Genomic DNA, 57,671 nt, shown 5'->3' with positions numbered 1-57,671 from the left:
AAACCAACGGATGCTTTTAAAAATTTTGGCCCAATTCTACTGTCCATTCCTATAGCTTTGGAAACTTCGTTAATATCGGCTCCTGTATTTTCACATATTACAGACATGGCGTTTATGGAAGATACGCGTTGTGCTAAAAAAGCGTTGGCTGTAAGTTTCGATAATTCTGATGACCATACATTTGTAGTTAAAATACGCTCATTAGGAATCCAATTTGCATAAATATCAACTAAAGCTTGTATAGCTTTTTGTCCTTCTTGTGTTGTGTCACCACCTATTAAAACTCTATCCGGATGTAATAAGTCTTGTACCGCAGTTCCTTCAGCCAAAAACTCAGGATTTGAAAGTATTTGAAATTGAACACCGTTTCCAGTATTCTCTAAAATACTTTTAATGGCTGATGCTGTTCTAACAGGTAGAGTCGACTTCTCGACAACGATTTTATCTTGCTTTGCTACCCGAGCTATTTGACGAGCACATAATTCTATATATTTTAAATCTGCCGCCATTCCTTTTCCTTTACCATAGGTTTTAGTTGGCGTATTTACCGAAATAAAAATCATGTCAGCATCATTTATAGCCTTATCAACTTCTGTAGAAAAAAACAAATTTCTTCCTCTGGCCTCTTCAACTACTTTGTCTAAACCTGGTTCATAAACAGGCAACCTACTCAAATCTTTATGATTCCATGCTGCAATCCTGTCTTCATTAATATCTACCACTGTCACCTTTATGTTTGGGCATTTTTGAGCAATGACGCTCATAGTTGGTCCTCCTACATACCCAGCTCCAATGCAGCAAATGTTTTTAATGGTCATCATTCGTGTTTTTAATTAATACAAATATAAGTTCTAAAAAAAGAAGAATAGAATTGTCTTCTTATTTTATTAGTTCTTTTCTAAATTTATCTAAAACTTCTTTCTGAGAATAATTTCTATTAACGTAAGTTTGAGCATTGTACCCCAATTCCTCCCTTAACTCATCGTTAATTATTAAATTACTTATAAAATCAATAACCTCTTTTACAGAGCTTCCATTAGAATAGTAACCTCCCTTTGATTCGTTAAAAATTGTAGCAACTTCACTTTTCAAATTACCAGTGACTATTGAAGGCTTTCCACTTGCCATCATTCCCAATAATTTAGATGGCATTACTGTATCGATTACATCCGTTTTTTGAAATAAGATGTGCAAATCTGCCCCCGATAATAAAAGGGGTAATTCTTCAAAAGGCACTAGATTATAGTGTTTTACGAAGTTATATGATTGGATAAAACTTAGTACTTTTTCCTTTTCAGCACCTTCTCCCACTAGGATAACTTCAATATTTGGAATTTTCTCAATTTCTTTTACAAACTTTAAAAAGAAACCCCAATCTTGCTTTGCGCCTATATTGCCTGAATACAATATTTTGAAGCTATTGGACTCTAAATATGGATGAACATTACTTTCAGTCTTAACAAATAATGACACATCTATCCAATTCGTTAAATAATATGTCCTTGTATTTGTCTTTTCGTTCAACTTACTCATCATTCCGTGGCTTATAGTTGAAACAATGTCCGCCTTTGACAGAATCCATTTCTCAATCGAGATTAATATTTTAAATAGATTTTTAACATTCCCGTTAAGTAACCCAGAATCAATGGCGGCATCAAACTCAAAGTCTTGAATATGAACCCATAATTTTGATTTATACCTCAGTTTTAAAAACCACCCAAGTAAAGCAGAAGTTGTAAAAGGGATGATTGAAATAACAATATCTGGTTTAGTAACCCTAAAAAGATTAAGGAAATTACCAAAAGTAAAAGATATTAAATGAATTATTCTTTTTGAAAATGTTGGATTACTTGGCACATATTGTTTGCTTCGTAAAACTTTAACCCCATTTATAACTTCTCTCGCTAAATAGGGCTTAGCTTTATAATTCTCTCTAATTTTCCATTGAGGATAATAAGGAAACCCTGTTATTACTGTAACATCAAAACCATTTTGAGCTAAATACTCTGCCTTCTGTGTTGTATAAAGCCCTATAGCACTATCTTCCGGGTAATAGTTTATTCCAATTATTATAATTTTTTTATTCAACCTTTCGTTTCCTTATTAGTTTAGCAGGAGTTCCTGCATAAATTGAAAATTCCTCTAAATCATTAAAAACCGAACTCCGTGCACCTACTATACATCCTTCTTTAATTGTTTTACCTGGAGCCACAAAAACATCTGTTGCTAACCAACATTGATTTTTAATGGTTATTTTTTTTGCATAAATAGGGAAGTCAATTTTTGTGTAATCATGAGTTCCTGTACATAAATAGCTTCTTTGAGAAATTACTGTATTACTACCAATTTCAATTTTTCCCAATGAGTAGAGTACAACATCATCTCCTATCCAACTATAATCCCCAATTATAATTTTCCAAGGATACGTAATTTGGGCTGTGGGTCTAATAATAACTTTTTTGCCAATTTGAGCCCCAAAACAGCGCAATAAAAAGCGCCTCCAGCCATATAAGACTTGAGGAGAAGTTCTAAACAAACTTTTTTGCACAACCCACCATAGTTGAACAATAAATTTAGGTTTTCCTCTAAAATTTTCAGGTGTTTTATATAGGTTCAGGTTTTGAATTGTCATATTTATCAACTTCTAAGATTTTACTTGAATGGTTTAAAAAAATAACTAAAAAGAAAAACAAAATTACACCTGATTGTCTTACTAAAATATTCTCCGTCAGGAGTATTATCACATAAAAAAATAAAATATACGACAATACTTCACTTTGGTTTTTAAATGCTTTTTTAAAATTAGAATACAAAAAATAAATGAAAAACATGAATCCAAACACACCTGTTTTTAAAATTATATCTAAATATTGATTATGAGAATTAAACCTGTTCTTTAAAAGTATGTTGCTCTCATTAGCATAACAAAGGTTTAGAACATGTTGAGAATCTCCAATTCCATAACCAAAAATAGGCTCATTTTTTATTAATTTAAATACACATTTATATATTCCAATTCTAATGCTAGTTGAAAAATTTTCATTTATTCGAGTATGTGTTTCAACTGTAAGTGCTTCATTAAACCGTCTATTAAACGTTAAAAAAAATATAGAAATAAATATGATAAGGATTGTTAGTCTAAAATTTTTCATTGTTTTTAAAGTATAAACCAAACAAACCAATAGCAAGCTAATTATTACGCCTTTACTTACTAATATTATCAAAAGAAATACGTTTGTTAGAGTAAATAAAACGAATAGGTAATTATGCTTGCCTAAAATCGATTTTTTATTTACTAAGTCTAAAAAGAAAATTACTGATAATGACAAAAATATTGAAGCGTAAATTGGATGTTGTCCAATCAAAGGAACATCCTCAATTTGGCTTCTGAACTTATCTGTATACCAATTTAGATGATAACTTGTCGTGCTATCTGAAACAATAAAAAGTAAAGAAAGAACCGAAAAACAAAAGGATGAAATAATAAAAATTTTAAAAAATTTAATCTTTAACTTTTTGTCAAAACTGTACTGAGATAGAAACCCATTGAAGATAATTGGAATTATTAAAATTGAAAGACCTGTCTCCAATTTAACCAACGCCACTTTAATATTTTCAGTATAAATAAGGCTTATTAAATACGCAAAAAAAAGCGATGAATTTATTAATAACCATTTCCAATTTATTTCCTTTTTTATATTACTAAATAGAGTCACTACAAATAGTAATATAATAGGAAATCCTTTTATAGTATTAGGTATTATTGGAAATAGTGCAAAAATCAGCACTGATAAGACTATGTGTTTTTCTTTTATTAAGTCCTTGCACATCATTTACTAAACTGATTTAATTACGAACCTAAACTTTTTAAAATAATGAAATGCTTTAAGTATGATTACCAAGAAAACGAATACCAAAAACTCGTCTGAAAATGGCATCCTAAAGATAAGTATTCCAAAAAAAAACATCACAATATTGGACATTAATCCATAGCTCTTCAGGGCATTTGTTAACAAAACATCCGTATACCAAAGTAAAATTGGTAGAATTATTATTCCAAATAAATAAAAATTCATGTACATTTCTCCTATTACAGTAGTAACTAAGGAAGCTCCTCCTAAATAATCGGCTGCTAAAACCGTGATACTTTGTGGCTTATTTTCCCAAATAGACCTTGGTAAATAAAATACAAATGGTTTTAAGTAAGTGGCTCCGTACAAAAAATCATTATACCCTCTGAATAAATCGTACATTACATTTACGTTAACAGATTCTGATATACCAATAAAAAAATAAGTGAAATTAGGGGGCTCCAGAAGCATAGCCCTTTTTAGAGATTCGACAAAAATATTCCATGTAGGTAGGCCTTCTGCGAATAAAGGTCCTCTCATATGTCTAAAAATTGAGGCAAAGTAACCTAAAACAAAAACACTAGGCACTAATATTGGAAAAGATATTAGTGTTTTCTTAGGATATTTTTTAAACAGTAAAAGTCCAATAATAATTGCTGTACAAAATAAATATATTCTATTTCCTGAAAAAAACATATCTAAAAAAGCAAAAGAAACAACAAAAAATAAAAATTTAAAAAAGTTCAACTCGCCTTTTATCCATTTATATACTATTGATGAAATTACTAGTACTTTTGCTGAATTAATAATAAATGCAACTAAAACTGCAATCGCTCCTGAAGATTTAAAAAAATGATGCCTGTTTTGATACCAATTTCCACCTTCAAGTAAGCCAGAGCCAATAAAAACAAACAGCATCCCAACAATGTAAATAATAAGGTAATATTTAATACTTGGTTTAAAAATATTAGCGCCTTGTTTTTTGTTGTTAATTTTAGATGGAATGTATAAATAAACTATTATGGAAAAAATAAATGCTATTAATACAAATGAAGTGTCAATATTAGATTTTAAAACTACATGATTAACAGTTGTATAGTAGAAATCTTTTTCAGATAGTAGTAATACGCCACTTAATATCATTATCCAAACTGGGATAAAGACAAAAAAGAGTAGTGCAAATGATAGTCCTGCCTTAAAATTTACTCCTTTATTGAATAGATTCTGCAAGAGGGAGAATAGAACCAATAGAAATTCGATAATAAATAAAGTTGAAATTAAATGCTGCATCATAAAGTTTTTAATCTTTTAAAATAATAGAAACCAATAAAAACCAGCAGAAGCTCGGTTATCGTTACTATTACAGCTATCCCATAAATACCAAAAAATTGAACAAAAATTAAATTCATTATCATGTTAAATATCCCTCCAAAAACTAATATGTTCATCCTTACTTTATAACGCTTAATTGCTGGAAAATATAACATGTTATACAGCATATTCAAACCAGAGAAAATAGAAATAAAACTTAATATTCTAAACACACTGGCATAACTGGTAATTAAACTGTCATCATATACTAATGACAAAATGCTTTTTGAAAACAATAAGATTACAACCGTAATTAAGGTGCTTATAACAAATACTGGTGGCATTATTTTATTTATAATATGTTTTTTTTCTCCATCTCTTTGTCTTGCCACCCAAGGGTATAAAGCTTGGTATAAAGGCACATAAACATTTTTAACAGCTAAAATAAGCTTTTCCATACTAGAATAAACTCCAGCAATAATATTTCCTGAAAACAAACCCAAAACAAAAACATTACTCGCTGTATAAAGACTGGTAGCAAAGTTGGAAACAAATAAACTAAAGCTATCTGTTAGTAATTGTCTTATTAGTTTACTTGACGGCAGCTTATACTTAAAATATTTAAAGCTTAAAAGAAAGCCTATTAAACCCGAAACTATAAAACCTAATGAATTATATATAGGTACCTTAAAATAATCTAATTCTGTTTTTATTAGAAAAAAGACTAAAGCCGTAAATATAACTTTCGCCAAAATGTTAATGATAGTAACAAACTTCATTTTTTCAATACCCTGAAAAAACCATACAGGAAATAATGCTTGACCAATAACAACTCCAAAACTTAGTAAATAAATTTCCGCATCAACACTAAACCTTGTGAAAAAATTTACAATTAAAAAGAGAATGCCAAAGGCCACTATTAATAACCCTAATTTAATTATCATTATTGCCAAAAAAATTTCGCCAGTTTTTGTTTTGTCTTCTCTGGCCAAAGATATTTCTCGCGTACCGCTTATATTAAAACCAAAGTCTACAAAAACAGTTAAAAAAATGCCTAGAGATTGAGCGAACATGACTAATCCAAATTTTTCAGCTCCTATTACTCTTACCAAATAAGGTAGCACTAATAATGGTAAAATATAATTAGCCCCTTGTAATAATATTAGCGAGAAAAAATTTTGAACAACAATTTTCTTTTCCTTGTTTGCTAATCCTCTTAATATTTTTTGAAATAAGTTCATGTTTATGTAATTATTTCTTCAAAATATCCGCAAGTCTATTAATGAAATCTTCAGGCCTAAAAGTATTTTTTGCGTAATGATGATTGTAAACCATGATATCCTTAAAACCTTTTATATTACTGAATATATATTCTAATTTTTCTGCAATTTGCTCGGGATCTCTTTTGTTAACGATATAACCATTTTTATCTGAACAAATATCTAAAATACCCGCATGATCTGTGGTTATAATAATATGCCCCGTTAACATAGCTTCTAATAAGGCTATAGGTTGACCTTCCATATTGTAATAGGTTGGCAAAATAAAAACATTTGAAATTTTATAGACATCCACTTTTTCTTGCCCTCTAATAGGTTTTGAATATTCTATATTAGGATTGGAATTTATATAGTTCAATATTTTGTCTTTCTGTTCTTCATCAATTCCGCCTACAATTTTTGCTTTGTAAGGCACCCCTTTACTATTTAAAATATTTAATGCCTCAAATACATCAAAAATGCCTTTCCCTTCCATTAAATTACTTAACCAAAGTATGTTTAATCCATTGGTATTTACCGCATCTTCTTCTGTAATATTCTTAAGTGTTTTTTCTACGAAATAAGGCATCCAAAAGATCTTATCTTGAGCTAAAAAAGGAGTTAAATTGTCTTTTAAAAGTTCTGATGATACAATACCCTTGTTAGCCCTAGAAAGGACATAGTGAAATAGTTTTTTCTTAAAACCAGAAAGCAAAGCATATTGCATTTTTAAATAGTTCCCATGCACATGTATAACCACCTGTTTTCCTAAAAGCTTAGAGATAAAAACAAAAGGAGCATCTTTTAAAACACCAAAAAAGGTTAAACCTATGGCTATATAAGTAATATCTGCTTTAAAAATTTTAACAGCTTGAAAATACTGGCTAAAGTAAAAAAACACTTTTTTAAACGAAAACTCTCCAATAGCTTCATTAAACTCTGGATAAGCTCTATTTATTATAGTAACATTAAAATTCTCCTCCTGATTTAGTTTTTCTAACACTAAATCATTTACAACACTACATCCCGTAACTGGTGGAGATATAGGGCCAATAAGTAAAACATTTATATACTTTTTATTTTTACTCATTATTATTGTTCGCGAAATAATTTAATAAAAGTGTTTCCCATTGCATTTATTGAATATTTTTCTTTACAATAATTACTAATATCTTCACGCTTTTGCATCCAACTCTGCTTATTCTGATAGATTCCCAAAATTTTATTTTTTAAACTTTCTAAATTATCTGTTTCAAAAAAAAGTGCATTTTCATTCTTAATTACTGCTTCAATTTCTGGTGAATGGTTTTCGGTTTTCGAAACCAACATTGGAACCCCAAAACCAAAACTTTGAGTTACAGATAATCCAATATAACCAGGTGATACACTAAAAAGTGCTTTTGAATAGAATTCTGCTAATTTTGAATAATCTGAAATATGTCCAGTTAAAATTACTTTACCTTCTAAATTGTGTTTTTCCACATATGCTTCTAAATCGGGCCTTTCTTCTCCATCTCCTACAAAAACAAGTTTTATATTATCTTCGAGGTTGGGAAGAGCCTTATGGAATGCCTGCAATAATAATTTTGGTTTTTTTAAAGGGGTTAGCCTTCCTACATAAATTAAATGGTTTATTTCTTTAGGATTTTGATTACCAACAACCATTTCGTTTTTAAAATAAAGCGCATTTGGTGCGAAATTAACTTTTAAATGTGGTTCTGCGGCTACTAATTCTTCTTTTTGAGATTTAGTATATACAATTATACTATCTCCCAAGCCGCGCATTATTTTTCTTAATTTATCTGTTTTGCTTTGGCTTCCAGACCTTGGCCAAGCATGACCCCATAAAATGGTTTTTTTGTTAAGAAACTTTCTGACAATCAAGGTAATCCAATTTGAAATAATCCTTGGATTCATTTCCATGACTAGGATTTTACATTTTATAACATCTTTCCACATTCCTGTTTGTATTAAGAAAGTGCGATTAAATAAAAAGTGGTTTTTTATTTGTTTAAATCCTGAAATGCTTTGGTCTGTTTTTACTGTAGTTTCAAAATACTCTAAACCAGCATATACAGCAAATGCTTCACCAAATTCTTGCTTAATGTAATAGTATAATTTACTCCTATAATCTGGTGCTACTGTTTGTAATATAATGTACTCTTTTTTCATCAAAATACTATTCCAAATTATAGTTTCAACATTATTTAAATCCCACTTAACTTTCGAACGTCTTCAATTAATTTTGCCTGTACCAAAATGTTATTCCACTCTTTGCTAAATGTTTTTTCATTAATTGATTCCATGAAATAAGAAATCATGTTTCCAAAATGGTCGTCTTTAGGTAATTCTATTTCCTCGTAAAATCCTTGTTTTTCTAAAATAATTGTAGGATTAAAATCTGGCTTGGCCGTAAAGGCTCTTGTTGATGTGATTTTACCATTACTACCCCATATTTCATAATTACATTGGTAAAAATTATCAAAACCAAATGCAACTTCAGAGAATATTTCTTTGCTTTTGTTAACTAAAAACGCTCCGCCAAACCAATCAACATTATATACTTTATTAGTTTTTAGAAAAGCTGATTTAACTTCAAATCCTTCTCCCATTATAAATGAAGTAGCCTTCAATACATATGCGCCAGAATCTAATAAGGCACCTCCTCCTAATTCTTTTTTATATCTAATGTTTGAATCTTCAGAAAATGGAGGAAAGCCAAAAGAGCTCCTAAATGCTCTTATTTCTCCTATCTCCCCTTTTTCTAATAAGTCAAATACGTATTGATGTTGCGAATGGTGCTGAAATTGAAAATTTTCAACAATTGCTACTTTTTTTTGTTTAGCAAGTTCAATGAGCTCCTTAGCCTCTGTGTAGTTATTAGTTGCCGATTTTTCTACTAATACATGTTTCCCTTCTAAAACCGCCTTTTTAACCCACTCAAAATGTAATCCAGTTGGAAGAGGTATATATACAGCCTCAATATTTTCTATTGCTAGCAATTTATTATAGCCTGTAACAAAATTGCAGCGAAATTCTTCAGCAGCTTTTTTTGCTTTTTCATAATCTCTACTTCCAATAGTAATTTGTGCGTTATTATCTGTTCTTAAAATCGCTGGTATAACAGCCGATATAGCAATATTAGCACAGCCTAAAATTCCCCAATTCATATTATTTTGTTTAATTTTTATAAGATAACGCTGCTACTAAGCTACGGGCCTGTATATTCACATAATTATTAAATACGATAAATTTTTTTAATTGGTTTAGTGTTAACCAAGTGAAGTTTTCTGGTACTTCTATAGAAAAATCATCTCCTAACTTTATTATAATGTTTCTATTTTGCTCTCGATAGAAACGCCCTCCTTCTTCAGATTGTAGTGTATCGAATATAACTTGTTCTTGCTTGGCGTTTAAAACTTCTTTAAGGAATGGTATTTTAAGTTGTTGTTCTTCTTTTTCTAAATATACACTGCTGCATTGAACAGTTGGAGCTATCTCAACTATATCAAAATTACCAGCCTCGAGTTTAGCTTGTACTAAGAAGTGAAGAACTCCTTCTATTTCTTTAATAATAAAAGCACAAACTCCTTCATCACAAGGTTCTACTAGCGGTTGATGCCAGGAGGTAACTTCTCTATTCCCTATTTCTACATTAACACCTATTACTTTAAAAAATCGATTGTCTTTATGCTCTATAGTGCTATCTGAAATTGTCCAGTCTTTTAAATCCATTAAAGACTTATTTTTAATAGACAATTCATATTTAACTTTCTGAGCGGTTAACCAATATATTATTTGATTGAATGAAAGGAAAGATTGATCGTTTACCAGAGCTGATGTTAATAATTCATTTTCAACAGAAGTGCTTTCAAAGTTCATAACATTGTGGAAATTCAATGTCCTTCTAGAATAATCGCCAAATGATATCCCTGATATAACAGTACGTGTATCCATATTGATAATGTTATCTTTTTTCATTAAGTGTTTTATTTGACCTAATGTTAGCCATTTAAAATCTTTTAAGGGCTCAATTTCTTTATCAACTTTTATTATAATGTTTCTGTTTCTCTTTTTTAGAAATCTAGCACCTTGTTCAGATTGTAGTTGGTCTAATAGAATTTCGTCTTTTGTAGCATTTACAAAATGTTCCAAATAATTAGGAGTTTTACCGCCATGAACTTGTGTGTAATTACTTTTTGTTGCTTGTATTGTTGGAGATAGTTGTACGTAATTAACATTCCCTGGTTCAATTTTAGTTTGAACCAAAAAATATAACACACCATTAAATATTTTAGTAATAAAGCCTAAGTATCCTATTTCTGGTTGATTAATAATAGGTTGATCCCATGTTTTTCGATGCCCATAATTGGTGACTACTTCTAAACCCTGGATTGAAAAGAATTTGTTAGAACTATGAACCACAGCTCCTTTTTTTTTATCTAATCTCCAGCTATTCATTGCATCAAAAGGAATTCTTTTGATATCTACGCTTACCTCTTCGTTTCGTTTTTGTACCCAATCTAAAATCTCTTCTGTATTATTAAAAGGATTATCTAGGGTTAAAGCAGATTTTAAAAATAAAAGTTCTATGTCTTTTTGATGAGATATATAATGCATACTAAGTGTTTATATTATTTATCCAACTAGCTAACGAAAAATATTTATTTCCACAAATTTTTTCTATTTTCTGAGAATTAAAAATAGTATCTCCACTTTCTTGTTGTAATGCTAATTCTGGCCAATCAATGTATTTTACATTTACTTTGAATTTATTTGCAACCATAGTAGCAACTTCCTTTAAAGAATATGTTTCTCCGCCAATATTATATACTTCACCATTGCTAATTTTAAGGGTTGAAATCTCTAAAATTTGATTACATATATCTCCAACATAGGTAAATGTCCTTTTAAGTTCTCCATCGGCATACAGTGTTATAGCTTCATTGTTTTTTGCTTTATTTAAGAAAAAGCCAATAGTACCGTATGAATAGTTGTTATTTAACATATTTCCATAAGGTACACAAATACGAAATACTGTATAAGGAATGTTATAATAGGTTTTAAACATCTTTAAAACGGTTTCATTATGAAACTTATTTAAAGCATAAATTGTTTTAAACTCTTGTCTTGCATCTTCTGTTAATGGAATATCTTTAACCCCTTTATAAACTAACCTTGTTGATGGGAAAATAATTTTTGGAAGTACTTTTTTATTTTTTATTAAAATTAAAATGTTTAGCAATCCTTTCTCATTAACGTCTATAAACTTATTATAATTATTAATTGAAACATTTGTTCCCGTAACGCCAGCGAAATAATAAACGTAGTCAACATTAAAATCAATCTTTTCGAGTTGAGAAAGATCTGTGATATCAATTTTTTGGTAATTAATTACTTTGCTTGTAATTGGTTCTTCATTTATATCATAAGCAAATACTTGAAAGTTTTTAGATAATAATTGATTAACTAAATGACTTCCTATATATCCTTCACTTCCAAAAAAAATAACTTTTTTCATAAATTATAATATCATTCATGTACACTTACGGTTTTGTGGCAATAATTTTAACCTGACTTGTACTACTAATTCCGCCATAAATTCTACAAATAACATTAAATAATTTTTCACCCATTATCTTTCGTATCATAAAATATTTCGGAGGCCAACGGTGTTTTAATTCTTTTACGTCATCAATAACAAAACCTGCGCTTGTAAATAAATTTCCTAAATTCATTTCTGACCAAGTGTAAAGATGAAAATTAATATCATTCGGTTTATATCTATTTTTCTTTTCGTAAGGCACAACAAGAATTATTTTACCTCCTATTTTGAGCTTTTCATAAAGCTTTTTAATTTCAGATAGTGGACAAGGAACGTGTTCTAATGCATGGTTTGAAACAATTAGATCAGCCCAATTATTTTCAATCTCCTTTGCGTCCGAAACAGTCTTTATTCCTAAGCCTTTCGCTATTTTTACAGCACTTGGGTTTATTTCTATACCGATTTTTTCTTTACAATCAAAATTAGACAATAAATACCCTCCTCCTGATCCAAAATCGATCACTTTATAATCTTTTTTAACATATTTTTTAAACTTAAAAAGATTGGCCTTTCCTCCAAATGTCCCAACGTGTTTTTGATAATCAAAATAATCTCGATTGTAATGTGTCATGATATCTCGTTTTAGCTGCTTTTAATTACACTTTTTAAATAATCACCATAGCCACTTTTGCCATATTTAGAAGCTAATTTTAAAAGTTGTTCTTTGTTTATAAACTTACTACGATATGCAATTTCTTCAATACAGCTTATTTTAAAACCTTGTCTCTTTTCAATTACTTTAACAAACTCTGAAGCCTCATGTAGTGAATCAAAAGTACCCGTATCTAACCATGCAGTACCTCTTGAAAGCACACCAACATCCAAAATGCCTCTTTCTAGATAAGTTTTGTTTACATCTGTTATTTCTAATTCTCCTCTTGCACTTGGTTTTATTGATTTTGCTATTTCCACAACATTATTATCAAAAAAATACAATCCTGGAATAGCATAATTTGATTTAGGTTTTAAAGGTTTCTCCTCTAAAGATATTGCTTTATACTCTTCATCAAATTCTACAACTCCATAGCGTTCTGGATCTGATACTGGATAAGCGAAAATTGTAGCTCCAGTTGGATTTACTTTAGACTTAAGTAGTTTAGGAAGTTCTGAACCGTAAAATATATTATCTCCCAAAACCAAAGCAACACTGTCATTACCTATAAACGAATCACCTATAATAAAAGCTTCGGCAAGCCCATTTGGGTGTTCTTGTATTTCGTATGAAAAAGAACAACCTAAATCTTCTCCATTACCCAATAAATCTCTTAAAAGCGGTAAATGACCTGGTGTTGAGATTATTAAAATTTCACGAATCCCAGCCAACATTAAAATAGATAAAGGATAGTATATCATTGGTTTATCATAAACAGGTAATAACTGTTTACTAATTGTCATGGTTAAAGGATATAGCCTTGTACCCGATCCTCCTGCTAATATAATTCCTTTCATATTCTACTAGTTGTATTGCCTTTGATAATATTTTTGGTATGCCCCACTGGTTACATTATTTAACCAATCTTCATTATTTAAATACCAATCAATTGTTTTAATTAAACCTTCTTCAAAGGTTACGGATGGCATCCAGCCTAAATCCTTTTTTATTTTTGATGCATCGATAGCATATCTCAGGTCATGGCCTGGTCTATCCTTTACGTAAGTGATTAATTTTTCTGAAGAGCCGGCAGGTCTATTTAGTTTTTCGTCCATTTGCCTGCATAATAGTTTTACTAAATCAATATTTTTCCATTCATTAAACCCTCCAATATTATAAGTTTGCATTGATTTTCCTTTATGAAATACCTTGTCTATAGCGTTAGCATGGTCTATAACATACAACCAATCTCTTGTGTAATTACCGTCTCCATAAACTGGTAGTGGTTTATTATTGATGATATTATTAATAAAAAGAGGTATTAATTTTTCCGGAAATTGGTTTTGGCCATAATTATTAGAGCAATTTGTTATAACATATGGCATTTTATAAGTTTCACCATAAGCACGTACAAAATGGTCTGAACTTGCTTTTGATGCTGAATACGGAGAATTAGGGTCATATGCTGTTTTTTCTGTAAACAGCCCTGTTTGACCTAGAGTGCCATAAACCTCATCTGTACTTACATGATAAAAAAGTTTATCCTCAAAATTGTTATTCCAATTATCTTTAGCGGCATTTAATAAATTAACAGTTCCAAACACATTTGTTCTAACAAAACTAAGCGGGTCTATAATTGATCTATCTACATGAGATTCTGCTGCAAGATGTATTACTGCGTCAAATTGATGTGTTTTAAAAAGTTCGTTAATATAATTACAATCATTTATATCTCCTTTAAAGAAATGATAGTTTTCTCTGTTTTCAATATCCTTTAAGTTTTCAAGGTTACCAGCATATGTTAATAAATCTAGATTATAAATTTCATGTTGTTCGTATTTATTGACAAAAAGACGAACAACATGAGACCCAATAAATCCAGCTCCACCTGTAATAAGTATTTTCATATAAAATTATTAATAGGGTATATATTTTATAATTTAATTTTAAGCTCTTCAATCGTTAAACTTGAAGGAATAATATAATTGTCACAAAAATCTTTTGTTGAAGCCTCCCAAGTAATTGCCTTTCCTAAACCACTTGTAGGGCCAAAAATTACTCTCACCATATTAGAATCTAGTTCGCTAATTATTGAGCATTTATACCATCCATTATTTAATTGGGCAATTGATGCTTTTCCTTCAATAAAATTACCCGAACTTTTATTGTCTACTATACAACCACTTTTTAAATCAAAAACAGCGTCAATACGATTCGGGTACTCACTAACTACTCTCAAACCGAATAAATATCCTAAATCTCCTTTTTTAACTTCAATACTAATTCTATATTTAGATCCATAAATAATAGGTGTTTCGGGGACTAATGCATATGCAGTTTCTTCAAGGCTTGTTCTGGTTACTTTAAAAGCGCCTAGTCTTTCTTTGTCCGAAAAGTTTTCATCAAAAGACAATCGGTTAAATATCCATAAATTATGATTCGGGAGAATTAATTTATTTACAACCTCTAAATCTATAGAATCCAGATCTTCTTTTTTATCATTTTTACATGAATTAATAAGTATAAATAAAATTAAAATTAAAATTTTCATAATCACTAACTTACATTATCTTTATACCAATCATAAGCCCTTTCTATCCCTTCTTTTAAATCAACTTTATGATGCCAACCCAAATTATTTAGCTTTGTAACATCGGTTAGCTTTCTTAAAGTTCCATCTGGTTTTTCGGTATTAAACACCAACTCTCCATTAAATCCTATCGTCTGTTTTATCATTTCAGCTAACTCTTTAATCGACACATCTTTTCCTGTGCCAATGTTAATATGGGTATTTCTAATTTCTGTATCATTTTCTTGACAGATATCTGAAAAGTTTCTGTTTTCCATGACAAAAACACAAGCGTCTGCCATATCTTGGCTCCATAGAAACTCTCGTCTTGGCTTCCCAGAACCCCATATTTCAACACTGTTTTTAGTTACTCCAAACTTCCCGAGGTAAGTATTTGCCTCTTTAATAGAATCAACTTCTAAGTCTGAAATAATCTCTTTTTCTTTTTGTTCGGATAATAATTTTGCCAAATGAATCTTACGAATTAATGCAGGTAATACATGCGATTTTTCTAAATCAAAATTATCGTTAGGACCATATAAATTTGTAGGCATTACCGAAATAAAATTAGTGCCATATTGTAAATTATAACTTTCACACATTTTTATACCTGCAATTTTGGCAATCGCATAAGGCTCGTTTGTATATTCTAAAATACCCGTTAAAAGACTTTCTTCTTTCATGGGTTGAGGTGCGTTTTTTGGATAAATACAAGTGCTTCCTAAAAACAATAGCTTTTTTACATTATGAAGATAACTTTGATGAATTACGTTGTTTTGAATCATCATATTCTCATAAATGAATTCGCCTCTATATTCATTATTCGCTAAAATGCCTCCAACTTTTGCAGCAGCTAAAAAAACATATTCCGGTTTTTCTATGCTAAAAAACTTAGCAACATCAGCTTGATTGGTTAAGTCTAGTTCTTTATGAGAGCGAGAAATAATATTAGAATACCCCTTAATTTTTAGATTTTCTAGTATCGCACTTCCCACAAGTCCCCTATGACCTGCAATATAAACTTTAGAATTTTTATTCATGAGAATTATTCGAAGTAATTCATAATTTTATAGCCTCCTTCTTTCAGAAAGTTATCTTTTTCCATTAATTTTAGATCACTCGACATCATATCATCAACTAAGTCTTGTAAATCATACTTAGGAACCCATCCCAATTTTTCTTTTGCCTTTGTAGCGTCTCCAATTAACAAATCTACCTCAGTTGGTCTAAAATATTTTGGATCAACTGCAATTACTTCTTTTCCTATTTCTAATTGATATTTTGGGTTATTGCATTTTTTTACAAATCCTTTTTCTTTTTCTTGTTTTCCCTTAAATTCCAACTCTACTCCAATATGTGCAAAACACATTTTTACAAAATCCCTTACCGTTGTTGTTTTATTAGTTGCGATTACCCAATCCTCAGGTTGGTCAGCTTGTAGAATCATCCACATCATACGCACGTAATCTTTCGCATGACCCCAGTCTCTTTGTGCATCAAGGTTTCCTAAATATATTTTTTCTTGTAACCCCATGGCAATTTTAGAGGTAGCTCTTGTTATTTTTCTCGTTACAAAAGTTTCTCCACGAATTGGAGATTCGTGGTTAAATAATATACCATTACAAGCGAACATACCATAAGCTTCTCTGTAATTTACAGTTATCCAGTAGGCATACATCTTCGCAACCGCATATGGGCTTCTAGGATAAAACGGTGTGGTTTCAGTTTGAGGAACTTCTTGTACCTTTCCATAAAGTTCTGAAGTTGAGGCCTGATATATTCTTATTTTCTTTTCCAAGCCTAACAAACGAATTGCTTCTAAAAGGCGTAAAGTTCCAATACCATCAGCATTGGCAGTATATTCGGGCATTTCAAAAGATACATGAACGTGGCTCATCGCAGCTAAATTATATATCTCATCTGGCTGAACTTCTTGAATAATTCTTGTAAGATTCGTGCTATCAGTTAAATCACCATAATGTAAAAAGTAACTTTGATTCTCTACATGTGGATCTTCGTAAAGATGATCGATTCGGTCTGTATTAAATAAAGATGAACGTCTTTTAACCCCATGAACTTCGTATCCCTTTTTTAAGAGAAATTCGCTTAAATAAGCTCCATCCTGACCGGTAACACCTGTGATTAACGCTATTTTTTTTTGCATTTGTAACTAAATTCTGTTGTTATGAATCAACCCATTTTCAATTTAATAAAATTGAATTTTTCGGTCGCTTTGCAAAAGTACGATAATTGTTTGCTTTAACAAGGCTTGTATGGCTAGACAAATCATTCTCAAGTAATATTTTTTTTGCAAAATCATACCAAGTCATTGCTTTCTCATCACAAAAGTGCTTAACACCGTAATCTGTTGATTTATTTGTGATTAAATTTAGTATGTAGTTTGCTAAATTTTCTGTGTTGGTAGGACACCCTATCTGCTCTGCAGTAATTGAAAGAGCTTCTCCTGATTTTGCTTTTTTTAAAATGGTTTTATAAAAATTGTTGCCATACTTTTTACTATACAGCCATGAAGTTCTTATAATAAAATGCTTGTTTAAAATATCTTGAATAAAATTTTCACCTAATAATTTGGACTTTCCGTACTCATTAATTGGATTTGTCTTGTCTTTTATAGTATAAGGCTCTGTCTTCTCTCCGTCAAAAACATAATCTGTAGATATATGGATTAGAACAACATCAAAATCTTTACAGGTTTCTGCCAAATATTTTACACCTTCAGCATTGACTTCAAAGGCTATTTCTGGTGTCTTTTCGGCTTGTTCTACATTTGTGTATGCAGCACAATTAATGCAATAATCAATATTTTTAGCTCTGAAAAAAGATTGCAGTTGGTTTTTGTTTGTTATATCTAATTCTTCTTTAGAAACAAAAAATAAGTCTAAACTAAAGATGTTTGATTTATATAACTCTTTTATTGTTTTTCCCAATTGCCCATTACTCCCTGTAACTAAAACTCTTTTGATCATTTAAATAGTTGTTCAAATGTTAATAGCGTTTTATCTTTTTCAGATATAATAAGCTCTTTTTCCGTAAAACCCCATTTTATATTTAACGTCTTGTCATTAAAAATAATTCCTGACTCTGATTCTTTATTGTAAAAATTATCACATTTATATGAAAAGATAGTGTCGTCCTCTAAAACTAAAAATCCGTGTGCAAACCCTCTTGGAACATATAGTTGTTTGTGCTCGGTAGCGTCTAGTATTATTGAAAACTGTTTACCGAAAGTTGGAGATTCTTCTCTAATATCGACACAAACATCTAATACTTTCCCTTTTATTACTCTTACTAACTTAGCTTGCCCGTGTTTGCCTTTTTGGAAATGCAACCCCCTCAATACGCCTTTAGATGACTTAGATTGATTGTCTTGAACAAAAGTTTTATGAACCCCTGTTTCTTTTTCAAATATTTGCTTATTGAAACTTTCAAAAAAATAGCCCCTTTCATCTTCAAGCACTCTAGGTGTTATAACAAAACAGCCTTTTAAATATGTTTCTTCAACTGTCATGATTATTTATTAGTTGTTGAAGGTATCCTCCCATCCACTTTTTAGTAAAGGTTGAGATAACTAAATTAATTGTTCTTTATTGATGTATCCAGTTCAATAAGTGGCTTCTTCAATACAACCTCCTTTTAAACCTTGCCTTTCTTCTATTATATTTTAACAAATTGTTATGTTTAGATTAACGGTTAAAAGTACAAATGTCTAACAATTAAACCCTTTGTTAAGGAATTGAGGATAAAGATTTTCTTTTTAAAAAATTAATTATTTTCAACTCTACACTTATATTAGGTTGGTTCTTTTTCCTTTCTCAACAACTAGTTTGACACAAAAATAGGTTTCGGATACGTTGTAATTAGATTCTTTAAAACTCTAATAGTCATGTTATAAAAACAGTTATTGAACTATATTTTGCTATTGTATTTTTCCAAAACTTTAATGAAACTAATTGAAAGCAATATCACGAATGTTAAAGCCATTAAAATAGCGGCATAGTACAACTTTGGGCTAATTAACAGCCCAAAAATATCTTTTTTATCATCAATTGAGCCAGAATCCTGTTTGCTGGATACAATTTCAATTATTTGTTTTTTATCTTCTTTTTCTCGTTCAATTTCAACCAATTCTCTTCTTAACTCTAAATCGCTTAAATATAAATCGTATTCCTTTGTTTTGCTTGTTTCGTCACTGCTTTCGATGGTAACGCTAGTTTGTGAACCAGCTTTATTATCTAATACTTTTTCTAAAACTCTTTTATATGTGCTTTTTAAAGAATCTGACTGAACTAATGACTCTTTTAAGGCATGCTCTCGTCTGTTTAATTCGTTTAAATCTTTTTGCTGTTGATTTAAAAAATAACTGTTTTTATTAATATTCTCAACTACCTTATCAAATAATTGTTTAAAACTATTTCTTGTTTTCGATTTAATTGTGATTTGTTGGTACTCGTGATTATAATCTTTATCATTTTTTATATAGTCCTTATATTCAATGGTTGCTGCTAATGCAGAATCCAAGTCTTTTTTATAAGTGTCAAAATTTTTAAGTTTTTGATTCTCACTAATTACAGATTCAACTTCAAAATTTAATATAGAAGAGGCTTCATCTTCAGAAATTTCTAAAACATTCACCAGAGTCATAACATCTTTTTGATCAACTAAATCATTATAATAAATAATTGAGTTATAAAGACTCTCACCTGTATCATAATTTTGTTTTAGTGTTACATAGGACTTATAAACAGGTTCTGATGTTTTTTCTAACAAAAACCCAATAGCAATTCCTATTACCCCAGCTATAACAAACTTTATCAAATGCTTTTTTGTAAAAAAGACTATCCAAACAAAAGCTAAAAACAATTTATTAAAAATACCGCCTATAAACTTAAATAGGCGATCAAACATATTCCCTATTATCTTAAATAGTTGCCCTAAATCTACTTCTTCAGATTGCTGTGGTTGTTGCAAATCTTTACTCATAATTTTTTCTTGTTAGTTAAGTATTTGTTCTAAAATTGTTCTAGTTATTAAATATGTTGGCTTTACACCCGATGTCCCTAAACCTCCTGAGGCTAGTGTTGCTCCTGTTTCTAATGGGTTATCACTTGCATAATAAGCATATCGTACTTTAACATTTGGGTTAATGCTACCTCTAACTTTAGACGCCGCTTGAATAGCTTTTTGGTAATGAGCCCCTTCCATTTCTAATCCTATTACTTTCCATGTTGAGTTAAAGAAGAATTTTAAAATGTCTTTGTTTTGTAACGATGTTCCTAAAACTGTGATCATTGAGCCTTCATAAACATCTACCCCTTGGCCATCTAAGTCTTCTCTTTTTAGTTCATTCTCAAATGGGTAATTATCTGCTGTCCCTTCAAAAATATGGGCTGAAGGAATCATGATATCACCTTTACCTCCTTCTAAAATACCTGCTTTACCCATTATTGATATAGACTCAACATTTAAATGTGTTTTCTTTCCTTTTACTTTGTAAGGTTTGAGTAGTTCATCAATAGTTTCATAAGCTTGTTCTCCAAAAGCATAGTCCATTACCAAGATTACTGGTGCCTCATTTTTTAAAGTAGCATTTGATATTTTGATGTCTATTTTAGAGGTATCTAATTTTGAAGTATCAAAAATTTGTACGTCTATATTAGCTCCAGATGTGTCAGTTATATAAATCATACCTTTTTGCAACGCCTCTTTAGTTACTTTATTGCGTAAGACCGAATTATCCTTTTTACTTAAAGATTCATAAACCTGAAATATACTTGTCTTTTCGAGATTAGGTTTTAAGGCATTTTTAGAAAATAGTGTATTCATGACACTATGCATATTGGCACTAATAATATGTATCGGTCTTTCTATTAATCCTTTGTTGTGCAGTGTTTCTTTTATGGTATCAGCCCATATTTCGCCATGAATATGGTGGCCTATACGTTCCCTTAAAACTGGACTAAAAGTAACCGTACGTTTGTTGTTATTCACTTGCTCTTCAATTGCAAGTTTCCCTAACCAATAAACAATATGAAGTAACCTTTCCGGTTGAGACGGCGTAGCAAATTCATTATATACCGCTGTTAACTCATTGAAAGTTCTTCCCAAAATATTAGCCGTGTGGGTAATAGCAACCTCACGCTCTTCTTGAGTAAGTTTCTTATTTGATAGAACAGCTTTTTCAAGTTTTAACCAATCCCTTGTGGTGACACCCTCTTCGTTAATAATAACACGATTACTTATTTTATGGGATTCAATAAAAAGAAACGTTAGATGCGTTAAAATGTCATAGATTTCAGAGCGCCCTCGAGTAATCTCGATATTCATTTGTTCGTTATCAATTCTATAACAATTACGCCTTCTTTTTTCTGGAATTATGGGTTTAAAGTGAGAGTTGGAATATCCTTCATCACTTGTTAAATTGATGAAAGTACACTCTTCTATACCTGTTGGAAGCCTATCAATAACATAAAGCAACCCTTCTAACTCTGCTTTTTCCTCACCAATAGAGCCATAAATTTCTGGTCGTAATAATAACAAAGCATTTCTTAGAGTTTCGCCAGATATTCCCATAGGTTTATAAAAACCCCTGTTAAATAAATGACGCATAGTAATATACATTCGCTCAATAGCGTTCGAGCTTTCCTGAGCTCTTGTTCTGGCGTGTTGTTTTTTACTACTCATAGATTCATTTGGTCGAGTACAAAGATAGGATTATTTAACTAAATTTTATTGAGTAAAAGTCTCAACAATTTTTCGGTCGTTGGACAATCTCGGAAGCTTATTTTGACCGCCTAATTTACCAACAGATTTCATATAATTTTGAAAACCTCCTTGTTTTACTTTAGTTATTTTTAGTTGTTGCAAAACATTGCCTTTTATTAAATCGAAATAATAACTGTTTTGTTTTTGAAGTGATTCGTCTATTTTTTTTGCTAAACTCAAAAGGTCTTCGGGTTCGTTTTCAAACTCTATAAACCATTCGTGATAAGGCAGGCCTTGATTAGGATTAATTTGAGGTGCTACAGTAAACTCTGAAACTCTTATATTAGTATTCGAAGTGGCTTCTTGCATAGCTTGTTCTACCTCTTTACCAATAACATGTTCGCCGAAAGCAGAAATAAAATGTTTTATTCTACCTGAAACGATTACCCTATAAGGTTTTATAGAAGTAAACTCAACCGTATCACCAATATTATAAGCCCAAAGACCTGCGTTTGTTGAAATAATCATAACATAATTTACGCCTATTTCAACATCTTTAATGGTAATCCGTTTTGGGTTGTCATTAAAAAATTCGTCGGCTTTAATAAACTCATAAAATATTCCTGAGTTTAATTGAAGTAGCATTCCCTTTTCATTCTGTTTATCTTGATATGCAAAAAAACCTTCGCTAGCTGGATACAATTCTATGCTGTCTACCTTTCGGCCAATAAGGTTTTCAAATTTTGCTCTATAAGGTTCGTAATTAACTCCTCCAAAAATAAAAAGGTTGAAGTTTTTAAACACATCACCTATTTTTTTGCCTGTTTTTTGTTGAATTTTTTCAAAATACATTTGAACCCAAGATGGTATTCCAGCAATAACCGTCATGTTTTCGTTTACTGTTTCCTCTACTATGGCGTTTACCTTAGTTTCCCAATCTTCAATACAATTGGTTTCCCATGATGGCAGCCTATTTTTTTGAAGATATTTAGGCACATAGTGAGCAGAAATTCCAGATAGCCTTCCCACATTTATCCCGTTTTTTTTATTTAAAATGGGGCTTCCTTGTAAAAAAATCATTTTACCATCAACAAATTTTGCATTGCCAGTTTCATGAATGTAAAGCAATATGGCATTACGAGAAGATTCTACCTGAGCCTCAATGGACGGTTTAGTTATCGGTATATATTTTACACCTGAAGTCGTACCTGATGTTTTTGCAAAATAAATTGGCTTGCCTTTCCAAAGAATATCTTCTTCGCCATTAATAACCCTTTCAACATAGGGTTTTAAAGTTTCATAATCGCGTACAGGAACTCTTTTTATAAAATCTTCATGGTTGTTAATACTTATAAAATCATGATCTTTCCCAAATACTGTTGAAGCTGCTTGAGAAATTAAGTCTTGAAATACTTTTTTTTGAGTATCAATAGGGTTATTAGCCCATTTTTGAGTTTTGTTATAAATACGTTTTGCAAATGGTTTTGCCAGGGCAGATTTAAATGATATCATTTATTGAAATCTATAAAATTTGTTGGATTAATAGGGTAACCATCGTTCCATAACTCAAAATGCAAATGAGGCCCTGTAGTTAACTCTCCTGTGTTTCCTGCGGTTGCAATAACCTCGCCTGCTTTTACCAAATCACCTTGCGCTTTGGTTAAACTAGCATTGTGTTTGTAAATCGAAATAAGGCCGTAACTATGTTCAATAATAATAACATACCCAGTATTAGCCGTCCATTCGGAAAAAACTACGATACCATCTGCTGTTGCCTTTACAGGAGTGTCTTTTGCAACTACAATATCAACTGCATAATGTTTTTCTTTTGCGTTATAAGGCTCACTAATGGAGCCATTTACAGGAGGAAATAAAACGAAGTTGGTTGTCGAGGTTGCAGATTCAAATAAATTATACTTATCTTCTTTATCCACTTTTTCTCTTAACAAGGAGTCTTCGGCACTAGGGCTTAAATCTACTGCACTAGCTTCTAATTTAACTGCTTGAATAATTGAATCTTTATTAATATTTGCTGCGCTTACATCGCCTTTTAATGCTTGCTTAATAGAGTTAAAATACATCTCGTTCATGGCAAGAACACGTTGTAATGAGTCTGTTTTATAGTTTAATTCTGTAGCTTGCTTTTTTAAAGCTGTTGAGGAATATCCAGGTATATATTCTCTTAATGGGGTATATGCTATTAGTAAATACGTAAATGAAATTAAAAAAATTGCCACTAGCGATGAAAGCACAAAAACATTTAAACGCGTTAATTTAAATGATAATCTTTCTTCAAAAGTATGCTCGTTAAGTATCAATAATCGGTACTTATCGAGTAGTTTTTTCTTGATTTTTTTTTGCTTCTTTTTATCCTCTTTCATTGTTAAACAAAAATAAATAGAATTTATTAAATATGTTGATGTTTTAAGTAAAGTATAACGGTTTAAAAATATTTTTAAATTACCGTACTACTAAAGTTAATCGTAAAACGGTTTTATTTAACTTTAATTATTAACTTTGTTTTTTAAAACTAAAATTATGAACTTATATATGTTACCGTTAGCGATAGGCCCTTGGCAAATAGCATTAATTGTTGTGGTTGTATTACTATTGTTTGGAGGTAAAAAAATACCTGAATTAATGCGCGGACTTGGTAGTGGCATCAAAGAATTTAAAGATGCTAGTAAAGAAGATGATAAAAAAGACCCTAAGAAAGAATAAAAAACATCTTGTATTGATATAAAAAAGACCAACAGTTTGTTGGTCTTTTTTGTCTTGAGTAATCCATCTCTATTAATCTATTTTAACGGATTTAATAATAGCTTCAAGTTCTAACATATAATTTCGCTTTTCAACTGAAGGAGCAAACGCAAAACCTTCTATTACTACCCAACGTTTGTTAGTTTTATCTTCAATGGCATAGTTTATAAAAGGACCTCCCATAAAGGCGTTTTTCACATCCCAAATGCCTTTGGTTTCCAGAGCTGGTTTATTATCTACAATTGTTTCTCCATGAAAAGGGGTATAAGCATTCTCGGTAGCTAAATAAGACCCTTCTACGGGTCCTTCTATATATAGTTTTCCAACGGAATCTCTAATTTTTATTACTTGATTTACAATACTGTCGTTCCTTTTTATGGCATCAATAGGTAATTCATAAATTAATAAATTGGTTGTGCCAGTGGTAATATCCTTCCTAATCCAAAAGAAACCATCTGTTTCTTTTGCTATTCTATGACTTGAATCAAACTGAATAGTTAACCCCAGTTTATCCTTTATAGATGTAAACGGATGAGGTGATTTGGCCATTTGGCGTAATCTTTCAGCCAATTCTTCATTTCTAAATGTTTCAATAATTTTAGATTCATTTTCAGTAATTATATCTATAACCTCTTGCTTCGTTTTTCCAGTAATTACAATTACCTTTTGTGGTCTTGCATACACATCTGTTAAAACCTCAATACCAGCATCTTTATTGGTTTCAATTTTTAAAACCGTTCGGTTTCTAGTTACAAACCCAGAAAAAACAGACGGAGGTATTTGGTTAATAGTAAAAGTAGGCTCGTCTTGAGGTAAGCCATATATAGGTTTTGCTAGCACGCTTCTAATGGTTTCACCAATACTGCCGTCCCATAAATCGTTATCTACAACAACAGACACGTTGTTAATGGCACCTGAAGCATCGGCAATGTAGCGGTCATTTGTGTTTTTCTTGTCTCCGCAAGATGCAAAAAGTATTAATGATACTAGTGAAAATATGATGTTCCTCATAATAAATGTTATGTTTTTGGAATTTAGCCTTTCGAAATTTTAAGTTTCATTCCTGGTTTTAATTTACTACCACTAATACCGTTCCAATCTTTAATATTTTGAACAGAAACTCCAGAAAATTTTTGAGATATACTCCAAAGCGAATCGCCACTTTTTACTTCATAAATTACTACCTCTCCTGAAATTGGCTTTTTTTCAGCAACTTTTGTTGTTGAAGGTGATGGGGTAGACACATGTGGTTTTCTAGGATAAATAGTCAATCGTTGACCAATCCTTAGATCATTGCTTCGTAATCCGTTCCACCTTTTAATATCGCTCACTCTTACTCCATATATCCTAGAAATTTTTCCTAAGTAATCTCCCGATTTTACACGGTAAATTATTTTATCATTGGCATTAAAAAATTGCGGTAATGGTTTTTCTCGTTTATCAAACTCTGCTTTTGCAAATGCATAAATACTATCTTCATTGTTTACGAATTTACCAACTACTTCTTTCGGCAATCTTAAAGCATAATTTTCTCCTTTTATAAAGGGAATGATGTCTAATTTATAGGATGGATTTAAAAACTGAAGCTCCTCAATAGAAGTGCCTGTTACTTCTGACACTTGGTCCAGTGTTATCATCTGCTTTACTCTAATCGTATCGGTTTCAAAATGAGCAAATTCTGGTTTTAGTTTTTTAAACCCGTGTGCTTCAGCATATTCAAAAATATACATAGTTGCCAAAAATGCTGGCAAATAACCTGCGGTTTCTCTTGGTAGATTGTGTCTTATATTCCAATAGTTTTGATAACCTCCCGAACGACGAATGGCTTTTGTAACATTACCTGGACCTGAGTTATACGCTGCTAAGGCTAAATCCCAGTCACCAAAAATTTCGTAAAGTTTTGCTAGATACTTAGAAGCTGCCACTGTAGATTTTATCGGATCGCTCCGCTCATCAACATAACTACTTACGTCTAAACCATACATTTTGCCAGTACTAAACATAAATTGCCACAATCCTGTAGCGCCCACCCTTGATTTAGCTCTAGGTTTTAATGCCGATTCTACAATGGCTAAATATTTAATTTCTAAAGGAATGTTTTGATTGTCTAATTCGCGTTCAAACATTGGGAAATAAAACGCACTTAAAGTCATTAAGTTTTGTAGAGAGTTTCGTCGGTGCTTTAAATATGATTTTATAACACTTTCAAGGCCTGGGTTGTATTCAACATTGAATGGAGTTCTAGAGTCAAGTTCTTTTAGTCTTGCTTTTAATGTGTCTGTAGATAATTCTGGGTAATCAACGGGATCAAATTTTAATTCCGTGACACTTTCGTAAATACTATCAAATAAGGTGTTGCTGTAAAGTTCTTCAAACCATTTTTCATCTAATGTTGCCATTGATTTATGGTCTGCCAGTTTTTTAACTGAAGAGCTATCAGCAATAGCTTCAATGGTTTTTATACTTTGAGGTTTCCCATCAATTATAGAGTCTTGAGTTTGGGAAAATGAAGTTCCAAAGTTTAAAAGTATTGCTATTATAAAAAATCGAAAAGCCATAAAATCTGTTCATTAAATTTATTGAACGCAGTTATGGCTAAAATCGTATTTTTTCGGCTAATTTGAAAACTAAATTGCTATTATTGTAAAATAGCAGCAATTCCAGGTAGGGTTTTACCCTCTAAGCTTTCTAACATAGCGCCTCCACCAGTACTTACATAGCTTACTTTCTCTTCAAATCCAAACTGTTTTACAGCAGCTACAGAATCTCCACCACCAACTAATGAAAACGCTCCATTTGCTGTGGCTTCAGCTATTGAGTTTCCTAATTCAATAGTGCCATTTGCAAAACTTTCCATTTCAAAAACTCCAAGCGGCCCATTCCATAATATGGTTTTACATTGCATTACAACATCGTGAAACTGTGCAATAGATTTTGGTCCGGCATCAACGCCTTCCCAACCATCCGGTATTGCATTAATATCAACTGTTTGTGTATTGGCGTCGTTACTAAAAGCATCGGCGGCTATCGTATCGACAGGAATATGAACTTGCACTCCTTTTTGTTTTGCTTGTTTTAAAATATCTAATGCCAAATCCATTTTATCATCTTCACAAATAGAATTTCCAATTTTTCCTCCCTGAGCTTTTACAAATGTAAATGCCATACCTCCACCAATAATTAAATGGTCTACTGCATCTAAAATGTTTTCTATAATGGTGATTTTTGATGATACTTTAGCGCCACCAAGTATCGCTAAAACCGGTTTTTCGCCCGTTTCCATTACTTTCTTAATGCTTTCTATTTCTTGTGCTAACAGATTACCAAAACATTTTTTCCCTTCGAAAAACTGAGCTATAATAGTTGTTGAAGCATGAGCTCTATGAGCAGTACCAAAAGCATCATTTACATAAATATCGCCTAAGTTTGAAAGCTGTTTTGCAAAAGCAACATCACCAGCTTCCTCTTCTTTATGAAAACGTAAATTTTCTAATAATAAAAGTTCTCCTGGTTGTAAATTAGCGGCAGCTTTTTCAGCTTTTTCTCCTACACAATCATCAACAAAAATAACTTTAACCCCAATAATTTCTTCAACAGTTTCAGCAATATGCCTTAATGAAAACTCGTCTTGACGTCCTTTTGGGCGACCTAAATGCGACATTAAAATACAACTTCCGCCATCTTCTAGAATTTTAATGATTGTTGGTTTTGCAGATACTATTCTTGTAGAATCGGTTACTTCAAAATTTTCATTTAAGGGTACGTTAAAGTCTACTCGGATTAATGCTTTTTTATTTTCAAAATTAAAATCGTTTAAAGTCTTCATTATGCTCAATTTAATGGATTGTAGCACAAATGTAACTAATAAATAGGCGATAAAAAATGCCTTTTTTTACGAAAACGATATAGGTTGAAAGAAATTTTTAGATTATGACCACTTTTTGTTTTTACGTTAGGGATAGAGGCTTTGTTGGAGCTCCTTTTGGTTTTATAATAAAACTAAAAAAGCGACTGCCGAAAGCCCGACCTTAAAGGTAACGCCCAAATTAAAACCTATGCTATTTTGTATTTAGCATATAATAAAAATTGTGTAGGTTTGTTTTATGCTTTTTGAAGACATATTAGGGCAACACCACATTAAAAAACACCTAACACAAAGTGTTAATAATGGCAGAATACCTCATGCGCAATTGTTTGTGGGCAATGAGGGTTCAGGCACATTACCTATGGCGTTGGCGTACGCACAATATATTTTGTGTATGAATTCTGGAGGCGAAAACACTAATGGGAATGAGGCTTGTAACTTAAAGTTTAAAAACTTTTCGCACCCCGATTTACATTTTGCTTTTCCGGTTACCACAAGCGATAAAGTAAAAAGTCATCCCGTTTCTAGTCACTATTTAGAAGAGTGGCGCCAGTTATTAAATGAGCAACCTTATGGTAACTTGTTTGATTGGTACAAATTGCTAGGGGTTGATAATAAGCAGGGGCAAATTGGGGTTGATGAAGCACAAGATATTGTAAAATCGCTTTCATTAAAATCTTACGAAGGTGGATATAAAGTGATGTTGATTTGGATGGCAGAAAAAATGAACACAGCTTGTGCTAACAAACTTTTAAAACTTATTGAAGAACCGCCTAACAAAACCATTTTTATTTTAATTGCTGAAGATGAAGAACAAATTATTAGCACGATACGGTCTCGGTGCCAAATTTTACATTTTCCGCCTTTAGCTGAAGACGTTATTAAAGAAGCTTTGATAAAGCAATATAATTTAGAAACATCTGTAGCCACAAAAATTGCTCATCAATCCAACGGAAATTATAATAAAGCCTGTGATTTGGTATATCACGATTCTGAAGACATTCAGTTTGAAACTTGGTTTGTTTATTGGATTAGAAGCGCTTTTAAGGCAAAAGGAAATAAAGCTGCAATACATGATTTAATTTCTTGGAGTGAAGATATTTCTAAAACAGGTAGAGAAACTCAAAAACAGTTTTTGCAATTTTGTTTAGATTTTTTCCGTCAAGCCTTATTACTTAATTACAAGGCCACCGATTTGGTGTTTATGGAACCGCAAACAGAAAGCTTTAAGCTTGAAAAGTTTGCTCCCTTTGTTCACGGAAATAATATTTTAGAAATAAGTGACGAGCTACAAAATGCCATTTATCATATTGAACGTAATGGGAATTCTAAAATTATATTGACAGATTTGTCTATTAAATTAACGCGATTACTTCATAAAAAAGCTGATTAATGAGCACAGCCTCTAAAAAATGGATGGTAATTATCAATCCTACTTCTGGTAATGGTGCAAGCAAAAGAAAATGGCCAAAAATTAAAGCTTTATTAGAGCATCATGGTTTTGATTTTGATTTTGCATTTACTGAATATTCCGAACACAGCAAAAAATTCGTTCAAACATCTCTAAATCAGAATATTACACATATTATTTGTGTTGGTGGCGACGGTACATTACATAATATTGTAAACGGTATTTTTAGTCAAGAAAAAGTGCCTACATCACAAATATATGTGGGTGTTATTCCCATAGGCACAGGTAATGATTGGGTTAAAACTCACAATATTCCAAATAACATTGAGCAAGCTATAAAAATTATTAAAAAGGGACATGTTATTCAGCAGGATATAGGTAAAATTGTATTTGAAGATGAGGAAAAAGGCACCGTATACTTTAATAATTTGGCAGGTGTTGGTTTTGATGGTTTTGTTGTTAGCAAAGTAAAAAGTTATAAATCCCTTGGTGCCATTGCCTATTTATTTGGCGCTTTAATAAGTTTGTTCCAGTTCAATAATTTTAACTCTACTGTCATTTTAAATTCTGATGAAGTTTCTGGAAAAACATTAATGATTTTGGTTGGTTTGTGTAAATATTCTGGTGGTGGTATGCAGCTTACAAGCAATCCAAACCCTTTTGATGGCTTATTAGATGTTTCCATTGCTCAAAATTTAGGAAAGTTTGAAGTTGTTATTGTTCTTCCAAAGCTTTTTAACGGAAAAATTACTAATTATAAAAAGGTAAAAACTTTTAAAACTGATGCTATAAATATTACAATAACTCAAAAGAACAAGCCTTTTATTCAGGCTGACGGAGAACTAATTGGTAGTGGGAATTTTAAAGTCTCTGTTGTTCCTAAAGCTTTTTCTTTTTACGCTTAAAGAAACATTTATTCTTGCTTCAAATTCTTAAAGAATAATTGAGAGATCGGAATAAACATTAAACCGCAAAACATAATTATTAAAAAGGCTTTTTGTAGCCCAAAAGCATGCGATAAATAGCCAATTAAAGGTGGGCCAACAAACATACCTACAATGGAGTATGTCCCCACAATTGAAATAGCCATTCCTGGTGAATATTTTTGAGATTTCCCTGCTAACATATAGGTCATTGGAAAAATAGACGAAACACCAATCCCAACCAAACAAAACCCAATTAATGCCGTCCAAAACTGTGGAAATAATACCGCAGACAAGATGCCAATAGAAATTAGTATACTGCTTAAAATATACATGGTTGGCATTCCTAATTTATCTAATAGCTTATCTACAAAAAACCTTGAAACAGCCATACAAATCATAAATAGTAAATACCCATAAGTAAAGACATCTTCTTTTACAACATCTTTAAAATAAATACCGCTCCAATCAAACATTCCTCCTTCACATATAGAAGCAAAAAATATAAGTAAACCTAGGTATAAAATAAACGTGTCTGGTTTTCCAAAAATCAATTTGTTTCCCGTTTTAGATTTATCATCTTTTAATGAATATTGGTATGCCAAAAGAGACCCAATTATCGTTATTGAAGAAATTATTGTAAGATGAATCTCCATAGAAACCTCTGCTTTAACCATAAGTGTAGAAAACAGCACACCAACTACTCCTCCAAAACTCCAAACACCATGAAATGAGCCAATTATATTTTTATTAAATGTTTTTTGAAGTGTTATAGATTGCGCATTCATTGCAATATTTAAAACACGCATAAAAATTGAAAATGCCGCGAGTGAGATTACCAACAAAAATGTAGTATTTACATGAGAAACACCTGTTAAGGATAGCGCAAATAGCAGAAAAGAAATTAGCAAAGGATCTCTACTATCAAACTTTGAAACCAACCAACCAGATGCAACGGTGCCTAACAAGGCGCTTATTGGCATTACTAATAACATGGTTCCCAATTGAGCATCGTTTAATCCAAAAGCATCTTTAATGGTTGGTATTCTTGATGCCCAGGATGCAAAGCATAAACCTGACATGAAGAAGTAGGTGCTTAGAGCTATTCGTTGAAGGTTTTTGGTTTCCATTTGCTAATTAGATTGCGAAAATAATATTAATTTCTATCCAAATTCCATAAAAAAAGCTGGCACAATGACCAGCTTTTTAATTTTATCAAAAAATAGATGTTATTTTTTGTACTTCGCGTTCAAAGAGTCTAAAATAATTTGAGTCAAATCGTTCTCTTCTGAACCATATAATACAGTTGATGCCGCATCACTTGTTCCAATTATAAAAGAATAACCATTTGTTTTACCATATTCATTTTCGAACCTTTTAACTTTGCTAATTATAGAGTCAAGTTCGGTCTGAAACGCTTTTTGAAATTGCTGCGCTTCAATTTGTCTTTGTTGGTCTTGACTTTGCTTTAATTGACCTAACTGCTGATATCTCTCTTGAGCTTTTGTTTGACTCATTTTATTAGCTTCAGCTTGAAACTTTTGCACTTCGGCTTGAAAAGCAATATCGATGCTGTCAAACTTTTTTCTAAAAGCTTCTTCTTTCAATTGAAATTTAGCTTCAAGGTCTTTCTTTTCTTGATAATCGTTTATAACGATTCCATTATCTATATATCCAATTTTTTTTTCTTTTTGGCATGATGATAATATTAAAAGCACCATTCCTAGGTAAAATATATTTTTCATTTAGTTTTTGATTAATTATTTGATTTGTTTTTAATCTGGGCAAATGTAACAAAGTAAGTTAAAATTCTAGTCCAAATTATTTTGATTTTAACATATAAGTAAATTTTATAGCGAAATTCAATTTTAATAACAAATAACTATAGAAAACAAATTCATTTTAAGCGATTTAAGACGTTTTTTTTATTGAAGCATATGTTTCGTTGTTTAATGCGTCAAGCGCTAGTCAACGTTGCTAAAAATAAATTTTAGCTGTTTTTAATGATGTAAATTACAGAAGAAGATTCTTTTGATATTATAGACTTCATATTTGAAACCAATCCTATCCCAATACCTTTAAAAAAATTCATTTTTCCTGTTTTATATTTTTCAGAAAGTAAACTCACGTAAAAGGCATCAAACAGCATGGGTTGAGTTTTTACAACTTTCATTGATTGTTTTCCGACCAATTTCGAAATAGAGGTTTTGTTAAAATGCCAAAGGTGTCTAGGAACGTCATAAGCAGCCCAAAAGTTTTTATAATATTTTGCATCAAAACTTCTATAATTAGGAACCGCAATTATTAATATGCCTTGTTTTTTTAATAGCTTTTTAAATGTAGCTATTTGTTCTTCCAATTTTGGTAAATGTTCTAAAACATGCCAAAGTGTGATTACATCAAAACTCGATTCTTCAAACTTTAAAAGTTGCCCGGTTTCAAAAACAGAATTATTGGTTTTTTTATTGGCAATGTCTCGGGCTTGGTCATTAGGTTCAATTCCTGAAACTGTCCAATTATTTTGTAAAGCCGTTTGTAAAAAATCGCCTGTGCCGCAACCTACATCTAATAGTTTTTTGCTTTCCGAAGAAAAAGAATTAATTAATTTCAATTTCTTTTTTAACGAAATACTCCTAACTAAATGATATGCCTTTTCAAACAAATTGCGTTTAGAATCTGTATGAGAAATATAGTCTTCACTTTCGTAATACTCAGGCAGCTTCTCTGAAGGCGGTTGAGGTGTAGTTTCTAAAAAGCCATATTCAGAATTCTCTACTAATTCGAACTTTTCACCTGAAACCGAATGATCTTTTACAACTAAAGGCACTGACTTTTTATTCATTTAAAATAGATTCTGACTCGTTTCAGAACAACAAAAAAGAAATTAATTTGCATGTTCCACGTGGAACATCAAATATTTATCGTCCCATATAAACTAATAATACCGATATATCATTAGGTGAAACTCCACTTATTCTTGACGCTTGAGACACGGTTGTTGGTTGAACTTTTTTAAGTTTTTCGCGCGCTTCAAAACTCATTGATTTGATTTCCGAATAGTCAAAATTTTCTGGAATTTTCACATATTCGAGTCTGCTTAACTTGTCGGCATTGTTCTTTTCTTTAGCAATATACCCAGAGTATTTTACTTGAATTTCTGCTTGTTCGATAACTTCCCTATCCAAATTATGGTCTTGAATATACGTCTCGACACTGTCAATTTTCCTAACATCAGCCATATCAATATTTGGTCTTGAAAATATTTTAAAGAGCTTTCCTGATTGATTTACTGGAGACGAATTATTCGCTTCTAAAATAGGATTAATATCCTCTGGCTTCACACTAGTTGTTTCAAAAAACGCAACAAACTTTTCAGCCGCTTCATGCTTTTCTTCCATTCTTCTTAATCGTTTTTCCGAAGCTAATCCCAATTCATATCCTTTGGGTGTTAATCTTAAATCCGCATTATCTTGTCGCAACAATGTTCTATATTCAGCTCTCGAGGTAAACATACGATATGGCTCTTCTGTTCCTTTAGTAATTAAATCATCAATTAAAACACCAATATAAGCTTCATCTCTTTTTAAAGTAAAAGATTCCTTTTCTTGAACTTTTAGGCTAGCGTTTATCCCAGCCATTAATCCTTGCGAAGCAGCTTCTTCATAGCCAGTAGTTCCGTTAATCTGACCTGCAAAATATAATCCCTCAACTAACTTAGTTTCTAACGTGTGTTTTAATTGTGTAGGCGGAAAATAATCATACTCAATAGCATATCCTGGTCTGAAAAACTTAACGTTTTCAAAACCAACAACCGATTTTAACGCTTTAAACTGAACATCTTCTGGTAACGATGTAGAAAATCCATTCACATAAACTTCAACAGTATTCCAACCCTCAGGCTCTATAAATAATTGATGTCTATCTTTATCAGCAAAACGATTAATTTTATCTTCAATTGAAGGGCAGTAACGAGGACCTAAACTTTTAATTCTTCCATTAAACATTGGAGACCTATCAAACCCTTGCCGAAGTAAATCATGAACTTGCTCGCTCGTATATGTCATGTGACAAGAACGTTGCTTTTCTAATGGTTTGGTAATATCCAAATAAGAAAATTTTTCGGGGTTTTCATCACCGGGTTGTTCAATCATTTTAGAATAATCCAAACTCCTACCATCAACCCTAGGCGGCGTTCCTGTTTTCATTCTACCCGAATCGAAACCCAAACTCACCAATTGCTCGGTAATTCCAGTTGCTGCTTTTTCTCCTGCTCTACCACCACCAAAATTCTTATCACCTATATGAATTAATCCGTTTAAAAAAGTACCGTTTGTAAGCACAACAGATTTTCCCTTTATCTCTATTCCTAAAGATGTTTTAACTCCAACTACTTTATTCTTTTCAATCAACAAACCAGATACCATCTCTTGGTAAAAATCAAGATTGGGAGTTTGCTCTAAAAGCAATCGCCAATCTTCAGCAAAACGCATTCTGTCACTTTGCACCCTTGGACTCCACATGGCAGGTCCTTTTGATTTATTAAGCATCTTAAACTGAATAGCGGATGTGTCTGAAACAATACCGCTATATCCACCCAGCGCATCAATCTCTCTTACAATTTGCCCTTTGGCAATACCTCCCATAGCGGGATTACATGACATTTGTGCTATGTTTTGCAAATTCATAGTAACAAGTAGAGTTTTGCTACCCATATTGGCAGCAGCAGCAGCAGCCTCACTACCGGCATGACCAGCACCTACAACTATAACATCATACACATCGTTAAACATAGCTCGTATTTATAACTTCCGTGTTCCACGTGGAACATTGATTAAATTAAGTTTGCAAATATACGGGAATTCTTGGATTTTAATCCAGTTGATTTAAGTAGAAGTTTTCTTTGTCTCTCATCACTTGGGCGTCTTTATCGGTTTTGTCCTTGTATCCACAATAATGCAACACGCCATGAATGATAACACGCCTTAATTCTTCATCAAAAGAAACCTCATAATCGGCCGCATTTTCTTTTACTCTTTCCACAGAAATAAAAATATCGCCTTGTATGGTTTTTCCGACTGAATAATCGAAGCTAATAATATCGGTAAGTGTATCATGCTTTAAGAACTCCACATTCAATTTATGAAGATAATCATCATCACAAAACACATAGTTTATTTCATCCAAGTTATAATCTTCCGCAGCAATGGTGCTAACTATCCAACTTGAAATTACCTTTTCATCCTCAAGTAAAAAATCAGTTTCGTAATTAAAATTAATCATTAGCCTTTTTAAAATACTCTTGTACTTTCTTTTTGTAAACTTGCTGCAAAGGTAATGCTTGTCTGTTTAATATTTCCGTTGTGTTGAAATATTGTTTTGCGGTTGGAATTTGATTATTAGGATTACCATCAAACTGATCTTTATTAGTTTCAGATTCCCTTTTATCGTCTTTTCCTTGTTGGAACGTAGCATTTTCAAGTTTTAAAAGCTGATGCTTTAGCTCCATCATTTTTTGAAGTGTTTGATTTGTAAAACCTTTGTTTAATAAATCCAGTTCAATCTCTTCCATTTTTCTAACTAATGCATCTCCATTCCCTTTATTTCCTTCTTTAGACAACTTCTCTTGTAAAGCATTTCGAAGTTGCTGTTGCTGTTGGTAAATTTCATAAAGCAATCCGTTTACATCTTCGTTCGTGCCTTCACCTTCTCCACTCTGTTTTCCATTCTCCCCTTTTTGATTACTGTTTTTACCTTCTTTAGAATCTTTTCCCTTTTCACCCTCTTTTTCTCCTTCACCCTCTTGTTTTCCATCTCCGTCTTGTGGCTTACCATTTTCACCCTTTTTCATACCTTCTTGCATCATTTTATTGAGTTCTTCCTGACTCATAATAATATCTGGTAATTGCATGTCTCCCTGACCACCTTTACCAGCCGACATACTCATACTTTCTTGCATATTATCTAAAACATCACTTAAAAAATCGGCTAAATTGTTTGCTGCCGTAATCGTAAATTGTTGATTAGAAATTCCTTGATACAATCTGTTTTCCGCCAATTGAGACAGTGCTTTATCTATGTTATAATACACCTCAGTAATTTCCTTGTTTATCTGTTCAGACAATTTTGGGTTTCTTAATGACAATGCAAAAAGGCTATCATCTACATGTTCAAAATGTTCCCTTAAATTGTTTTGCTTTTTAAGATATGTGGCGTACTTATTGTTGTTGTCATTAATAGATTTAAACTGATTCATAAGCGCTTCTTGATCGAAAGAAAACAAGACCAAATTGTCAAGAATTTGTCTAAGCATTTCTACATCTTCTTCCATTTGCTCGCCACCACCAGCTTGCATAGCACTTTGCATTTTTTGGCTCATTTGCATCATTTTTTGAGCAGCCTTCTTTTGACTTTTCTGAGCATTTTTAAGATTTTGGTTTTCGGTTTCTTGTGGTTCAGCCTTTTCTTTATCAGAAGCTTTTTCTTGCTCCATCTTTCCTAATTCTTCTGAAGCTTTCTTCTGTTCTTCTTTAACGTCATTTTCATCAAGTTTATCTCTAGGTATATCAATCGGCTTTTTTAACTCTTTACTATCCTTTTCTAATTCTTCAATATCTTTTTTAAAATCTTCAAACTGTTCATTTAATTTATCTTGCTCCTCTTTAGTATTTTTTTCTTCTGATTCGTTGGAAAGCTTTTCTTGGTCAATAGATAGCTTCATTAAATCTTCTTTTAATTTTTCAAGTTTCTTTTCAACATAAAAACGCTTCGTTAATTCAATCAACTGTTCTAAGCTTCGCTTTTTATTTTTGTTTTGTTTTGCAAGCTCTTCAAGTTTTTCGGTTAACTCTTCTTTATTTATTTTTTCTTGAAGTTTTTCAAGCTCTTCCAATAATTTCTCATCTTGTTTAAGCTTTTCTTCATTCTCTTTAAGGCGCTCTTTCAAGTCTTCCTTAAAGGCGTCTTCTTCCATGTTTTCTTTTTGAAATTCTTCTAAATTATCTTTTAACTTTTTATTGAAATTTTTCATCATTTCGTCCTGCTGCTTTTGGCGTTTGAAAAATGATTCTAATTTCTTTTTGTCGTTAAAATTTAAAGCAGATTTTTCCTTTTGGGTTTTGGTTAACTCCTCCAGTGTTTTTTCTTGCTCATTAAACTTTTCAAGCGATTTATTTAAATCCTTTATTGTATTGTTTTGTTCTTGCAGCTGCTTTTGAACTTCCTCTTCTTTGGTGCGTTTTCTATAAGTTATTACATTACTTTTTGAACTCTTATACTTGTTAATTGCATCATTATCAAACACTTGGAAGTATAATTCATAAGGAATACCAGCTTTAATATTTAAGTTGTTAGGAAAAGCTGTTATAAACTCAGAAATGTTAGAGCTTGAAACAGGTATGCTTTCAAATTGTTTATTTGTTTCGTCATCTGAAGGATAATATACTAATTGAAGCTTACTAAACCCATAGTCATCTGTTACCTGTCCATAAAAATAGAGTGTTTGAAGGTCTAAGCTATCCTTTTCAACCTTTAAGTCAATTTCAGGATACTGGTCCTTTACAACATCAATTCTGAATTCTAAATTTTCATAGTTTTTAAGGTTTTTATTACTCGTGCTCAATTGATAATTATAATTGTTGAAAAGCTGTTTTGATGCTTCAAAAACACCTGGTTCTTCCAAATTAAAATCAATAGTGTCGTTTGAAAACAAATTAATCTGGTCAGTAGATTTCGCATTGATTACCCATTTCACAAGTGTTCCTTCTGGGATTGTAGCATTCCCTGTTCTTTTAACTATCTCATCTTTCTTTTTGGTATAACTTGGGTAGTCCAAAACCATCTGAAAATTTAAAATAGATGGAGTTTCAACAAGATTAATGGTGTAAGGTTTAGACGTTACTTCATTTGCGTTTAAACGAAACGTAATAGCCTCTTTAGGTTGAGAAAACATATACTCAAACTCGCCCATAGCCTTCTGTTGTAAAAAATAAGTCTCTCCGTTATATGTGATTTGGACATTTTCAGGAACCATGTCTCCTGCCGTTTTTACAATAAGCTTAAAATCTTTATTTTCAATAGCATTTAAATGCTCATTCACAACAAAAAACTCAAATGGAGCTGGTGGCTCGTAAGCTGTTTTATAATGAACTACTCGCTGGTAGCTATCACTAAACCAATTAAAATTTCCTGTAACTAGAGTTAGTAATAAAATTGCAACAGGAATTGCAGCATACTTTAAATAGCTGATGTTCTTTTTAAAATTAATAGCAAGCTTAAAAGGAATAGGGTTAAGTTCTAAGGATTTTTGCTCAATGCTTGCTATTAACAATTCTGATTTTGACTGGTTTTGATTTAGCTGAAGCACATTTAATAGCTTATCATTCACCTCAGGGAAATGTCTGCCAATAATTTTGGAAGCATCTACATAATTTATGCCTTTTTGAAGCTTAAACAATTTAGCCAAAGGGATAAATATAAACTTAACAAGTAAGGCTATTTCAACACCTACAAACAACCAAAACAAAATACTTCTTGCTGTGGTATTTAACCATAAAACGTGTTCGATAAAAAGAGTGAATAAAAAATATAGTAAGCCTAAAGCAAAAAATAAGATAGTGCCTTTAAGCAATTCATTAGTATAATATCGCTTAATAAATGCTTCTAATTTATCTTGTATGGTCTTAAAATTGTTCAATTTGGGCTATTTAACTCACTAAACTACAATTTTATTTTGTACTTCAATTTACTAACTTTACTAAAACTTCGTTAATTTGTGCCTATATCAGTAAAATTCTCGACAAACTAATATATTCGACCTAATTAAAGTGAAAGATTTAAAATATTTAGCGGCGTTTTCTATCCCTTTGGTTGCCTTTGTTGGCATACGTTATCAAGGTGCGCTATCATTTGCAACACCTCTTTATGGCTTTGTTGTTATTCCGATTTTAGAATTGATTTTCCCAATAGATAATCGAAATATCTCGGAAGCAGAGTCTAATTCATTAAAGAACAAAAAACTGTTCGATTGGTTATTATATCTAAATATCCCTATTGTTTATGGGTTGCTAATTTTTGCTTTAATAACCGTAACAACTACGTCCTTAAAAACATATGAATTCATAGGGCTTATTATTTCAATGGGGATTGTTTTAGGTGTAAACGGTATAAACGTTGCGCACGAATTGGGTCACAGACAAAACACCAATGAACGTTACTTAGGAAAAATGCTGTTGCTACCAGCCTTATACATGCATTTTTATATTGAACACAATTACGGACATCATTTACACGCTGCCACTAAGGAAGATCCTGCTACAGCAAAATATAATCAAAGTGTTTACTCCTTTTGGGTAACCTCTGTTTTTAGGCAATATTTAAGCGCCTGGAAAATTCAAAAAAACCTATTGATTAAAAACAATTTAAGTGCTATATCCTTTAAAAACGATATGCTTTGGTATGCCTTTTTACAAATTTTTTATTTGACTATTGTAACCGCACTATTTGGTAGTACAGGATTTCTTTTTGCTCTATTTTCAGCCATTTTTGGCTTTATTTTGCTTGAAACGGTTAATTACATTGAACATTATGGATTACTGCGTTTAAAAACAAAATCTGGAAGATATGAGCGCGTACAAGAGATTCATTCATGGAACTCTAACCATGTTATTGGGCGCATTGTGTTATACGAACTAACAAGACACAGCGACCATCATTACAAAACTTCAAAAAAGTATCAAATATTAGATTGCCATGATGAAAGCCCACAAATGCCATACGGCTACCCAACTTCTATGGTTTTGTCTTTGTTACCTCCTTTATGGTTTAAAATAATGAATAAACGTATTCCAAAAGAAATGAGGCTTTAAAAACTAAAAACTTCTGGCTTCTGGCTTCCGTCTTCTTTCTTAATATTTATCTTTGCGGCATAATTAACTAAAGCATGAAAAAAAATGTTCGTGTGCGTTTTGCACCAAGCCCAACCGGACCCCTTCATATTGGAGGTGTAAGAACCGCGTTGTTTAATTATTTATTTGCTAAAAAACTTAACGGAACTTTTGTTTTAAGGATTGAAGATACCGACCAAAATAGGTATGTTGATGGCGCAGAACAATATATTATAGATGCATTAAATTGGTGTGGAATTCCTTTTGATGAAGGCCCGAACAAAAACGAAAAATTTGGTCCGTACAGACAGAGCGAACGCAAACATTTGTACAAGCAATATGCTGATGAGTTAATTGCATCGGGTAATGCATATTATGCTTTTGATACCTCAGAACAATTAGATTTTCATAGAAAAGACCACGAAGAGAAAGGTAAAACCTTTATTTACAACTGGCATAATCGTGAAAAAGGGCGCTTGGTTAACTCTTTGGTAATGACGGATGAAGAGGTTAAAAATAGAATTGCCAACGGTGATGATTATGTTGTGCGTTTTAAAAGCCCAAAAGATGAAACGCTTCACCTAAAAGACATCATTCGTGGTGATATAAAAATAGACACTAATATTTTAGATGATAAAGTATTGTTTAAAAGTGATGGCATGCCGACCTATCATTTAGCAAATATTGTTGATGACCATTTAATGGAAATCACCCATGTAATTCGTGGTGAAGAGTGGTTGCCTTCTTTAGCTTTACACTATCAACTTTATAAAGCTTTTGGTTGGGAGGCTCCTGAATTTGCACATTTACCACTTATTTTAAAACCTACCGGAAAAGGAAAATTAAGCAAACGTGATGGTGACAAATTAGGATTTCCGGTTTTTCCTTTAGAATGGAAATCACCTGAAGGAGACATTTCAAGAGGTTACAAAGAAGATGGTTATTTTCCTGAAGCTATGGTTAATTTCTTAGCTTTTTTAGGTTGGAACCCAGGAACAGAACAAGAAATTTTTAGTTTACAAGAGCTTATAGAGGCGTTCGAATTAGAGCGTGTTAATAAATCTGGTGCACGTTTTGACCCTGATAAAATTAAATGGTTTAATCATCATTATATGCAAGCACAAAGTGATGATGTGTTGGCTGAATTATTTAAAGCTAAACGCCACGAATTAGTAGAAATTGATGTTAACTACATCGCTTTGGTTGTTGGTTTAATAAAAGAACGCGCCACATTTGTGTCAGATTTTTGGGAACTGAGTCATTACTTTTTTGTGTCGCCATCATCTTATGATGAAAAGGCTTCTAAAAAAGCCTTTAAAGAAGACACTGCCGACATTATGACCCAAATAAAAAACATCATTTTGCATATTGATGATTTTACAGTAACCGCATTACAAACCGATATTAAAAATTGGATTACGAGTAACAATATTGGTTTTGGTAAAGTGATGATGCCCTTGCGCTTAGCATTGGTTGGCGCTTTACAAGGACCCGATGTATTTGATATTATGTTTATGATTGGTAAAAATGAAACGGTTAAGCGGATTGAAAAGGTTGTCTCAATTTTATAATGATTATGTATTGTCAAACTTGACATTGTAAAGTTTTTCTATTAACTTCGATTAACGTTGGATATGAAAATATTAATATTACTCATATCCTCAAGAACATTAGCTGAAATATCATTGTATAACAAATTTGCGGCTCAAAAAAACTTACAAATAATAGATTGAAGATTCTAATAACCATATTAATTATAACCATTTCAAATATTATAAACGCTCAAATAGCTAATAACACAATGCCGCCTTATGATTTTGAAATAGACAAAAAAATAGTTGAACTAATCAAAAAACTAGAAAGAGGCTTTGACAAAAAAGTTAGCATCAAAGTTTCTGAACTTCAACTCAATCAACGGGGAAATGGGCAAATTAAGGGTGATTTATTAATGATTGAAATAGATAAGAACGTTCAAGACAAAAATGAAGTCTTGTTACATGAATTACTTCATTTTGAAATAAAACTTCTGGGAGTTCCAAACGCTGTCGGTTGGATGATACCTGATAATGAATCCAGAGAAAACAACATGACATATCTTTCTTCAATTAGAGAGAAAATTTGGGATAAAATTCATCATTATTTCTTTTATCCAATTATGGTTTCAGATTATGGTTATGACCCATATTTATTTGCAAAAAATGAATTAATTAATCTCTTAAAAACCAATGAAGCTCCAGAAATAAATAACGAGTCAGAAAAATCAATCCTTATAGCATGCAATATGTTGCATATTTATGTCGAAACAAATGATGAAATCTATTTAAAGAACTTTGAGAAATTTCTTCATGCTAATTACAATATTGAAGGAATTATAAAAGGGCGTAAGTTAATCGAATTATTTAAATCTAATGATTTCACATCTTTAAATACATTTTCAGAATTATTTGTGAATTGCTTTAATTTGTTACATGATAATATTAAAATCAAAAGTTGGGAGCTAGTAGAATCAGATGCTTATGACAAAGCCAAAAATCTAGTTATTTACTTTAATTAGTGCCATTTAGGGTTCAAAAATATATCTAGCATTAAAGCTTCAAAAAATCAAAAAAACACAATCGCCCCTAAAACCAAAATACTCTGGTTGCCCTTAAAGCGTGCATTTCCGCCAGATGTATCTAAGTTTTGGTTTTCCAGCTTCTTTAATAAATTGGTAAATCCATAAATATATTGTGCCTTTAATTTAAAATTAGCAACACCTAAAGAAGCTCCAACAGCGCCATTTAAATTAAACTGAGAAATTTTAGTAATATCTTTTGCAGTTAAATTGTCGTAATTGTTAATATAATAGCTTTCTTGGTTTCTGTTGTCTAGCTCAAGCGGTCCGTTATATTGAAGCATTGGTCCTATATCAATTGTAAAGTGGTTTGGAATAGCCTTTATGTGCACCAACATGGTTACTTGAGCTGCAAATAATTTGTAATCTATAAATTCATTCTCGGCGCTTACCGCTAATGGTCTTGCGGATATATTCACATGATTTTCTGAAAGTTGCATACCAAAACTTATATCATACCATTGCAACGGAATATCAACAGTTGATGAGGCGCCACCTAAAAAACCATTTCCTTGAGAGGTTATAAAGTTGTCTGTAGATATGTTAAATTTTGTAAGTCCGCCATAAATCCCAAAGCCATTTTGAATAGGATATTTTCCTCTTTGTGAAAAACTTTTTGTAACAAAACATAGGGTAAATGCTACTAATATGGTAAGTCGATTATATTTCATGTGTTCGGGCTATAAGCGACCAAATATAACATTATTTTTGTATCTTAATTCTCTAACTATTTTTAATAACACATTATGAGCTTTTATCTTATTCCATTTTTATTTTTAGGACTGATTGTTATAATCTCTTCCTTTTTTATTGTAAAACAACAAACTGCTGCCATTATTGAGCGCTTTGGTAGGTTTCAAAGTATTCGTCAGTCTGGTTTACAACTAAAGATACCATTGATTGATAGAGTTGCTGGTAGATTGAGTTTAAAAATACAACAGTTAGACGTTATCATTGAAACTAAAACACTTGATGATGTATTTGTGCGTTTAAAAGTTTCTGTGCAGTACAAGGTGATTAAAACCAAGGTTTACGATGCTTTTTATAAGTTAGACTACCCACACGATCAAATTACAAGTTATGTATTTGACGTGGTTCGAGCAGAAGTGCCTAAAATGAAATTGGATGATGTGTTTGTGAAAAAGGACGACATCGCCTTAGCTGTAAAAGCAGAGTTAAATGATGCTATGCTTGATTATGGGTTCGATATTATTAAAACTTTAGTAACAGATATTGACCCTGATGCACAAGTAAAACAAGCAATGAACCGTATTAATGCTTCGGAGCGTGAAAAAATTGCGGCACAATTTGAAGGTGATGCTGCTCGTATTTTAATAGTTGAAAAAGCAAAAGCGGAGGCTGAAAGCAAGCGTTTACAAGGGCAAGGTATTGCAGACCAGCGTCGTGAAATTGCACGTGGTTTAGAAGAATCTGTTGAAGTTTTAAACCGTGTTGGTATTAACAGTCAAGAAGCTTCGGCATTAATTGTAGTAACACAACATTACGATACACTTCAGTCTTTAGGAGAAGAAACCAATAGCAACCTCATTTTATTACCTAATGCGCCTCAAGCAGGAAGTAATATGCTAAACGATATGGTAGCAAGTTTTGCTGCTAGTAACCAAATTGGAGAGGCTATGAAAGCCGCTAAAAAGAAAGACCCTAAGTAATTAGAACTCGACATCATATTTTTAAACCTTTGAATTAAAACTCAAAGGTTTTTTTTATGACTTTTTAGCATGTTTCTGTATTAGCCCTTTTAGGTAATCTTTATAGTCTTTAAGAGATTCATCATCCATTTTTCCTTCATTTAAATTGCCTTGAGGCAATGTGCTTCTGCTTTCGTCTAAATATTTTTGTAACTCCGGGTGTTGGTCTTCAATAACTCTTATAAGCGTAGAGATTTCGCTTAATATGTCTGTTTTTGCGTGTTCCATTATAATCTATTTTTAGTCTATAGAAAATAATGAATTTTGCGCTTTTAATGTCTTAAAGAACTATTAAATTATTTAAAAGGATGCCTTTCCTCCCAATCTTGAGATGGATTCATAAGCTTAAAAACTTGCTTTAAAATAGCGTTTAAAAACCTGTTAGTGTGTTTTAAATATACTACCATAGGCTTCGCTTCTGCACCAACGGAACTTTTTATTTCCATAGCGGTTCTGGCATAAACTACAGTTTTAAATTTATGCTTAATACCAAATTCAAGCATATCATAAAGCATATTTAAATACATTTGGTTTTCGTATTGGTGAGCTTCATCGTAGCCTAAAAAATAGGTTTCTAAAGCACTATTATTAAGGATTAAGGTATAAAACCCAACTAGTTTGTCTTTTAAATAATATCCAAAAACTTTAAAATCTTCATTCAACTGAGATTTCAAACTATAAAAATGGTTTTCTGGTAGTATAAAGGTGTTGAATTTTGCATTGTTAGATACGTTCATATAGAATTTATGAAGCTCTTTTGAATGCGCTTTTATCTCTTCTAAATTTAACTCAATGGGTTTTATGGAGTTTCGCTTTTTCCTTGCGCGTTTGTACCTATCCCGATACTTCTTGTTCAAGTCGTTAACATAATTTTCAAATACAATCCACTCCGGTTTAATTGAAAGAATCATATTGGGTTGAACAAACACGCGGTGCAACTTAGCATCATTAAAAACTTCTTTTGAGTTATGTATCAAATCATCTGTAAAATAATCTTTCAACATGATGGCCCTAATCTTCTTATTCTGATCGGTTTTAATACGGTCTTTGATATCGTTTAAAGCAGAAAAAATAACTTCGAAAAACTCCGATTGAGAAACGGTTTCCGTATTGAAAAAAACTCCATGCTGCCCTGTATGGGTAAGGTTCCCAACAACCAAAATATTGCCTTTCAATATTTTAGAAACAAGGTCTTTAAAAAACGTTTTAATGCAAGATACATTGGTTTGTCTGAAAATGTCTTTTAAATACAACTGAACCCTTTGTATTACAGCAATTCCCACTAAAACATTATCCTTAAAAACACCTACGTAAAACCATTGAATATTGTCTGGGGAAGCCTCTTCTAGCGCTTTTAAATAGTGGGACTGTAAAAACACATCGTGTTTTACAAGGTTGTCCCACGAGTTTGGGAGGTCAGTATTTGAATAATAAATATTATAATGTATCAATACAAAAAGAAAAAGACTGAAAATTACAATTGTCAGTCTTTAAATATGTTAAAAAGTTACAAAATTTTTATAGGCCACAAAGGATTGCTCCCATTACTGCTAGAGTTACAGTCCAGTAACCAGCGTTAATAAAAATGTATTTAGCATTTTTACGTTCAAATAAAGCATTGGTTCCAATAATTGGCAGTGCTACAAAAATTCCAGCAAGCGTACCGTGGAAAGCACCATGCTTAAACGTTCTGTACGCTGTTCCGTAATCAGTCATAAATGCTTCAAATGATGGCAAAGCGCCTGTTGGATCTCCTCCAACCATTCCTAAGGCTCCCCACTGATGGTTTGTCATTTGCATAAGTTGTACAGCTAATAACAATGCGAAAACTAAAGCGAGTCCAAAAATTTTGGCCATGTTTCCGCCTTTAATCTTTTCTTCAGTCATACCTGCAGCTTTCATCCAAGCATTACCGAATACTTTTGGGTTGTACCATATGAATCCTACAACTAAGGCTGCAACCGCAGCAATAGGTATTGCAATGGGGTTAATTGGCATTTCCATATATTAAATTTTTATAGTTAGTGCAATAAATGTACAAAAAAACCCTGAGTGTGTATGCTCAGGGCTTGTATTTATACGTGTTTAAGTACTTAAAATTGCTTCGCCTCATTAACAAGTAATTCGTTCTTATCATGTAGAGCCTTAGAAATAAAAGCTTCTACATCACTGTTTCTTTCAAGTCCATTTTTTAGTAAAACACCTAAAGTTAATAAAACAGCCATTCGAGTTCCAACCTTCTTTTCTGCAGTATTAAATAATGGACTCAGCTCTTCATAACTCACGTTTTCGGCTAGTTTTTGAATCTCAGCTTTTGTCTTTTGTTGCTTTTCTTCTGGTAAATTGGTGTATTTCTTACCTAGCTGCTGAATCACATCAATCGCCTTTCTTTGGGGTTGCTGTGGCTTATTATTTGGTTTACTTTGCTGTTTTTCTTTTGGCTTTTGTTTTGCCCAAGAATCTCTTAGGCCTACTGTTTTATTAAAAACCAAATGATTATCAGTAGCATCATTATCCACATTAAAATAACCTAAACGTTGAAACTGAAATCTATCTCCTGCTTTAGCTTCTTTTAAGCTTGGTTCTACAAAAGCTTCAATAATTTTTAAAGAATTCGGGTTAATAAACTCCATAAAATCTTTGTCTTGGTAACTGTCAGGAGCTTCATCCATAAACAGGCGGTCGTATTCTCTAACTTCTACTTTTAAAGCGTGTTTGATAGATACCCAATGCAAAGTGCCTTTTACTTTTTTAGAAGTGTCTTCAGAGTAGGTACAGTGAATTTCTTTTATAGTTCCGTCAGCATCTTTAACAACACTTTCCGCTTTAATAATATAGGCATTTTTTAATCGGACTTCGCCACCTAATTTGAGCCTAAAAAACTTGTTACTGGCTTCTTCCTTAAAGTCCTCTTTTTCAATATATAGTTCGCGCGAAAATGGAACTTTTCTAAATCCTGCGCTTTCGTCTTCTTGACTATTTTCAGCATCTAACCATTCTTCTTTCCCTTCTGGGTAGTTGGTTATAATCAGCTTTACTGGGTTTAAAACGGCCATGACCCGAGGTGCCGTCTTATTCAAGTCTTCACGAATGCAAAACTCTAGAAGCGATACATCAATCACGTTATCGCGTTTCGCAACGCCTACGGTTTCCACAAACTTTCGTAATGAATTTGGCGTATAACCTCTTCTCCTTAACCCAGAAATGGTAGGCATACGTGGGTCGTCCCAACCGTTAACAACTCCATCTTTTACCAGCTGTAACAACTTACGCTTACTCATGATGGTATAGCTTAGGTTTAAACGGGCAAACTCACGTTGTTTGGGCCTAAGCAAATTAGGGTCTACAACTTGGTCTAAAAACCAATCATAAAGCTCTCTGTGAGGTTTAAACTCTAATGAGCATAACGAATGTGAAATCTGTTCAATGTAATCGCTTTCGCCGTGTGTCCAATCGTACATCGGGTAAATGCACCAATCGTTTGCTGTTCTGTGATGATGTTTTTTTAAAATGCGGTACATAATAGGGTCACGCATTAACATGTTTGGATGCTGCATGTCTATTTTCGCCCGTAAGATGTGTTCGCCTTCATCAAATTCACCTTGTTTCATACGTTTAAACAAATCGAGGTTTTCTTCTACACTTCTATTACGGTAAGGACCATCAACTCCTGGTTGTGTAGGTGTTCCTTTTTGTTCTGCCATAGCTTCACTCGATTGTGAATCTACATAAGCTTTTCCTTCTTTAATTAGTTTAATCGCCCAATCATAAAGTTGTTGAAAGTAATCTGAAGAAAATAATTCCTTATCCCATTTATAACCTAACCAAGCTACATCTTCCTTAATAGCATCAACATATTCTTGTTCTTCTTTAGCTGGATTCGTATCGTCAAACCTAAGATTTACTGGTGCGTTATAATACTCTCCCAAGCCAAAACTAATACCAATGGCTTTCGTATGACCAATGTGTAAATAGCCGTTTGGCTCTGGTGGAAAACGAAAACGTAAGTCGCTTTTAGACATTCCGTTTGCTAAATCTTCTTCTATAATTTGCTCAATAAAATTGAGTGATTTTCTTTCTTCTGGCATGCTCGTTGTTTATTTCAACTAAATAAGCTTCAAAATTACGGAAATTCAAGTTATTTTAGCTCAATAAGTTTAATAACCATATTAAAATTTAATAATTGATTTTTTTGTTGAAATGGGAGTCATTAAAGTTGAAAATATAAGGGTGTTTGCATACCACGGTTGTTTAAAAGAAGAAACAAAAATAGGTAGTGATTATCGGGTCGATTTACAGGTTGAAGCCGATTTACAACCATCTGCTAAAACCGATAGATTGAGTGATACGGTGGATTATGTTTTTTTAAATAGAATTATAAAGGAAGAAATGGATATTGCGTCACATTTATTAGAAACCGTAGCGCGACGCATTTTAGATAGAATATTTAACGAAGACAAGCTAGTTAAAAAAGCCACCGTTTGGGTTAGTAAATTAAACCCTCCTATTGGCGGTGATGTGGCGCGAGTAACGATTAAAATGACCGATAAGCGTAAAAAGTGATTTTAAGTAATAAAAAGTGTTATTTTTTTTTACATTTGCACAATAAATAAGGCGTCGTGGCCGAGTGGCTAGGCAGAGGTCTGCAAAACCTTCTACAGCGGTTCGAATCCGCTCGACGCCTCCAAAAAAAGCTTCCAGTTTTCTGGAAGCTTTTTATTTTAAAGGACTTATTTGTTCGAGCTTTTCTTTTAAAAGTTCTTTTTCATTAGGAAAAAAACCTTGTACTAACAGTAATACACCAAAGCCTAATATCACCAATGCTATAATTTTTTTGCTTTTAAAAATAAGTTTTGGTGTTAATCTGCTTTTTAGTTTTTTAGCAACTACTATTTTGATTAAGTCGATTAAAAAATAAACTATCAAAATAGTGCTCAAAAATACTAAAACTCCATTGCTGGAGCTTGTTAGTGAGTTTGCTAAAACAATAAACGCAACCCATCCTAAAAGCACGCCAATATTAATAAAATTTAGTAAAAAACCTTTTAAAAACAGCTTACCATAACCCTTTTTTATTTCAATTCTATGATATTCTTTAACGATTTCGCGAAAGGATTTTGACGTTTTTATGAATGATATAATCCCGTAAGTAACCAGTAAAACACCTCCAAAAATTAAAAAATTAGGATCGTCTTTAATCTTTTCTAGGAGTTTGTTGGTACTGAAAAACGCGACCAAAATAAATATGATGTCGGCTAACATAACGCCGCTATCAAAAATTAGAGCACTTTTAAAGCCTTTGGTCGCACTGGTTTCGAGCAGCACAAAAAAAACTGGGCCAATTGTGAAAGCCAAAATTATACCGAAAGGAATCGCTCTTATAATATCATCAAACATATAAATAAGCTGGGTTTACACAAAGTAAAGAAATATTTTACGGCTTTTAAGCAAATAAAAAAAGAAAACCCATTGTGTTCAATGGGTTTTAAGCTTATTTATCGTTTGATTGTTTTAATTCATTCGTTTTACACGGCCTCCTAAAACTCTACTTTCATTTACTTTTTCAGGGTCGCCATAAATAAATACATCGCCTCCTGCTCTAATTTTAATATCAACCAACTTTTTAGCTTTAACATGGGCTTCACCGGCAGCGTTGATAGATACTTCTGTTTCATTTGTTTCTAAGTCACTTCCTTTATAAACACCCCCGGTTAAAATTGAAATATCTTGTTTTTTTGATGTTCCAGAAGTTTTAATTACACCACCTGTAACCGCTTTTATGTTGGTATACGATACATCTACAGGAACATTTATAGAGCCGCCTTCTTGTGCTTTTAAATCGATTTCAAACTGCTTAATTACATCGGTTGAATTCACCTTGGCACCTTCATTAACATCAATTATATCAACAGACGTATAATATAATTTTACTTTGGTTTTGCTGCCATCAAAAATTTCGTTTAAGCTCATTTTTATTTTAAGTGTACCGTTTTTATTATTAACAATAACATCCTTATTGTTCTCACCAGTTATAATAACTTTATCTTCGCTGGATTTTATTAACTCTACCTCTATTAAATCGTAAACTTTTAACTCGGTAAACTCTCCTATCGTTTTTTCTATGGGACCTTGAGCGAATAATGTTGTAGTAATAAAAAGTGCTAAAGCTTTGGCTATTGTTTTCATTTGTTAAATTTTATTGTTTTTATCTATCAAATGTAATTCGCCAATAATCATTTCGGTTGGTATCAGCTTTTTGTTATGGCTCATTTCATTTGTTTAAAGTGTTTTTTATAAAACGTAAAATTATCAAGAATTATTCCAATACTTAAAAATTTAGGAAAACATTATCATTATACGCTGTTTTTATATTTCTACGAAATGGGTTAATAAGTTCTCGATACGTCCCGATACAAAATCGGGACACTCGAACTGACATCCATTTTTATTTTAAACAACTTTTACAGCGGTTCCTGTTACCGAAACAAAAAAATAAGAGCCCGCATCTGTCTCTAAATCCAAAGAAATACCTACAACAGCATTTGCGTTAAGTTTTATGGCATTTGTTTTAAGTTTTTGAAACGCTTCTTCTTTGGCTTTATTCATAATATCTTCAATTATATTCATGTTCTTTTCTGTTTTAAAAGAAAATGATGTTTTAATATTACTTGAAACCCCTGCAACAATTCCTAAATAGTCTTGAATTTTATGACCTTCAATCGAGTTTGTAGTTGTTAATATCATGCTAGTTAATTTTAATATAGATATGAAATTATTGTAAAGTTACATTATAATAATAAAATTGGCTTTGTAAAATATTTCTACTAACTTAGTTATATAGTATGTATATAGACAATTATCTATGTACACAATGTTAAATACCATCCATGAAAAACACGATTCTTACACTATGTGCTGTTTTAGTTCTAACGTGCTGTTCTAGTAAAAATGATAAACTTAGTGTAGAAAGTATTGCTAAGAATACATGTGAATGTTTTTCAAATCAAAATAGTGAATCAATTGATGAAAAAATGAAACCTTGTTTATCAGATCTTATCAATCAAAATCAACATGAAATTCATAAAGCTTTCTACTCCAATAAATCACTTGAAGATGCAGTAAGTAAACATATGATGGATGCAATGATATATATGGTACATAACTGTGATCAATATTATCATGAACTTGATATGATGTTTACAAATATATATCCAGAAACTAGTTTCGAGAACGTTGAAGAAGACATTAACCTTCTTACAGATTCAATCACTGGTATTGCAGAAATAGATTCAATTAAGCTTGGGCTGATACATCAAAAAATCTCGCTTCTTACAAAATCGAGAAAACTAGATGACGCTCTTGATGAAATTGATTACTTATCAAAGAATTATTCACCATCAGAGACTTATTTTATTAAGATGTACATTTATCGACTTCAAGAAAAATATCACGAATCACTCAATGAGATTGATAAAGCAGTGAACGAAGGTAATGTAGAATATGTATTCTACGCTGAATTAATAAAAAGAAAGAAAAACGATACGTAACACTGTATAAAATGCGTTAAAACGCATTTTATACTCAATTTTATACTCACCTTTGTTATAATTTTGCTTGCTCAAAACGAAAATTTAAATTTAATGAAATCGGACAGTTTTGAAAATTTTGGCAGATATAAAGAGATAATAAATCAAAAGTTGACTGAATTTATATCTACTTTCGAAAACTCATCTGAACAGATAAAACAATTGATTCACTTTCAATCTACAATAAGTGTATCAAGAGAAATAATTCGATTCAACAACTCGAAAGCACACGCCTTAAAAGACAAACTAATCGAATATTTTGAAATTGTAAAAGAATTAGATTTTTCTATTGACGAAAATGACCATTCTGCAATTCTAAAACAGAAAGTCCAAAGTAGAAAAAGATATCGTGAATTTATTTATCCTATAGGTTCATTTCTAATGTGGGAAAGTGGGTTTTCGATTAGAAAACCTATCGAGTTTTATATATTTATCGGAATAATTATTGACTCAATTATTTATTACTTTTTGAGTAAAGATTTTGTCCCTTTAGGAACGATAGTTTTTATCGGAATTGGAGTTTTATCACATAAAAAAAGAAATAATAAACAAAAGGTTTTTGGGCTTTATAAATAAAAAAAACTACGTACTATATTGTATATACGTAACTGTTAGACCAACGTCTAATCATTTTTAATCCTCTGGTTTCCCAATCAAATTAAAATCTAAATGCTTTTTAACTAAGTCGGTATTTTTAACTTTTACAATAACCTCGTCACCTAATTGGTATATGGTTTTGGTGTTTCTACCAACCATAGCAAACTGGTCTTGATCAAAAGCATAATGATCGTCTTTCATATCGCGTACACTTACCATACCTTCACATTTATTAGAAATAATCTCTACATAAATTCCCCAATCGGTTACACCTGAAATAACCCCAACAAACTCCTCATCTTTATGATCTTGCATAAATTTAATTTGCATGTATTTTATAGAATCGCGTTCTGCTTTGGTAGCTAAGTTTTCCATATTACTGGAGTGCTGGCATTTTTCTTCAAAAACGGCTTCGTTTACAGGTTTTCCGCCATCTAAATAATGTTGTAATAAACGGTGTGCCATCACATCTGGGTAACGACGAATAGGCGATGTAAAATGACTATAATAATCGAATGCTAAACCATAATGACCTATATTATGTGTAGTATATTCTGCTTTACTCATGCTTCGAATGGCTAAAGTATCTACTAAATTTTGCTCCTTTTTCCCTACTACATCCTGAAGTAATTGATTTAATGAAGCCGTGGTAGTTTTCCGGTCTTTAAAATTTAATTTATATCCAAACCTAGAAACAATACCTTGTAAATTAGCAAGCTTACTATCGTCTGGTTCATCATGCACACGGTAAACAAATGTTTTTTTAGGGCTTTGTTTTCCAATAAATTCTGCTACTTTTTTATTAGCAAGCAACATAAATTCTTCAATAAGTTTATTAGCATCTTTACTGGTTTTAAAAAACACGCCTGTTGGATTATTTTCATTATCTAAATTGAATTTTACTTCCACTTTATCAAAAGAAATAGCACCGTTTTTCATGCGTTTTCTACGCATAATTTTAGCAAGCTTATCCATTTTTAAGATAGCTTGAGCAATTTCAGGAGATGTATTATATTGTTTTCCAGTCAAGGAAACCTCTGTTGGAATGGTTGTGTTTATTTGAGAAGTTTCAACTTTACTTGTAGAGATATTTATGTTGTTTTCAATAATAGCCTGCGCTTCTTCGTACGCAAATCGCGCGTCACTGTAAGTTGCTGTTCTACCAAACCATTGGTCTTTAATTTCTGCTTTATCACTTATTTTAAATACAGCAGAAAAAGTGTATTTTTCTTCATGCGGACGTAGTGAACAAGCGTTGTTTGATAATACTTCTGGAAGCATGGGTACGACACGGTCTACCAAATACACTGAAGTTGCACGTTCATAAGCTTCGTCATCTAAAATAGTGCCCTCTTTTACATAATGTGATACATCAGCAATATGAATTCCTATTTCGTAAAGTCCGTTTTCTAAAACTTTAAACGATAAAGCATCATCAAAATCTTTAGCATCTTTAGGATCTATAGTAAAGGTTAAATCTTTACGCATATCTCTTCGTTTTGACACTTCACTTTCTGAAATACTGGTATCTAGATCATTAGCAAATTGTTCCACATCGTGAGGGAATTCATAAGGTAGCCCATACTCTGCTAAAATGGAATGAATCTCGGTGTCATGTTCTCCTGGTTTTCCAAGAACTTGAACCACTTTTCCATAAGGAGAATCGGCGTTTTCTGGCCAATCTTCAAGTTTAACTAAAACCTTATCACCATCTTCAGCCTTAAACGTTTTATTGATAGGTACAAAAATATCTTTGTACATCTTTGTATTATCAGCAACTACAAAAGCGAAATTCTTTTTCTCTTGAATTTGAATTACACCAACATATTCACTTTTAGCACGCTTTATAACATTTGTAATCTCACCTTCAAGCTTACCGCGCTTTCTACGTTTGTACACGTAAAATTCTACTTCATCACCATCTAATCCTTTATTAATATTATTAGATGCTATAAACACATCATCATCAAATTCTTCACAAATAACGTAGCCTGATCCTCTTGCTGATAAATCTAAAATACCTTTATGATATTCGGTATTTATAACAGCTTTAAACTTACCACGTTCTACTTCTTCAATTTCTTGTTTACCTTGTAAATCGCGAAGTTTTTTAATAATTTGATTTCTACTGCTAGCATCGTTAACACCAAGTTTAGCAGCAATTTGTTTATAATTAAAAGTTTGGTTTCTTTCTTTTTTTAAAATACTTAAGATTGTATTCGTTAGGTTGGAAATTCCTTTATTTTTGGACTTTCCTTTTTTCTTTCTACTCATTTAATTTTTGTAATCATATTTATTTCCTAAGATACAGGAAATTGTGTTATTAAATAGCGTTAATATTAGGAGAAGACTTGCTATTTATTTTAAGCAAAGTTACAACATTAATAATTAATCATGTTTTCCTAATGTTAAATTGAAGTTATCCACAATATATATTATATAATTATTTTGTTTTAAAAATTTTAAAAAATAAATGATGGTTATTATAGTGTGTTAATAGCGGTATAACTTTTTTAGTTTTTATTTTGAAATGTTTTTTATTGAATGTTGTTGATATATAATGAACAGCTTTTAAAAGCTTAACTAATTTAATTTGAACCTCTTTGAATTTTCTATTAACAATCGTTAGAAACTAATATTAACAACATTTTTTAATAAAAAAGATAATTAACACCACTTAAAACTATACGTTTTGGTACTTATAACTTAACTAAAAATTTACATTAACTTATTTGTATGTTACCTAAATGTTATTGATTGTAATTTTTAATGACAAAACAAAATTTTAATTTTATAAAACTATAAACACTTATTAACAAGTAATGAATATACTAGTACACATTACCTAGTTATTACTAACTTTGTATTATACAAATAATATTTAAAAAATGACTATTTCAATAGGAAACGATCACACAGGAACGGATTATAAATTTGCGATTGTAAAGTATTTAGAGTTAAAAGGATATACGGTTATTAATCATGGCACTGATAGTGTAGACAGTGTAGATTATGCAGACTTTGTGCATCCTGTTGCAGATGATGTGGAATCAAAAAAATCCGATTATGGCATCCTTATATGTGGGAGTGCCAATGGTGTTGCTATGACTGCTAATAAACACCAAAAAATACGCGCTGGTTTGTGTTGGAATAAAGAAATAACACAATTAACTAGAAGTCATAACAATGCTAATGTATTATGTATTCCAGCTAGGTTTACCGCTATACACCAAGCTGTTGAAATGGTTGAAACATTTTTAAACACACCATTTGAAGGTGGTAGACACCAAAAACGTATAGATAAAATTCCATTATCTTGTTAAATGTCGCATAATCATTCACACAATCATTCTCATAGTCATTCAGATTTAAAAGGACGAAATCTTTTTATATCTATTCTTTTAAATATTCTTATTACAGCGTCTCAGGTAATAGGTGGTATTATTTCTGGTAGTTTAGCGCTTTTAAGTGATGCGCTTCATAATTTTAGTGATGTTCTATCATTAGTGGTAAGTTATATAGCTAATAAATTAGCTAAAAAACAAGCGTCGTTACATAGAACTTTTGGTTATAAGCGTGCAGAAATTTTAGCGGCATTTATAAATGCTTCTACTTTAATTATTGTTGCTGTTTTACTAATTATTGAAGCTATAAAAAGGTTTCAAAACCCCGAAGAAATAGAATCTAATCTTGTTATTTGGTTATCGCTTCTTGGAATAATTGCGAATGGTTTAAGTGTACTTTTATTAAAAAAAGATTCTGAAGCCAATATGAATATGAAAAGTGCTTATTTACATTTATTAACCGATATGATGGCTAGTATAGCGGTTTTAATAGGTGGGCTTTTGATGAAGTATTACGAAGTATTTTGGGTAGATAGTGTATTAACATTTGCAATTGCGCTGTATTTAATTTGGATGGGTTATGATTTATTAAAAGACTCTACTAAAGTATTAATGCTGTTTACTCCAGACACTATTCCTGTTAAGCAAATTGTAGAAGAAATAAACGCTTTTGAAAGTATAAAAAACGTACATCATGTTCATGTTTGGCAGTTAAATGAAGAAGAAATTCACCTAGAAGCGCATATTGATTTTAATAAAGATATTACGCTTTCGCAATTTGATGTTATTTTACATAAAATAGAGGATTTGGTGTTCAAGAAATATGATATAAACCACGTTAACATTCAACCCGAGTTTGGTAAGGATGATGTTAAAGATGTGATTGTTCAGGATTAAAATGATAAAAACCAAGGTAAAAACGTTTTCTGATTTAACACTTCAAGAATTGTATGATGTATTACAACTTAGAAGCGAGGTGTTTGTTGTAGAGCAAGATTGTGTTTACCAAGATATCGATGGGAAAGACCAAAAAGCATTGCATGTTTTAGGCTTTAAAAATGATAAATTAGT

The 57,671-nt window shown here is 31.7% G+C and carries 54 protein-coding genes and 1 tRNA gene (2 of these 55 cut by a window edge); 14 read left to right on the top strand and 41 right to left on the bottom strand.

Annotated features, from left to right (window positions below; translation table 11 throughout):
- From L3X39_RS03095 to L3X39_RS02985, 23 genes are all read right to left on the bottom strand, one after another.
- Positions 1-818, bottom strand: the 5' portion of a protein-coding gene (locus tag L3X39_RS03095; protein ID WP_237230639.1) for a UDP-glucose 6-dehydrogenase. 586 nt of this gene lie to the left of the window's left edge; the window shows 818 of its 1,404 coding nt (coding positions 1-818); its start codon is at positions 816-818; the stop codon falls past the left edge of the window.
- Between the two features lie 61 nt (positions 819-879).
- Positions 880-2,088, bottom strand: coding sequence for a WcaI family glycosyltransferase (locus L3X39_RS03090; protein ID WP_237230278.1), 1,209 nt, complete (start codon positions 2,086-2,088; stop codon positions 880-882).
- The gene (locus L3X39_RS03085; protein WP_262910949.1) at positions 2,081-2,632 is read right to left on the bottom strand and encodes a putative colanic acid biosynthesis acetyltransferase; all 552 of its coding nucleotides are present in this window, start codon (positions 2,630-2,632) and stop codon (positions 2,081-2,083) included. Before L3X39_RS03085 ends, L3X39_RS03090 begins: the two co-directional genes overlap by 8 nt.
- Entirely contained in the window at positions 2,604-3,830 is a 1,227-nt protein-coding gene (locus L3X39_RS03080) for an O-antigen ligase family protein (protein ID WP_237230637.1), read from the bottom strand. The genes L3X39_RS03085 and L3X39_RS03080 overlap by 29 nt, the downstream gene beginning before the upstream one ends.
- A 6-nt stretch (positions 3,831-3,836) precedes the next feature.
- Complete coding sequence (locus L3X39_RS03075; RefSeq protein WP_237230277.1) at positions 3,837-4,994, bottom strand: O-antigen polymerase; 1,158 nt, start codon at positions 4,992-4,994, stop codon at positions 3,837-3,839.
- 146 nt (positions 4,995-5,140) lie between these two features.
- Complete coding sequence (locus L3X39_RS03070; protein ID WP_237230276.1) at positions 5,141-6,403, bottom strand: oligosaccharide flippase family protein; 1,263 nt, start codon at positions 6,401-6,403, stop codon at positions 5,141-5,143.
- 10 nt (positions 6,404-6,413) lie between these two features.
- A complete protein-coding gene (locus L3X39_RS03065; protein WP_237230275.1) occupies positions 6,414-7,511 on the bottom strand; it encodes a glycosyltransferase family 4 protein in 1,098 nt (365 codons plus the stop codon).
- 2 nt (positions 7,512-7,513) lie between these two features.
- Complete coding sequence (locus L3X39_RS03060) at positions 7,514-8,593, bottom strand: glycosyltransferase family 4 protein (RefSeq protein WP_237230274.1); 1,080 nt, start codon at positions 8,591-8,593, stop codon at positions 7,514-7,516.
- Positions 8,594-8,628: 35 nt separating this feature from the next.
- The gene (locus L3X39_RS03055; protein WP_237230273.1) at positions 8,629-9,591 is read right to left on the bottom strand and encodes a Gfo/Idh/MocA family protein; all 963 of its coding nucleotides are present in this window, start codon (positions 9,589-9,591) and stop codon (positions 8,629-8,631) included.
- A 10-nt stretch (positions 9,592-9,601) separates the two neighbouring features.
- The gene (locus L3X39_RS03050) at positions 9,602-11,041 is read right to left on the bottom strand and encodes an NDP-hexose 2,3-dehydratase family protein (RefSeq protein WP_237230272.1); all 1,440 of its coding nucleotides are present in this window, start codon (positions 11,039-11,041) and stop codon (positions 9,602-9,604) included.
- Between the two features lies 1 nt (position 11,042).
- On the bottom strand, positions 11,043-11,942 hold the full coding sequence (locus L3X39_RS03045) for an NAD-dependent epimerase/dehydratase family protein (protein ID WP_237230271.1): 900 nt from the start codon (positions 11,940-11,942) through the stop codon (positions 11,043-11,045).
- Between the two features lie 25 nt (positions 11,943-11,967).
- Complete coding sequence (locus tag L3X39_RS03040) at positions 11,968-12,597, bottom strand: class I SAM-dependent methyltransferase (protein WP_237230270.1); 630 nt, start codon at positions 12,595-12,597, stop codon at positions 11,968-11,970.
- An 11-nt stretch (positions 12,598-12,608) separates the two neighbouring features.
- Complete coding sequence (rfbA, locus tag L3X39_RS03035) at positions 12,609-13,475, bottom strand: glucose-1-phosphate thymidylyltransferase RfbA (protein ID WP_237230269.1); 867 nt, start codon at positions 13,473-13,475, stop codon at positions 12,609-12,611.
- A gap of 6 nt (positions 13,476-13,481) precedes the next feature.
- Positions 13,482-14,525, bottom strand: coding sequence for a dTDP-glucose 4,6-dehydratase (rfbB, locus tag L3X39_RS03030; protein WP_237230268.1), 1,044 nt, complete (start codon positions 14,523-14,525; stop codon positions 13,482-13,484).
- Between the two features lie 26 nt (positions 14,526-14,551).
- On the bottom strand, positions 14,552-15,169 hold the full coding sequence (locus L3X39_RS03025; protein WP_237230267.1) for a hypothetical protein: 618 nt from the start codon (positions 15,167-15,169) through the stop codon (positions 14,552-14,554).
- Positions 15,170-15,174: 5 nt separating this feature from the next.
- Positions 15,175-16,227 carry a GDP-L-fucose synthase family protein gene (locus tag L3X39_RS03020; RefSeq protein WP_237230266.1) on the bottom strand — a complete coding sequence of 351 codons (1,053 nt, stop codon included), beginning with the start codon at positions 16,225-16,227 and terminating at the stop codon, positions 15,175-15,177.
- A gap of 5 nt (positions 16,228-16,232) precedes the next feature.
- Positions 16,233-17,351 (bottom strand): GDP-mannose 4,6-dehydratase, encoded by a 1,119-nt coding sequence (gene gmd / locus L3X39_RS03015; RefSeq protein ID WP_237230265.1) that lies wholly within the window; start codon positions 17,349-17,351, stop codon positions 16,233-16,235.
- A gap of 37 nt (positions 17,352-17,388) precedes the next feature.
- Positions 17,389-18,174 (bottom strand): dTDP-4-dehydrorhamnose reductase, encoded by a 786-nt coding sequence (gene rfbD / locus L3X39_RS03010; protein ID WP_237230264.1) that lies wholly within the window; start codon positions 18,172-18,174, stop codon positions 17,389-17,391.
- Entirely contained in the window at positions 18,171-18,716 is a 546-nt protein-coding gene (rfbC, locus tag L3X39_RS03005) for a dTDP-4-dehydrorhamnose 3,5-epimerase (protein ID WP_237230263.1), read from the bottom strand. Before rfbC ends, rfbD begins: the two co-directional genes overlap by 4 nt.
- A 398-nt stretch (positions 18,717-19,114) precedes the next feature.
- Positions 19,115-20,188 (bottom strand): hypothetical protein, encoded by a 1,074-nt coding sequence (locus L3X39_RS03000; protein WP_237230262.1) that lies wholly within the window; start codon positions 20,186-20,188, stop codon positions 19,115-19,117.
- A gap of 12 nt (positions 20,189-20,200) precedes the next feature.
- Positions 20,201-21,889: a DUF6909 family protein gene (locus L3X39_RS02995; protein WP_237230261.1), complete on the bottom strand. Its 1,689-nt coding sequence runs from the start codon at positions 21,887-21,889 to the stop codon at positions 20,201-20,203.
- Positions 21,890-21,934: 45 nt separating this feature from the next.
- Positions 21,935-23,422: a GH3 auxin-responsive promoter family protein gene (locus L3X39_RS02990; RefSeq protein ID WP_237230260.1), complete on the bottom strand. Its 1,488-nt coding sequence runs from the start codon at positions 23,420-23,422 to the stop codon at positions 21,935-21,937.
- Positions 23,419-24,291 (bottom strand): M23 family metallopeptidase, encoded by an 873-nt coding sequence (locus tag L3X39_RS02985; RefSeq protein ID WP_237230259.1) that lies wholly within the window; start codon positions 24,289-24,291, stop codon positions 23,419-23,421. Before L3X39_RS02985 ends, L3X39_RS02990 begins: the two co-directional genes overlap by 4 nt.
- Before the next feature lie 157 nt (positions 24,292-24,448).
- Here L3X39_RS02985 and tatA point away from each other — a divergent pair, with 157 nt between their 5' ends.
- Positions 24,449-24,631, top strand: a complete 183-nt coding sequence (gene tatA / locus L3X39_RS02980; RefSeq protein WP_237230252.1) for a twin-arginine translocase TatA/TatE family subunit — start codon at positions 24,449-24,451, stop codon at positions 24,629-24,631.
- 72 nt (positions 24,632-24,703) lie between these two features.
- Here tatA and L3X39_RS02975 read toward each other — a convergent pair whose 3' ends face one another.
- The 3 genes from L3X39_RS02975 to L3X39_RS02965 form a co-directional block, all read right to left on the bottom strand.
- The gene (locus L3X39_RS02975; protein WP_237230245.1) at positions 24,704-25,681 is read right to left on the bottom strand and encodes a DUF4837 family protein; all 978 of its coding nucleotides are present in this window, start codon (positions 25,679-25,681) and stop codon (positions 24,704-24,706) included.
- Between the two features lie 23 nt (positions 25,682-25,704).
- On the bottom strand, positions 25,705-27,228 hold the full coding sequence (locus L3X39_RS02970) for a LysM peptidoglycan-binding domain-containing protein (protein ID WP_237230243.1): 1,524 nt from the start codon (positions 27,226-27,228) through the stop codon (positions 25,705-25,707).
- 80 nt (positions 27,229-27,308) lie between these two features.
- Positions 27,309-28,496: a phosphoglycerate kinase gene (locus L3X39_RS02965; RefSeq protein ID WP_237230241.1), complete on the bottom strand. Its 1,188-nt coding sequence runs from the start codon at positions 28,494-28,496 to the stop codon at positions 27,309-27,311.
- A gap of 277 nt (positions 28,497-28,773) precedes the next feature.
- Here L3X39_RS02965 and L3X39_RS02960 point away from each other — a divergent pair, with 277 nt between their 5' ends.
- Together L3X39_RS02960 and L3X39_RS02955 are read left to right on the top strand one after the other, a co-directional pair.
- Positions 28,774-29,928, top strand: coding sequence for a DNA polymerase III subunit (locus L3X39_RS02960; protein WP_237230239.1), 1,155 nt, complete (start codon positions 28,774-28,776; stop codon positions 29,926-29,928).
- Entirely contained in the window at positions 29,928-30,851 is a 924-nt protein-coding gene (locus tag L3X39_RS02955; RefSeq protein ID WP_237230232.1) for a diacylglycerol/lipid kinase family protein, read from the top strand. Before L3X39_RS02960 ends, L3X39_RS02955 begins: the two co-directional genes overlap by 1 nt.
- A gap of 8 nt (positions 30,852-30,859) precedes the next feature.
- On the opposite strand, the gene L3X39_RS02950 is transcribed toward L3X39_RS02955, so the two are convergent.
- The 6 genes from L3X39_RS02950 to L3X39_RS02925 all read right to left on the bottom strand — a co-directional run bounded on the left by L3X39_RS02950 (position 30,860) and on the right by L3X39_RS02925 (position 39,561).
- Positions 30,860-31,999, bottom strand: a complete 1,140-nt coding sequence (locus L3X39_RS02950) for an MFS transporter (protein ID WP_237230230.1) — start codon at positions 31,997-31,999, stop codon at positions 30,860-30,862.
- A 99-nt stretch (positions 32,000-32,098) separates the two neighbouring features.
- Positions 32,099-32,614 carry an OmpH/Skp family outer membrane protein gene (locus L3X39_RS02945; RefSeq protein ID WP_237230228.1) on the bottom strand — a complete coding sequence of 172 codons (516 nt, stop codon included), beginning with the start codon at positions 32,612-32,614 and terminating at the stop codon, positions 32,099-32,101.
- Between the two features lie 245 nt (positions 32,615-32,859).
- Entirely contained in the window at positions 32,860-33,711 is an 852-nt protein-coding gene (locus tag L3X39_RS02940) for a class I SAM-dependent methyltransferase (RefSeq protein WP_237230226.1), read from the bottom strand.
- Between the two features lie 76 nt (positions 33,712-33,787).
- Positions 33,788-35,659 carry a tRNA uridine-5-carboxymethylaminomethyl(34) synthesis enzyme MnmG gene (mnmG, locus tag L3X39_RS02935; RefSeq protein WP_237230224.1) on the bottom strand — a complete coding sequence of 624 codons (1,872 nt, stop codon included), beginning with the start codon at positions 35,657-35,659 and terminating at the stop codon, positions 33,788-33,790.
- A gap of 79 nt (positions 35,660-35,738) precedes the next feature.
- Positions 35,739-36,149 (bottom strand): rRNA maturation RNase YbeY, encoded by a 411-nt coding sequence (gene ybeY, locus L3X39_RS02930; RefSeq protein ID WP_237230222.1) that lies wholly within the window; start codon positions 36,147-36,149, stop codon positions 35,739-35,741.
- Entirely contained in the window at positions 36,142-39,561 is a 3,420-nt protein-coding gene (locus L3X39_RS02925; RefSeq protein WP_237230211.1) for a DUF4175 family protein, read from the bottom strand. Before L3X39_RS02925 ends, ybeY begins: the two co-directional genes overlap by 8 nt.
- 130 nt (positions 39,562-39,691) lie before the next feature.
- On the opposite strand from L3X39_RS02925, the gene L3X39_RS02920 reads away from it, so the two are divergent.
- From L3X39_RS02920 to L3X39_RS02910, 3 genes are all read left to right on the top strand, one after another.
- Positions 39,692-40,732 carry an alkane 1-monooxygenase gene (locus L3X39_RS02920; protein WP_237230209.1) on the top strand — a complete coding sequence of 347 codons (1,041 nt, stop codon included), beginning with the start codon at positions 39,692-39,694 and terminating at the stop codon, positions 40,730-40,732.
- A gap of 74 nt (positions 40,733-40,806) precedes the next feature.
- Positions 40,807-42,321: a glutamate--tRNA ligase gene (gene gltX, locus L3X39_RS02915; RefSeq protein WP_237230208.1), complete on the top strand. Its 1,515-nt coding sequence runs from the start codon at positions 40,807-40,809 to the stop codon at positions 42,319-42,321.
- Positions 42,322-42,479: 158 nt separating this feature from the next.
- Positions 42,480-43,304, top strand: a complete 825-nt coding sequence (locus L3X39_RS02910; RefSeq protein WP_237230199.1) for a hypothetical protein — start codon at positions 42,480-42,482, stop codon at positions 43,302-43,304.
- Between the two features lie 47 nt (positions 43,305-43,351).
- Here the strand turns inward: L3X39_RS02910 and L3X39_RS02905 are convergent, their stop codons facing one another.
- Positions 43,352-44,035 (bottom strand): hypothetical protein, encoded by a 684-nt coding sequence (locus L3X39_RS02905; RefSeq protein ID WP_237230197.1) that lies wholly within the window; start codon positions 44,033-44,035, stop codon positions 43,352-43,354.
- A gap of 75 nt (positions 44,036-44,110) precedes the next feature.
- Between L3X39_RS02905 and L3X39_RS02900 the strand changes: the two genes are divergently transcribed.
- Positions 44,111-45,034: an SPFH domain-containing protein gene (locus L3X39_RS02900; RefSeq protein WP_237230195.1), complete on the top strand. Its 924-nt coding sequence runs from the start codon at positions 44,111-44,113 to the stop codon at positions 45,032-45,034.
- Between the two features lie 54 nt (positions 45,035-45,088).
- Here L3X39_RS02900 and L3X39_RS02895 read toward each other — a convergent pair whose 3' ends face one another.
- The 4 genes from L3X39_RS02895 to L3X39_RS02880 all read right to left on the bottom strand — a co-directional run bounded on the left by L3X39_RS02895 (position 45,089) and on the right by L3X39_RS02880 (position 49,161).
- Positions 45,089-45,301, bottom strand: a complete 213-nt coding sequence (locus L3X39_RS02895; protein ID WP_237230193.1) for a hypothetical protein — start codon at positions 45,299-45,301, stop codon at positions 45,089-45,091.
- A 68-nt stretch (positions 45,302-45,369) separates the two neighbouring features.
- Entirely contained in the window at positions 45,370-46,452 is a 1,083-nt protein-coding gene (locus L3X39_RS02890; RefSeq protein ID WP_237230190.1) for a GNAT family N-acetyltransferase, read from the bottom strand.
- Positions 46,453-46,591: 139 nt separating this feature from the next.
- Positions 46,592-47,077 (bottom strand): DUF1761 domain-containing protein, encoded by a 486-nt coding sequence (locus L3X39_RS02885; protein ID WP_369411605.1) that lies wholly within the window; start codon positions 47,075-47,077, stop codon positions 46,592-46,594.
- A gap of 89 nt (positions 47,078-47,166) precedes the next feature.
- Entirely contained in the window at positions 47,167-49,161 is a 1,995-nt protein-coding gene (locus L3X39_RS02880; RefSeq protein ID WP_237230185.1) for a glutamine--tRNA ligase/YqeY domain fusion protein, read from the bottom strand.
- Positions 49,162-49,273: 112 nt separating this feature from the next.
- Here L3X39_RS02880 and folB point away from each other — a divergent pair, with 112 nt between their 5' ends.
- Both folB and L3X39_RS02870 read left to right on the top strand, forming a co-directional pair.
- Entirely contained in the window at positions 49,274-49,636 is a 363-nt protein-coding gene (folB, locus tag L3X39_RS02875; protein ID WP_237230184.1) for a dihydroneopterin aldolase, read from the top strand.
- Between the two features lie 50 nt (positions 49,637-49,686).
- Positions 49,687-49,760, top strand: a tRNA-Cys gene (locus tag L3X39_RS02870).
- Positions 49,761-49,789: 29 nt separating this feature from the next.
- Here L3X39_RS02870 and L3X39_RS02865 read toward each other — a convergent pair.
- The 3 genes from L3X39_RS02865 to L3X39_RS02855 all read right to left on the bottom strand — a co-directional run bounded on the left by L3X39_RS02865 (position 49,790) and on the right by L3X39_RS02855 (position 51,817).
- Positions 49,790-50,470: a LysE family translocator gene (locus L3X39_RS02865; RefSeq protein ID WP_237230171.1), complete on the bottom strand. Its 681-nt coding sequence runs from the start codon at positions 50,468-50,470 to the stop codon at positions 49,790-49,792.
- Positions 50,471-50,584: 114 nt separating this feature from the next.
- Positions 50,585-51,259, bottom strand: coding sequence for a head GIN domain-containing protein (locus L3X39_RS02860; RefSeq protein WP_237230169.1), 675 nt, complete (start codon positions 51,257-51,259; stop codon positions 50,585-50,587).
- A 264-nt stretch (positions 51,260-51,523) separates the two neighbouring features.
- A complete protein-coding gene (locus tag L3X39_RS02855) occupies positions 51,524-51,817 on the bottom strand; it encodes a heavy metal-binding domain-containing protein (protein WP_237230167.1) in 294 nt (97 codons plus the stop codon).
- Between the two features lie 143 nt (positions 51,818-51,960).
- Here L3X39_RS02855 and L3X39_RS02850 point away from each other — a divergent pair, with 143 nt between their 5' ends.
- Positions 51,961-52,620: a hypothetical protein gene (locus L3X39_RS02850; RefSeq protein WP_237230165.1), complete on the top strand. Its 660-nt coding sequence runs from the start codon at positions 51,961-51,963 to the stop codon at positions 52,618-52,620.
- Between the two features lie 93 nt (positions 52,621-52,713).
- The gene (locus L3X39_RS02845) at positions 52,714-53,235 is read left to right on the top strand and encodes a hypothetical protein (protein ID WP_237230163.1); all 522 of its coding nucleotides are present in this window, start codon (positions 52,714-52,716) and stop codon (positions 53,233-53,235) included.
- 57 nt (positions 53,236-53,292) lie between these two features.
- Here the strand turns inward: L3X39_RS02845 and L3X39_RS02840 are convergent, their stop codons facing one another.
- Positions 53,293-55,530, bottom strand: a complete 2,238-nt coding sequence (locus L3X39_RS02840) for a ribonuclease R family protein (RefSeq protein ID WP_237230161.1) — start codon at positions 55,528-55,530, stop codon at positions 53,293-53,295.
- Positions 55,531-56,144: 614 nt separating this feature from the next.
- Between L3X39_RS02840 and rpiB the strand changes: the two genes are divergently transcribed.
- The 3 genes in view from rpiB to L3X39_RS02825 are tightly spaced (at most 1 nt apart) and all read left to right on the top strand, a layout consistent with a single transcriptional unit that may run on beyond the window.
- The gene (gene rpiB, locus L3X39_RS02835; protein ID WP_237230159.1) at positions 56,145-56,579 is read left to right on the top strand and encodes a ribose 5-phosphate isomerase B; all 435 of its coding nucleotides are present in this window, start codon (positions 56,145-56,147) and stop codon (positions 56,577-56,579) included.
- A complete protein-coding gene (locus tag L3X39_RS02830) occupies positions 56,580-57,497 on the top strand; it encodes a cation diffusion facilitator family transporter (RefSeq protein WP_237230156.1) in 918 nt (305 codons plus the stop codon).
- 1 nt (position 57,498) lies between these two features.
- Positions 57,499-57,671: the 5' end (the start) of a GNAT family N-acetyltransferase gene (locus L3X39_RS02825; protein WP_237230154.1), read on the top strand. Its footprint extends 271 nt past the window's final position; 173 of the gene's 444 nt are visible here — the first part of the coding sequence; the start codon lies at positions 57,499-57,501; its stop codon lies off the right edge, out of view.

The sequence above is a fragment of the Flaviramulus multivorans genome, from assembly GCF_021728415.1.
In the GTDB taxonomy this organism is placed as follows: Bacteria; Bacteroidota; Bacteroidia; order Flavobacteriales; family Flavobacteriaceae; genus Sabulilitoribacter; species Sabulilitoribacter multivorans.
Note: the sequence above shows the minus strand (reverse complement) of the source record. Positions and strands in the feature narration are given on the sequence as shown.

Bases quoted from the DNA above. Each gene is read 5' to 3' on its own strand.
- L3X39_RS03085 (WP_262910949.1), bottom strand. From the start codon at position 2,632: ATGACAATTCAAAACCTGAACCTATATAAAACACCTGAAAATTTTAGA.
- L3X39_RS03080 (WP_237230637.1), bottom strand. From the start codon at position 3,830: ATGTGCAAGGACTTAATAAAAGAAAAACACATAGTCTTATCAGTGCTG.
- L3X39_RS03075 (WP_237230277.1), bottom strand. From the start codon at position 4,994: ATGATATTAAGTGGCGTATTACTACTATCTGAAAAAGATTTCTACTAT.
- L3X39_RS03070 (WP_237230276.1), bottom strand. From the start codon at position 6,403: ATGAACTTATTTCAAAAAATATTAAGAGGATTAGCAAACAAGGAAAAG.
- L3X39_RS03065 (WP_237230275.1), bottom strand. From the start codon at position 7,511: ATGAGTAAAAATAAAAAGTATATAAATGTTTTACTTATTGGCCCTATA.
- L3X39_RS03060 (WP_237230274.1), bottom strand. From the start codon at position 8,593: ATGAAAAAAGAGTACATTATATTACAAACAGTAGCACCAGATTATAGG.
- L3X39_RS03055 (WP_237230273.1), bottom strand. From the start codon at position 9,591: ATGAATTGGGGAATTTTAGGCTGTGCTAATATTGCTATATCGGCTGTT.
- L3X39_RS03050 (WP_237230272.1), bottom strand. From the start codon at position 11,041: ATGCATTATATATCTCATCAAAAAGACATAGAACTTTTATTTTTAAAA.
- L3X39_RS03045 (WP_237230271.1), bottom strand. From the start codon at position 11,942: ATGAAAAAAGTTATTTTTTTTGGAAGTGAAGGATATATAGGAAGTCAT.
- L3X39_RS03040 (WP_237230270.1), bottom strand. From the start codon at position 12,597: ATGACACATTACAATCGAGATTATTTTGATTATCAAAAACACGTTGGG.
- rfbA (WP_237230269.1), bottom strand. From the start codon at position 13,475: ATGAAAGGAATTATATTAGCAGGAGGATCGGGTACAAGGCTATATCCT.
- rfbB (WP_237230268.1), bottom strand. From the start codon at position 14,525: ATGAAAATACTTATTACAGGTGGAGCTGGATTTATTGGGTCTCATGTT.
- L3X39_RS03025 (WP_237230267.1), bottom strand. From the start codon at position 15,169: ATGAAAATTTTAATTTTAATTTTATTTATACTTATTAATTCATGTAAA.
- L3X39_RS03020 (WP_237230266.1), bottom strand. From the start codon at position 16,227: ATGAATAAAAATTCTAAAGTTTATATTGCAGGTCATAGGGGACTTGTG.
- gmd (WP_237230265.1), bottom strand. From the start codon at position 17,351: ATGCAAAAAAAAATAGCGTTAATCACAGGTGTTACCGGTCAGGATGGA.
- rfbD (WP_237230264.1), bottom strand. From the start codon at position 18,174: ATGATCAAAAGAGTTTTAGTTACAGGGAGTAATGGGCAATTGGGAAAA.
- rfbC (WP_237230263.1), bottom strand. From the start codon at position 18,716: ATGACAGTTGAAGAAACATATTTAAAAGGCTGTTTTGTTATAACACCT.
- L3X39_RS03000 (WP_237230262.1), bottom strand. From the start codon at position 20,188: ATGAGTAAAGATTTGCAACAACCACAGCAATCTGAAGAAGTAGATTTA.
- L3X39_RS02995 (WP_237230261.1), bottom strand. From the start codon at position 21,889: ATGAGTAGTAAAAAACAACACGCCAGAACAAGAGCTCAGGAAAGCTCG.
- L3X39_RS02990 (WP_237230260.1), bottom strand. From the start codon at position 23,422: ATGATATCATTTAAATCTGCCCTGGCAAAACCATTTGCAAAACGTATT.
- L3X39_RS02985 (WP_237230259.1), bottom strand. From the start codon at position 24,291: ATGAAAGAGGATAAAAAGAAGCAAAAAAAAATCAAGAAAAAACTACTC.
- tatA (WP_237230252.1), top strand. From the start codon at position 24,449: ATGAACTTATATATGTTACCGTTAGCGATAGGCCCTTGGCAAATAGCA.
- L3X39_RS02975 (WP_237230245.1), bottom strand. From the start codon at position 25,681: ATGAGGAACATCATATTTTCACTAGTATCATTAATACTTTTTGCATCT.
- L3X39_RS02970 (WP_237230243.1), bottom strand. From the start codon at position 27,228: ATGGCTTTTCGATTTTTTATAATAGCAATACTTTTAAACTTTGGAACT.
- L3X39_RS02965 (WP_237230241.1), bottom strand. From the start codon at position 28,496: ATGAAGACTTTAAACGATTTTAATTTTGAAAATAAAAAAGCATTAATC.
- L3X39_RS02960 (WP_237230239.1), top strand. From the start codon at position 28,774: ATGCTTTTTGAAGACATATTAGGGCAACACCACATTAAAAAACACCTA.
- L3X39_RS02955 (WP_237230232.1), top strand. From the start codon at position 29,928: ATGAGCACAGCCTCTAAAAAATGGATGGTAATTATCAATCCTACTTCT.
- L3X39_RS02950 (WP_237230230.1), bottom strand. From the start codon at position 31,999: ATGGAAACCAAAAACCTTCAACGAATAGCTCTAAGCACCTACTTCTTC.
- L3X39_RS02945 (WP_237230228.1), bottom strand. From the start codon at position 32,614: ATGAAAAATATATTTTACCTAGGAATGGTGCTTTTAATATTATCATCA.
- L3X39_RS02940 (WP_237230226.1), bottom strand. From the start codon at position 33,711: ATGAATAAAAAGTCAGTGCCTTTAGTTGTAAAAGATCATTCGGTTTCA.
- mnmG (WP_237230224.1), bottom strand. From the start codon at position 35,659: ATGTTTAACGATGTGTATGATGTTATAGTTGTAGGTGCTGGTCATGCC.
- ybeY (WP_237230222.1), bottom strand. From the start codon at position 36,149: ATGATTAATTTTAATTACGAAACTGATTTTTTACTTGAGGATGAAAAG.
- gltX (WP_237230208.1), top strand. From the start codon at position 40,807: ATGAAAAAAAATGTTCGTGTGCGTTTTGCACCAAGCCCAACCGGACCC.
- L3X39_RS02905 (WP_237230197.1), bottom strand. From the start codon at position 44,035: ATGAAATATAATCGACTTACCATATTAGTAGCATTTACCCTATGTTTT.
- L3X39_RS02900 (WP_237230195.1), top strand. From the start codon at position 44,111: ATGAGCTTTTATCTTATTCCATTTTTATTTTTAGGACTGATTGTTATA.
- L3X39_RS02895 (WP_237230193.1), bottom strand. From the start codon at position 45,301: ATGGAACACGCAAAAACAGACATATTAAGCGAAATCTCTACGCTTATA.
- L3X39_RS02885 (WP_369411605.1), bottom strand. From the start codon at position 47,077: ATGGAAATGCCAATTAACCCCATTGCAATACCTATTGCTGCGGTTGCA.
- L3X39_RS02880 (WP_237230185.1), bottom strand. From the start codon at position 49,161: ATGCCAGAAGAAAGAAAATCACTCAATTTTATTGAGCAAATTATAGAA.
- folB (WP_237230184.1), top strand. From the start codon at position 49,274: ATGGGAGTCATTAAAGTTGAAAATATAAGGGTGTTTGCATACCACGGT.
- L3X39_RS02865 (WP_237230171.1), bottom strand. From the start codon at position 50,470: ATGTTTGATGATATTATAAGAGCGATTCCTTTCGGTATAATTTTGGCT.
- L3X39_RS02860 (WP_237230169.1), bottom strand. From the start codon at position 51,259: ATGAAAACAATAGCCAAAGCTTTAGCACTTTTTATTACTACAACATTA.
- L3X39_RS02855 (WP_237230167.1), bottom strand. From the start codon at position 51,817: ATGATATTAACAACTACAAACTCGATTGAAGGTCATAAAATTCAAGAC.
- L3X39_RS02850 (WP_237230165.1), top strand. From the start codon at position 51,961: ATGAAAAACACGATTCTTACACTATGTGCTGTTTTAGTTCTAACGTGC.
- L3X39_RS02845 (WP_237230163.1), top strand. From the start codon at position 52,714: ATGAAATCGGACAGTTTTGAAAATTTTGGCAGATATAAAGAGATAATA.
- L3X39_RS02840 (WP_237230161.1), bottom strand. From the start codon at position 55,530: ATGAGTAGAAAGAAAAAAGGAAAGTCCAAAAATAAAGGAATTTCCAAC.
- rpiB (WP_237230159.1), top strand. From the start codon at position 56,145: ATGACTATTTCAATAGGAAACGATCACACAGGAACGGATTATAAATTT.
- L3X39_RS02830 (WP_237230156.1), top strand. From the start codon at position 56,580: ATGTCGCATAATCATTCACACAATCATTCTCATAGTCATTCAGATTTA.